The sequence below is a fragment of the Kitasatospora sp. NPDC006697 genome (assembly GCF_042869935.1).
Taxonomy (GTDB): Bacteria; Actinomycetota; Actinomycetes; order Streptomycetales; family Streptomycetaceae; genus Kitasatospora.
The window spans coordinates 170,017-224,400 of record NZ_JBIAGU010000002.1; the positions used below are offsets into that span (position 1 = coordinate 170,017).

The 54,384-nt window shown below is 70.4% G+C and carries 63 protein-coding genes (1 of these 63 only partly in view); 59 read left to right on the plus strand and 4 right to left on the minus strand.

The genetic code is table 11. The annotated features are described in order from the left end of the window. The first annotated feature begins 505 nt into the window (after nucleotides 1-505). From rpoB to ACFYNO_RS03890, 8 genes are all read left to right on the plus strand, one after another. On the plus strand, nucleotides 506-3,982 hold the full coding sequence (rpoB, locus tag ACFYNO_RS03855) for a DNA-directed RNA polymerase subunit beta (RefSeq protein ID WP_388004740.1): 3,477 nt from the start codon (nucleotides 506-508) through the stop codon (nucleotides 3,980-3,982). 104 nt (nucleotides 3,983-4,086) lie between these two features. Then, nucleotides 4,087-7,986: a DNA-directed RNA polymerase subunit beta' gene (locus ACFYNO_RS03860; RefSeq protein ID WP_388004743.1), complete on the plus strand. Its 3,900-nt coding sequence runs from the start codon at nucleotides 4,087-4,089 to the stop codon at nucleotides 7,984-7,986. Nucleotides 7,987-8,192: 206 nt separating this feature from the next. After that, on the plus strand, nucleotides 8,193-8,879 hold the full coding sequence (locus tag ACFYNO_RS03865; protein ID WP_388004746.1) for a DUF4097 family beta strand repeat-containing protein: 687 nt from the start codon (nucleotides 8,193-8,195) through the stop codon (nucleotides 8,877-8,879). Then, nucleotides 8,872-10,116, plus strand: a complete 1,245-nt coding sequence (locus tag ACFYNO_RS03870; RefSeq protein ID WP_388004749.1) for a sensor histidine kinase — start codon at nucleotides 8,872-8,874, stop codon at nucleotides 10,114-10,116. Before ACFYNO_RS03865 ends, ACFYNO_RS03870 begins: the two co-directional genes overlap by 8 nt. A gap of 11 nt (nucleotides 10,117-10,127) precedes the next feature. Next, on the plus strand, nucleotides 10,128-10,796 hold the full coding sequence (locus ACFYNO_RS03875; protein ID WP_388004752.1) for a response regulator: 669 nt from the start codon (nucleotides 10,128-10,130) through the stop codon (nucleotides 10,794-10,796). An 86-nt stretch (nucleotides 10,797-10,882) separates the two neighbouring features. Further along, nucleotides 10,883-11,608, plus strand: a complete 726-nt coding sequence (locus ACFYNO_RS03880) for an NAD-dependent deacetylase (protein ID WP_388004755.1) — start codon at nucleotides 10,883-10,885, stop codon at nucleotides 11,606-11,608. After that, nucleotides 11,605-12,813 (plus strand): cytochrome P450, encoded by a 1,209-nt coding sequence (locus tag ACFYNO_RS03885; RefSeq protein WP_388004758.1) that lies wholly within the window; start codon nucleotides 11,605-11,607, stop codon nucleotides 12,811-12,813. The genes ACFYNO_RS03880 and ACFYNO_RS03885 overlap by 4 nt, the downstream gene beginning before the upstream one ends. After that, nucleotides 12,813-13,811 (plus strand): ADP-ribosylglycohydrolase family protein, encoded by a 999-nt coding sequence (locus ACFYNO_RS03890; protein WP_388004761.1) that lies wholly within the window; start codon nucleotides 12,813-12,815, stop codon nucleotides 13,809-13,811. Before ACFYNO_RS03885 ends, ACFYNO_RS03890 begins: the two co-directional genes overlap by 1 nt. A 12-nt stretch (nucleotides 13,812-13,823) precedes the next feature. On the opposite strand, the gene ACFYNO_RS03895 is transcribed toward ACFYNO_RS03890, so the two are convergent. Next, nucleotides 13,824-15,056 (minus strand): DUF2786 domain-containing protein, encoded by a 1,233-nt coding sequence (locus ACFYNO_RS03895; RefSeq protein ID WP_388005482.1) that lies wholly within the window; start codon nucleotides 15,054-15,056, stop codon nucleotides 13,824-13,826. Between the two features lie 161 nt (nucleotides 15,057-15,217). Between ACFYNO_RS03895 and ACFYNO_RS03900 the strand changes: the two genes are divergently transcribed. From ACFYNO_RS03900 to glmM, 41 genes are all read left to right on the plus strand, one after another. Further along, nucleotides 15,218-15,838: a DUF1707 and DUF4190 domain-containing protein gene (locus tag ACFYNO_RS03900; protein ID WP_388004764.1), complete on the plus strand. Its 621-nt coding sequence runs from the start codon at nucleotides 15,218-15,220 to the stop codon at nucleotides 15,836-15,838. A gap of 362 nt (nucleotides 15,839-16,200) precedes the next feature. After that, entirely contained in the window at nucleotides 16,201-16,572 is a 372-nt protein-coding gene (gene rpsL, locus ACFYNO_RS03905; RefSeq protein ID WP_014144289.1) for a 30S ribosomal protein S12, read from the plus strand. Between the two features lie 2 nt (nucleotides 16,573-16,574). After that, nucleotides 16,575-17,045 (plus strand): 30S ribosomal protein S7, encoded by a 471-nt coding sequence (rpsG, locus tag ACFYNO_RS03910; RefSeq protein ID WP_141635540.1) that lies wholly within the window; start codon nucleotides 16,575-16,577, stop codon nucleotides 17,043-17,045. A 39-nt stretch (nucleotides 17,046-17,084) separates the two neighbouring features. Then, the gene (fusA, locus tag ACFYNO_RS03915) at nucleotides 17,085-19,190 is read left to right on the plus strand and encodes an elongation factor G (protein ID WP_388004767.1); all 2,106 of its coding nucleotides are present in this window, start codon (nucleotides 17,085-17,087) and stop codon (nucleotides 19,188-19,190) included. 219 nt (nucleotides 19,191-19,409) lie between these two features. Then, nucleotides 19,410-20,603, plus strand: coding sequence for an elongation factor Tu (gene tuf / locus ACFYNO_RS03920; RefSeq protein WP_388004770.1), 1,194 nt, complete (start codon nucleotides 19,410-19,412; stop codon nucleotides 20,601-20,603). A gap of 543 nt (nucleotides 20,604-21,146) precedes the next feature. Continuing rightward, nucleotides 21,147-21,455: a 30S ribosomal protein S10 gene (gene rpsJ / locus ACFYNO_RS03925; RefSeq protein WP_012785157.1), complete on the plus strand. Its 309-nt coding sequence runs from the start codon at nucleotides 21,147-21,149 to the stop codon at nucleotides 21,453-21,455. 14 nt (nucleotides 21,456-21,469) lie between these two features. Then, nucleotides 21,470-22,117: a 50S ribosomal protein L3 gene (rplC, locus tag ACFYNO_RS03930; RefSeq protein WP_388004773.1), complete on the plus strand. Its 648-nt coding sequence runs from the start codon at nucleotides 21,470-21,472 to the stop codon at nucleotides 22,115-22,117. Between the two features lie 5 nt (nucleotides 22,118-22,122). After that, a complete protein-coding gene (rplD, locus tag ACFYNO_RS03935; protein ID WP_388004776.1) occupies nucleotides 22,123-22,800 on the plus strand; it encodes a 50S ribosomal protein L4 in 678 nt (225 codons plus the stop codon). Beyond that, nucleotides 22,800-23,120 carry a 50S ribosomal protein L23 gene (gene rplW / locus ACFYNO_RS03940; RefSeq protein WP_035848160.1) on the plus strand — a complete coding sequence of 107 codons (321 nt, stop codon included), beginning with the start codon at nucleotides 22,800-22,802 and terminating at the stop codon, nucleotides 23,118-23,120. Before rplD ends, rplW begins: the two co-directional genes overlap by 1 nt. A 43-nt stretch (nucleotides 23,121-23,163) precedes the next feature. Continuing rightward, complete coding sequence (rplB, locus tag ACFYNO_RS03945; RefSeq protein WP_388004780.1) at nucleotides 23,164-24,000, plus strand: 50S ribosomal protein L2; 837 nt, start codon at nucleotides 23,164-23,166, stop codon at nucleotides 23,998-24,000. Between the two features lie 11 nt (nucleotides 24,001-24,011). Then, complete coding sequence (gene rpsS / locus ACFYNO_RS03950) at nucleotides 24,012-24,293, plus strand: 30S ribosomal protein S19 (RefSeq protein WP_035848164.1); 282 nt, start codon at nucleotides 24,012-24,014, stop codon at nucleotides 24,291-24,293. A gap of 49 nt (nucleotides 24,294-24,342) precedes the next feature. Continuing rightward, nucleotides 24,343-24,690, plus strand: coding sequence for a 50S ribosomal protein L22 (rplV, locus tag ACFYNO_RS03955; RefSeq protein WP_388004783.1), 348 nt, complete (start codon nucleotides 24,343-24,345; stop codon nucleotides 24,688-24,690). Then, on the plus strand, nucleotides 24,690-25,523 hold the full coding sequence (gene rpsC, locus ACFYNO_RS03960; protein WP_388004786.1) for a 30S ribosomal protein S3: 834 nt from the start codon (nucleotides 24,690-24,692) through the stop codon (nucleotides 25,521-25,523). Before rplV ends, rpsC begins: the two co-directional genes overlap by 1 nt. Nucleotides 25,524-25,528: 5 nt before the next feature. Then, complete coding sequence (gene rplP / locus ACFYNO_RS03965; protein WP_388004789.1) at nucleotides 25,529-25,948, plus strand: 50S ribosomal protein L16; 420 nt, start codon at nucleotides 25,529-25,531, stop codon at nucleotides 25,946-25,948. Further along, nucleotides 25,948-26,172, plus strand: a complete 225-nt coding sequence (gene rpmC, locus ACFYNO_RS03970; RefSeq protein ID WP_101381388.1) for a 50S ribosomal protein L29 — start codon at nucleotides 25,948-25,950, stop codon at nucleotides 26,170-26,172. The genes rplP and rpmC overlap by 1 nt, the downstream gene beginning before the upstream one ends. Continuing rightward, nucleotides 26,172-26,444, plus strand: coding sequence for a 30S ribosomal protein S17 (gene rpsQ / locus ACFYNO_RS03975; protein WP_388004792.1), 273 nt, complete (start codon nucleotides 26,172-26,174; stop codon nucleotides 26,442-26,444). Before rpmC ends, rpsQ begins: the two co-directional genes overlap by 1 nt. Nucleotides 26,445-26,547: 103 nt before the next feature. Further along, nucleotides 26,548-26,919, plus strand: coding sequence for a 50S ribosomal protein L14 (rplN, locus tag ACFYNO_RS03980; protein WP_030393301.1), 372 nt, complete (start codon nucleotides 26,548-26,550; stop codon nucleotides 26,917-26,919). A 15-nt stretch (nucleotides 26,920-26,934) separates the two neighbouring features. Continuing rightward, nucleotides 26,935-27,246 (plus strand): 50S ribosomal protein L24, encoded by a 312-nt coding sequence (rplX, locus tag ACFYNO_RS03985; RefSeq protein WP_388004795.1) that lies wholly within the window; start codon nucleotides 26,935-26,937, stop codon nucleotides 27,244-27,246. Continuing rightward, nucleotides 27,246-27,824, plus strand: coding sequence for a 50S ribosomal protein L5 (rplE, locus tag ACFYNO_RS03990; RefSeq protein WP_388004798.1), 579 nt, complete (start codon nucleotides 27,246-27,248; stop codon nucleotides 27,822-27,824). Before rplX ends, rplE begins: the two co-directional genes overlap by 1 nt. A 3-nt stretch (nucleotides 27,825-27,827) precedes the next feature. Next, nucleotides 27,828-28,013 (plus strand): type Z 30S ribosomal protein S14, encoded by a 186-nt coding sequence (locus tag ACFYNO_RS03995; protein ID WP_388004801.1) that lies wholly within the window; start codon nucleotides 27,828-27,830, stop codon nucleotides 28,011-28,013. 263 nt (nucleotides 28,014-28,276) lie between these two features. Then, on the plus strand, nucleotides 28,277-28,684 hold the full coding sequence (gene rpsH / locus ACFYNO_RS04000; protein ID WP_388004804.1) for a 30S ribosomal protein S8: 408 nt from the start codon (nucleotides 28,277-28,279) through the stop codon (nucleotides 28,682-28,684). A 22-nt stretch (nucleotides 28,685-28,706) separates the two neighbouring features. After that, the gene (gene rplF / locus ACFYNO_RS04005) at nucleotides 28,707-29,246 is read left to right on the plus strand and encodes a 50S ribosomal protein L6 (protein ID WP_388004807.1); all 540 of its coding nucleotides are present in this window, start codon (nucleotides 28,707-28,709) and stop codon (nucleotides 29,244-29,246) included. A 3-nt stretch (nucleotides 29,247-29,249) separates the two neighbouring features. After that, the gene (gene rplR / locus ACFYNO_RS04010; protein WP_388004810.1) at nucleotides 29,250-29,633 is read left to right on the plus strand and encodes a 50S ribosomal protein L18; all 384 of its coding nucleotides are present in this window, start codon (nucleotides 29,250-29,252) and stop codon (nucleotides 29,631-29,633) included. Between the two features lie 48 nt (nucleotides 29,634-29,681). Next, nucleotides 29,682-30,329 (plus strand): 30S ribosomal protein S5, encoded by a 648-nt coding sequence (rpsE, locus tag ACFYNO_RS04015; protein WP_388004813.1) that lies wholly within the window; start codon nucleotides 29,682-29,684, stop codon nucleotides 30,327-30,329. Then, on the plus strand, nucleotides 30,329-30,511 hold the full coding sequence (rpmD, locus tag ACFYNO_RS04020) for a 50S ribosomal protein L30 (protein WP_030300409.1): 183 nt from the start codon (nucleotides 30,329-30,331) through the stop codon (nucleotides 30,509-30,511). Before rpsE ends, rpmD begins: the two co-directional genes overlap by 1 nt. Before the next feature lie 2 nt (nucleotides 30,512-30,513). Then, entirely contained in the window at nucleotides 30,514-30,966 is a 453-nt protein-coding gene (gene rplO, locus ACFYNO_RS04025; protein ID WP_388004816.1) for a 50S ribosomal protein L15, read from the plus strand. A 333-nt stretch (nucleotides 30,967-31,299) separates the two neighbouring features. After that, nucleotides 31,300-32,607, plus strand: coding sequence for a preprotein translocase subunit SecY (secY, locus tag ACFYNO_RS04030; RefSeq protein WP_388004819.1), 1,308 nt, complete (start codon nucleotides 31,300-31,302; stop codon nucleotides 32,605-32,607). Beyond that, on the plus strand, nucleotides 32,607-33,266 hold the full coding sequence (locus ACFYNO_RS04035; RefSeq protein ID WP_388004822.1) for an adenylate kinase: 660 nt from the start codon (nucleotides 32,607-32,609) through the stop codon (nucleotides 33,264-33,266). The genes secY and ACFYNO_RS04035 overlap by 1 nt, the downstream gene beginning before the upstream one ends. 172 nt (nucleotides 33,267-33,438) lie before the next feature. Continuing rightward, entirely contained in the window at nucleotides 33,439-34,278 is an 840-nt protein-coding gene (map, locus tag ACFYNO_RS04040; protein WP_388005485.1) for a type I methionyl aminopeptidase, read from the plus strand. A gap of 72 nt (nucleotides 34,279-34,350) precedes the next feature. Next, a complete protein-coding gene (mscL, locus tag ACFYNO_RS04045) occupies nucleotides 34,351-34,776 on the plus strand; it encodes a large conductance mechanosensitive channel protein MscL (protein WP_388004825.1) in 426 nt (141 codons plus the stop codon). A gap of 157 nt (nucleotides 34,777-34,933) precedes the next feature. After that, a complete protein-coding gene (infA, locus tag ACFYNO_RS04050; RefSeq protein WP_003956442.1) occupies nucleotides 34,934-35,155 on the plus strand; it encodes a translation initiation factor IF-1 in 222 nt (73 codons plus the stop codon). Between the two features lie 60 nt (nucleotides 35,156-35,215). After that, on the plus strand, nucleotides 35,216-35,329 hold the full coding sequence (rpmJ, locus tag ACFYNO_RS04055) for a 50S ribosomal protein L36 (RefSeq protein WP_003956441.1): 114 nt from the start codon (nucleotides 35,216-35,218) through the stop codon (nucleotides 35,327-35,329). Between the two features lie 181 nt (nucleotides 35,330-35,510). Then, a complete protein-coding gene (gene rpsM / locus ACFYNO_RS04060; RefSeq protein WP_388004828.1) occupies nucleotides 35,511-35,891 on the plus strand; it encodes a 30S ribosomal protein S13 in 381 nt (126 codons plus the stop codon). A 72-nt stretch (nucleotides 35,892-35,963) separates the two neighbouring features. Then, nucleotides 35,964-36,371: a 30S ribosomal protein S11 gene (gene rpsK, locus ACFYNO_RS04065; RefSeq protein ID WP_030232513.1), complete on the plus strand. Its 408-nt coding sequence runs from the start codon at nucleotides 35,964-35,966 to the stop codon at nucleotides 36,369-36,371. 123 nt (nucleotides 36,372-36,494) lie between these two features. Next, nucleotides 36,495-37,517, plus strand: coding sequence for a DNA-directed RNA polymerase subunit alpha (locus ACFYNO_RS04070; RefSeq protein ID WP_035848201.1), 1,023 nt, complete (start codon nucleotides 36,495-36,497; stop codon nucleotides 37,515-37,517). A 133-nt stretch (nucleotides 37,518-37,650) separates the two neighbouring features. Further along, complete coding sequence (gene rplQ, locus ACFYNO_RS04075) at nucleotides 37,651-38,154, plus strand: 50S ribosomal protein L17 (RefSeq protein WP_388004831.1); 504 nt, start codon at nucleotides 37,651-37,653, stop codon at nucleotides 38,152-38,154. 87 nt (nucleotides 38,155-38,241) lie between these two features. Further along, nucleotides 38,242-39,144 carry a tRNA pseudouridine(38-40) synthase TruA gene (gene truA, locus ACFYNO_RS04080; protein ID WP_388004834.1) on the plus strand — a complete coding sequence of 301 codons (903 nt, stop codon included), beginning with the start codon at nucleotides 38,242-38,244 and terminating at the stop codon, nucleotides 39,142-39,144. 42 nt (nucleotides 39,145-39,186) lie between these two features. Continuing rightward, nucleotides 39,187-40,851 (plus strand): ABC-F family ATP-binding cassette domain-containing protein, encoded by a 1,665-nt coding sequence (locus ACFYNO_RS04085; protein ID WP_388004837.1) that lies wholly within the window; start codon nucleotides 39,187-39,189, stop codon nucleotides 40,849-40,851. Nucleotides 40,852-41,058: 207 nt separating this feature from the next. Continuing rightward, complete coding sequence (rplM, locus tag ACFYNO_RS04090; protein WP_388004840.1) at nucleotides 41,059-41,502, plus strand: 50S ribosomal protein L13; 444 nt, start codon at nucleotides 41,059-41,061, stop codon at nucleotides 41,500-41,502. Between the two features lie 42 nt (nucleotides 41,503-41,544). Beyond that, nucleotides 41,545-42,057 carry a 30S ribosomal protein S9 gene (gene rpsI, locus ACFYNO_RS04095; RefSeq protein WP_388004843.1) on the plus strand — a complete coding sequence of 171 codons (513 nt, stop codon included), beginning with the start codon at nucleotides 41,545-41,547 and terminating at the stop codon, nucleotides 42,055-42,057. A gap of 184 nt (nucleotides 42,058-42,241) precedes the next feature. Continuing rightward, nucleotides 42,242-43,609, plus strand: a complete 1,368-nt coding sequence (gene glmM / locus ACFYNO_RS04100) for a phosphoglucosamine mutase (protein WP_388004846.1) — start codon at nucleotides 42,242-42,244, stop codon at nucleotides 43,607-43,609. Between the two features lie 46 nt (nucleotides 43,610-43,655). On the opposite strand, the gene coaA is transcribed toward glmM, so the two are convergent. Further along, nucleotides 43,656-44,645 carry a type I pantothenate kinase gene (gene coaA / locus ACFYNO_RS04105; protein WP_388004849.1) on the minus strand — a complete coding sequence of 330 codons (990 nt, stop codon included), beginning with the start codon at nucleotides 44,643-44,645 and terminating at the stop codon, nucleotides 43,656-43,658. A 109-nt stretch (nucleotides 44,646-44,754) separates the two neighbouring features. On the opposite strand from coaA, the gene glmS reads away from it, so the two are divergent. The 5 genes from glmS to ACFYNO_RS04130 all read left to right on the plus strand — a co-directional run bounded on the left by glmS (nucleotide 44,755) and on the right by ACFYNO_RS04130 (nucleotide 51,114). Next, nucleotides 44,755-46,611: a glutamine--fructose-6-phosphate transaminase (isomerizing) gene (gene glmS, locus ACFYNO_RS04110; protein ID WP_388004852.1), complete on the plus strand. Its 1,857-nt coding sequence runs from the start codon at nucleotides 44,755-44,757 to the stop codon at nucleotides 46,609-46,611. A gap of 237 nt (nucleotides 46,612-46,848) precedes the next feature. Then, nucleotides 46,849-47,217, plus strand: coding sequence for a holo-ACP synthase (locus ACFYNO_RS04115; protein ID WP_388004855.1), 369 nt, complete (start codon nucleotides 46,849-46,851; stop codon nucleotides 47,215-47,217). 9 nt (nucleotides 47,218-47,226) lie between these two features. Beyond that, the gene (locus ACFYNO_RS04120; RefSeq protein ID WP_388004858.1) at nucleotides 47,227-48,744 is read left to right on the plus strand and encodes an NAD(P)H-hydrate dehydratase; all 1,518 of its coding nucleotides are present in this window, start codon (nucleotides 47,227-47,229) and stop codon (nucleotides 48,742-48,744) included. Between the two features lie 5 nt (nucleotides 48,745-48,749). Further along, the gene (alr, locus tag ACFYNO_RS04125; RefSeq protein WP_388004861.1) at nucleotides 48,750-49,934 is read left to right on the plus strand and encodes an alanine racemase; all 1,185 of its coding nucleotides are present in this window, start codon (nucleotides 48,750-48,752) and stop codon (nucleotides 49,932-49,934) included. A 7-nt stretch (nucleotides 49,935-49,941) separates the two neighbouring features. Further along, a complete protein-coding gene (locus ACFYNO_RS04130; RefSeq protein WP_388004864.1) occupies nucleotides 49,942-51,114 on the plus strand; it encodes an alpha/beta fold hydrolase in 1,173 nt (390 codons plus the stop codon). A gap of 15 nt (nucleotides 51,115-51,129) precedes the next feature. Here the strand turns inward: ACFYNO_RS04130 and ACFYNO_RS04135 are convergent, their stop codons facing one another. Continuing rightward, the gene (locus tag ACFYNO_RS04135) at nucleotides 51,130-51,918 is read right to left on the minus strand and encodes an LPXTG cell wall anchor domain-containing protein (RefSeq protein WP_388004867.1); all 789 of its coding nucleotides are present in this window, start codon (nucleotides 51,916-51,918) and stop codon (nucleotides 51,130-51,132) included. Between the two features lie 13 nt (nucleotides 51,919-51,931). Here ACFYNO_RS04135 and ACFYNO_RS04140 point away from each other — a divergent pair, with 13 nt between their 5' ends. The 4 genes from ACFYNO_RS04140 (at nucleotide 51,932) to ACFYNO_RS04155 (ending at nucleotide 53,307) form a co-directional block, all read left to right on the plus strand. Beyond that, nucleotides 51,932-52,078 (plus strand): hypothetical protein, encoded by a 147-nt coding sequence (locus tag ACFYNO_RS04140; RefSeq protein WP_388004870.1) that lies wholly within the window; start codon nucleotides 51,932-51,934, stop codon nucleotides 52,076-52,078. A gap of 6 nt (nucleotides 52,079-52,084) precedes the next feature. Next, complete coding sequence (locus ACFYNO_RS04145) at nucleotides 52,085-52,360, plus strand: hypothetical protein (protein ID WP_388004873.1); 276 nt, start codon at nucleotides 52,085-52,087, stop codon at nucleotides 52,358-52,360. A gap of 146 nt (nucleotides 52,361-52,506) precedes the next feature. Continuing rightward, nucleotides 52,507-53,007 carry a tRNA (adenosine(37)-N6)-threonylcarbamoyltransferase complex ATPase subunit type 1 TsaE gene (gene tsaE / locus ACFYNO_RS04150; RefSeq protein WP_388004876.1) on the plus strand — a complete coding sequence of 167 codons (501 nt, stop codon included), beginning with the start codon at nucleotides 52,507-52,509 and terminating at the stop codon, nucleotides 53,005-53,007. A 99-nt stretch (nucleotides 53,008-53,106) separates the two neighbouring features. Then, nucleotides 53,107-53,307, plus strand: coding sequence for a hypothetical protein (locus tag ACFYNO_RS04155; RefSeq protein ID WP_388004879.1), 201 nt, complete (start codon nucleotides 53,107-53,109; stop codon nucleotides 53,305-53,307). Here ACFYNO_RS04155 and ACFYNO_RS04160 read toward each other — a convergent pair. After that, nucleotides 53,253-53,831 (minus strand): hypothetical protein, encoded by a 579-nt coding sequence (locus tag ACFYNO_RS04160; RefSeq protein WP_388004882.1) that lies wholly within the window; start codon nucleotides 53,829-53,831, stop codon nucleotides 53,253-53,255. The genes ACFYNO_RS04155 and ACFYNO_RS04160 overlap by 55 nt on opposite strands. A 158-nt stretch (nucleotides 53,832-53,989) precedes the next feature. Between ACFYNO_RS04160 and tsaB the strand changes: the two genes are divergently transcribed. Beyond that, nucleotides 53,990-54,384, plus strand: the 5' portion of a protein-coding gene (tsaB, locus tag ACFYNO_RS04165; protein WP_388004885.1) for a tRNA (adenosine(37)-N6)-threonylcarbamoyltransferase complex dimerization subunit type 1 TsaB. Its footprint extends 277 nt past the window's final position; only the first 395 of its 672 coding nucleotides appear in the window; it begins with the start codon at nucleotides 53,990-53,992; its stop codon lies beyond the right edge, outside the window.

The window sequence follows — 54,384 nt, forward strand, 5'->3', positions numbered from 1 at the left end:
GACTGTCGGCGGGGGAGGATAGGGTGATCACCGCTGTAACGCCGAAGGGCCGTTCGGCGATGAACAACCCGAGGTCCACGGTTCGGCCGGGCCTTGACGAACGGCGACCGGCGCGCGATTCTCGAGGCGCGCGCCGACACCCCGAGGGCGGTCGGCCGTTAGTTTGGGTGGTCCCCGGATGCATAACCGGGGCCCGCAGCGGGAACTCACCTAACAGTGAGTCGCGGTGCCTGCCTCCCCGAGAGGTTGGGCACCGCTGCAGTGCGCGGTGCAGCAGGTGCGGTATGTGACGGAGGGAGTGTCCGATTCGGTCTCCGAATCAGGACTGGACAGCAGTGCAGCCATTGGCTACACTGTCCCTTTGCGCTGCCTGTTAGCTGCTCCGTGACTCGTCGCCCGGAGTCTGCGCTGCCCTGACCTGGGATTTCTCCTCCGGATGAGTCCCTGGGCAAGGCCCGGCCGGTACGCGCGTAGTGAGCTCCGAGCCCTCGGAAGGACCCCCCTCTTGGCCGCGCCGCGCAACGCCTCGAACAATTCCGCCGCATCCACCGCCCCGCTCCGCGTCTCGTTCGCGAAGATCAAGGAGCCCCTCGAGGTACCTAACCTCCTGGCCCTGCAGACCGAGAGCTTTGACTGGCTGCTCGGCAACGCGGCCTGGAAGTCCCGGGTCGAGGAGGCGCTGGAGTCTGGTCTGGACGTCCCCACCAAGTCCGGTCTGGAGGAGATCTTCGAGGAGATCTCCCCGATCGAGGACTTCAGCGGGTCGATGTCCCTGACCTTCCGCGACCACCGTTTCGAGCCGCCGAAGAACTCCATTGACGAGTGCAAGGACCGCGACTTCACCTTCGCGGCGCCGCTCTTCGTCACGGCCGAGTTCACCAACAACGAGACCGGTGAGATCAAGTCTCAGACGGTCTTCATGGGCGACTTCCCGCTCATGACCCACAAGGGCACGTTCGTGATCAACGGCACCGAGCGTGTCGTCGTCTCGCAGCTGGTCCGCTCCCCGGGCGTCTACTTCGACTCCACCCTGGACAAGGTGTCGGACAAGGACATCTTCTCCGCCAAGATCATCCCCTCCCGCGGTGCCTGGCTGGAGATGGAGATCGACAAGCGCGACATGGTCGGTGTCCGCATCGACCGCAAGCGCAAGCAGTCGGTCACCGTGCTGCTGAAGGCCCTCGGCTGGACCAACGAGATGATCCTCGAGGAGTTCGGCGAGTACGAGTCGATGCGGGCCACCCTGGAGAAGGACCACACCCAGGGCCAGGACGACGCGCTGCTCGACATCTACCGCAAGCTGCGTCCGGGCGAGCCGCCGACGCGCGAGGCCGCGCAGACGCTGCTGGAGAACCTGTACTTCAACCCGAAGCGCTACGACCTGGCGAAGGTCGGCCGCTACAAGGTGAACCGCAAGCTCGGCAACGCCGAGTCGCTGGACTCCGGTGTGCTCACCGAGCCCGACATCATCGGCACCATCAAGTACCTGGTGAAGCTGCACGCCGGCGAGACCGAGTGGCGCGACGACGAGGGCCGCGACATCGTGGTCGAGGTCGACGACATCGACCACTTCGGCAACCGCCGCCTGCGCAACGTCGGCGAGCTGATCCAGAACCAGGTGCGCACCGGTCTGGCCCGCATGGAGCGCGTCGTCCGCGAGCGGATGACCACCCAGGACGTCGAGGCGATCACGCCGCAGACCCTGATCAACATCCGGCCGGTCGTCGCCTCCATCAAGGAGTTCTTCGGCACCAGCCAGCTGTCCCAGTTCATGGACCAGACGAACCCGCTGTCGGGCCTGACCCACAAGCGCCGTCTGTCCGCGCTGGGCCCCGGTGGTCTCTCCCGTGAGCGGGCCGGCTTCGAGGTCCGTGACGTGCACCCCTCGCACTACGGGCGCATGTGTCCGATCGAGACCCCGGAAGGCCCGAACATCGGTCTGATCGGGTCGCTCGCCTCCTACGGCCGGGTGAACGCCTTCGGCTTCATCGAGACCCCGTACCGCAAGGTGGTCGACGGTGTGGTCACCGAGCAGGTGGACTACCTCACCGCCGACGAGGAGGACCGCTACGTCATCGCGCAGGCCAACGCGCCGCTGACCGATGACCTGCACTTCGCCGAGCCGCGTGTCCTGGTCCGCCGCCGTGGCGGCGAGATCGACTACATCCCGGGCTCCGAGATCGACTACATGGACGTCTCGCCGCGCCAGATGGTGTCGGTCGCGACCGCCATGATCCCGTTCCTCGAGCACGACGACGCCAACCGCGCGCTCATGGGCTCCAACATGATGCGCCAGGCCGTCCCGCTGCTGCGCAGCGAGGCGCCGCTGGTCGGCACCGGCATGGAGTACCGCTGCGCGGTCGACGCCGCCGACGTGATCACCGCCGAGAAGGCCGGTGTGGTGCAGGAGGTCTCGGCCGACTACGTCACCGTGGCCAACGACGACGGCACCTACAACACGTACCGCGCCGCCAAGTTCACCCGCTCCAACCAGGGCACCGCCTTCAACCAGAAGGTGCTCGTGGACGAGGGCATCCGGGTCGAGGCCGGCCAGGTGCTGGCCGACGGCCCGTGCACCGACGAGGGCGAGATGGCGCTGGGCAAGAACCTGCTCGTCGCCTTCATGTCCTGGGAGGGCCACAACTACGAGGACGCGATCATCCTGTCGCAGCGCCTCGTGCAGGACGACGTCCTCTCCTCGATCCACATCGAGGAGCACGAGGTCGACGCCCGTGACACCAAGCTGGGCCCGGAGGAGATCACCCGGGACATCCCGAACGTCTCCGAGGAGGTCCTCGCCGACCTCGACGAGCGCGGCATCATCCGGATCGGTGCGGACGTCGTCACCGGCGACATCCTGGTCGGCAAGGTCACCCCGAAGGGCGAGACCGAGCTGACCCCGGAGGAGCGCCTGCTCCGCGCGATCTTCGGTGAGAAGGCGCGCGAGGTCCGCGACACCTCGCTGAAGGTGCCGCACGGCGAGTCCGGCAAGGTCATCGGCGTGCGCGTGTTCGACCGCGAGGAGGGCGACGAGCTCCCGCCGGGCGTCAACCAGCTGGTCCGGGTCTACGTGGCCCAGAAGCGCAAGATCACCAACGGTGACAAGCTGGCCGGCCGCCACGGCAACAAGGGTGTCATCTCCAAGATCCTCCCGGTCGAGGACATGCCGTTCCTCGAGGACGGCACCCCGGTCGACATCATCCTCAACCCGCTGGGTGTCCCGTCCCGAATGAACCCGGGACAGGTCCTGGAGATCCACCTCGGCTGGCTCGCCAAGCAGGGCTGGGACGTCTCCGGCCTGGCCGACGAGTGGGCCCGCCGCCTGCAGGCGATCGGCGCCGACACGGTCGAGGGCGGCACCAACCTCGCCACCCCGGTCTTCGACGGCGCCCGCGAGGACGAGATCACCGGTCTGCTGGACAACACCACGCTCACCCGTGACGGCGAGCGCCTGGTGAACTCCACCGGCAAGGCCCGGCTGTACGACGGCCGCTCCGGCGAGCCGTTCCCGATGCCGATCTCGGTCGGCTACATGTACATCCTCAAGCTGCACCACCTGGTCGACGACAAGCTGCACGCCCGCTCGACCGGCCCGTACTCGATGATCACCCAGCAGCCGCTGGGTGGTAAGGCGCAGTTCGGTGGTCAGCGCTTCGGTGAGATGGAGGTGTGGGCCCTTGAGGCGTACGGCGCGGCCTACGCGCTGCAGGAGCTGCTCACCATCAAGTCCGACGACGTCCTGGGCCGCGTGAAGGTCTACGAGGCGATCGTCAAGGGCGAGAACATCCCCGAGCCCGGCATTCCCGAGTCCTTCAAGGTCCTCATCAAGGAAATGCAGTCGCTCTGCCTCAATGTGGAGGTGCTGTCCTCGGACGGCTCCAACATCGAGCTGCGGGACTCCGACGAGGACGTGTTCCGCGCCGCCGAGGAGCTCGGCATCGACCTGTCCCGGCGCGAGCCGAGCAGCGTCGAAGAGGTCTGACGGAGGCCGGGCCGGCTCCCCTCCCCGGGGAGCCGGCCCAGCCCCCAGGCCCCCCTCAGACCAACAGACAGACTCTCGATTCACGAAAGAGGGCTTGACGACCAGTGCTTGACGTCAACTTCTTCGACGAGCTCCGCATCGGCCTGGCCACCGCCGACGACATCCGCCAGTGGTCGCACGGCGAGGTCAAGAAGCCGGAGACCATCAACTACCGCACCCTGAAGCCGGAAAAGGACGGGCTCTTCTGCGAGAAGATCTTCGGCCCCACCCGGGACTGGGAGTGCTACTGCGGCAAGTACAAGCGCGTCCGCTTCAAGGGCATCATCTGTGAGCGCTGCGGCGTCGAGGTGACCCGCGCCAAGGTGCGCCGCGAGCGGATGGGCCACATCGAGCTGGCCGCCCCGGTGACCCACATCTGGTACTTCAAGGGCGTGCCGTCCCGGCTGGGCTACCTGCTGGACCTGGCGCCGAAGGACCTCGAGAAGGTCATCTACTTCGCCGCCTACATGATCACCTGGGTGGACGACGAGCGCCGTCAGCGCGACCTGCCCTCGCTGGAGGCGCACGTCTCCGTCGAGCGCCAGCAGATCGAGAACCGCCGCGACGCCGACCTCGAGGCCCGTGCCAAGAAGGCCGAGACCGACCTGGCCGAGCTGGAGGCCGAGGGCGCCAAGGCCGACGTGCGCCGCAAGGTGCGCGAGGGTGCCGAGCGCGAGATGAAGCAGCTGCGCGACCGCGCGCAGCGCGAGATCGACCGCCTGGACGAGGTCTGGGCCCGGTTCAAGAACCTCAAGGTCCAGGACCTCGAGGGCGACGAGCTGCTCTACCGCGAGCTGCGCGACCGCTTCGGCACCTACTTCTCCGGCTCGATGGGCGCGGCGGCCCTCAAGGACCGCCTCGAGTCCTTCGACCTGGCGGAGGAGGCCGAGCGCCTGCGCGAGATCATCCGCACCGGCAAGGGCCAGAAGAAGACCCGGGCGCTCAAGCGCCTCAAGGTCGTCTCCGCCTTCCTGCAGACCAGCAACAAGCCCAACGGCATGGTGCTGGACTGCGTCCCGGTGATCCCGCCGGACCTGCGTCCGATGGTGCAGCTGGACGGTGGCCGCTTCGCGACCTCCGACCTGAACGACCTGTACCGCCGCGTGATCAACCGCAACAACCGCCTGAAGCGGCTTCTCGACCTCGGCGCGCCCGAGATCATCGTGAACAACGAGAAGCGCATGCTCCAGGAGGCCGTCGACGCGCTCTTCGACAACGGCCGCCGCGGCCGCCCGGTGACGGGCCCCGGCAACCGTCCGCTGAAGTCGCTGTCCGACATGCTCAAGGGCAAGCAGGGTCGTTTCCGTCAGAACCTGCTCGGCAAGCGCGTCGACTACTCGGCCCGCTCCGTCATCGTCGTCGGCCCGCAGCTCAAGCTGCACCAGTGCGGCCTGCCCAAGGCCATGGCGCTGGAGCTCTTCAAGCCGTTCGTGATGAAGCGCCTGGTGGACCTGAACCACGCGCAGAACATCAAGTCGGCCAAGCGCATGGTCGAGCGCGCCCGCCCGGTGGTGTGGGACGTCCTCGAAGAGGTCATCGCCGAGCACCCGGTGCTGCTGAACCGTGCGCCCACCCTGCACCGTCTGGGCATCCAGGCCTTCGAGCCGCAGCTGGTCGAGGGCAAGGCGATCCAGATCCACCCGCTGGTCTGCACCGCCTTCAACGCGGACTTCGACGGCGACCAGATGGCCGTGCACCTGCCGCTCTCCGCGGAGGCGCAGGCCGAGGCCCGCATCCTGATGCTGTCCTCGAACAACATCCTGAAGCCGGCCGACGGCCGCCCGGTCACCATGCCGACCCAGGACATGGTGCTCGGCCTGTTCTTCCTGACCTCGGACCGGGAGAACGTCAAGGGCGAGGGCCGCTCCTTCTCGTCCACCGCCGAGGCGATCATGGCCTTCGACGCCCGCGAGCTGGACGTCCAGGCCCCGATCCACCTGCGGCTGCCGATCGGTACCGTGCCGCCCCGCGGCTGGACCCCCGAGGTCGACCCGGAGTGGGCCGACAGCGAGCAGCCGTGGACCGAGGGCGAGTCCTTCCGGCTCACCACCACCCTCGGCCGGGCGCTCTTCAACGAGCTGCTGCCGGACGACTACCCGTTCGTCGACTACGAGGTGGGCAAGAAGCAGCTCTCCGCGATCGTCAACGACCTGGCGGAGCGCTACCCCAAGGTCGTCGTCGCGGCGACCCTGGACAACCTGAAGTCGGCCGGCTTCCACTGGTCGACCCGGTCCGGCGTCACCGTCTCGATCTCGGACGTCGTGGTCCCGCCGAGCAAGCCCCAGATCCTCGAGGGCTACGAGGCGCAGGCCGAGAAGGTCCAGAAGAACTACGAGCGCGGTCTGATGACCAACGACGAGCGCAAGCAGGAGCTCGTCAGCATCTGGACCAAGGCGACCAACGAGGTCGCCGAGGCGATGAACGCGAACTTCCCGAAGACCAACCCCATCTTCATGATGGTGGACTCGGGCGCCCGCGGAAACATGATGCAGATGCGCCAGATCGCCGGTATGCGTGGTCTGGTGTCGAACGCGAAGAACGAGACCATCGCGCGTCCGATCAAGGCCTCGTTCCGTGAGGGCCTGTCCGTGCTGGAGTACTTCATCTCCACCCACGGTGCCCGTAAGGGTCTGGCCGACACCGCGCTGCGCACCGCCGACTCGGGTTACCTGACCCGTCGTCTGGTGGACGTCTCGCAGGACGTGATCATCCGCGAGGAGGACTGCGGCACCGAGCGCGGCCTCAAGCTGGCGATCGGCAACTTCGAGGACGGCGTGCTGCGCAAGGCGGAGGACGTCGAGACCAGCGTCTACGCCCGCATGCTGGCCGAGGACATCACCATCGACGGCAAGCTGGTCGCCACGGCCAACACCGACCTCGGTGACGTGCTGATCGACGAGCTGCTGAAGCACAACATCGCCGAGGTGAAGGTCCGCTCGATCCTGACCTGCGAGTCGGCGGTCGGCACCTGTGCCATGTGCTACGGCCGTTCGCTGGCCACCGGCAAGCTGGTCGACATCGGTGAGGCGGTCGGCATCATCGCCGCCCAGTCCATCGGTGAGCCCGGCACCCAGCTGACCATGCGTACCTTCCACACCGGCGGTGTGGCCGGTGACGACATCACCCAGGGTCTGCCGCGTGTCGTCGAGCTCTTCGAGGCCCGTACCCCCAAGGGTGTGGCCCCGATCTCGGAGGCCCAGGGCCGGGTCCGGATCGAGGACACCGAGAAGACCCGCAAGGTCGTCGTCACCCCCGACGACGGCACGGACGAGATCGCCTACCCGGTCTCCAAGCGCGTCAAGCTGCTGGTCAGCGAGGGCGAGGCGGTGGAGGTCGGCCAGAAGCTGACCATGGGTGCCACCAACCCGCACGACGTGCTGCGGATCATGGGCCAGCGCGCGGTCCAGATCCACCTGGTCGCCGAGGTCCAGAAGGTCTACAACTCGCAGGGCGTGTCGATCCACGACAAGCACATCGAGATCATCATCCGGCAGATGCTGCGCCGCGTGACGATCATCGAGTCGGGCGACGCCGAGCTGCTGCCGGGCGAGCTGGTCGAGCGCGGCCGGTTCGAGACCGAGAACCGCCGGGTGGTCTCCGAGGGCGGTCACCCCGCCTCCGGCCGCCCGCAGCTCATGGGCATCACCAAGGCCTCGCTGGCCACCGAGTCCTGGCTGTCGGCCGCCTCCTTCCAGGAGACGACCCGGGTGCTCACCGACGCGGCGATCCACGCCAAGTCGGACCCGCTGCTGGGCCTCAAGGAGAACGTCATCCTCGGCAAGCTCATCCCGGCCGGTACGGGTCTGCCCCGCTACCGCAACATCCGGGTCGAGCCGACCGAGGAGGCCAAGGCCGCGATGTACTCGGCCGTCGGCTACGACGACTACGACCTGTCGCCGTTCGGCGCCGGCTCCGGCCAGGCGGTTCCGCTGGACGACTACGACTACGGTCCGTACACCGGCTGAGCCCGCTGCTCCCGTCCGCAGGGCGGCCTCCCCTTCCGGGGCGGCCGCCCTGCGGCGTTTCCCCGCTCTCGACGGGAGAGGACTCGCTCCTGAGGGGGAGGCCGGGAACCCGTCGCAGGAGCGATCCGCGACCGGGCCCCGGAGCGGCAGTCTTGGACCCGTCGGCCGGAGGGACCGGTCCCGACAGTTCCGAGGGGGAACCCGCCGTGCACCGCCGCCTGAACCGCGTCCTGCTCTACGCTGCCATCACCGGCCTGGTGATCCTGGGCATGACCTCCTGCTCCGCCACCGGCCAGGACCGGACCACCGACGTCAGCTACGGGGTCGGCGAGCCGGTGAAGACCCTGGTGGTGCAGGGCCGGACGGGCACCATCAGGGTGGTCGGCGGCGGCGAGGCGGTGACCGTGACCGAGCACCAGCGCTACCAGGACGAGCACCCGGTCACCAGCCACCAGGTCGGCGCCGACGGCACCCTGACCCTGGGCTACCGGTGCGACCACTGCGGGGTCGGCTACGAGGTGCACGTGCCGGCCGGCACCGTGGTGAAGCTCACCGACGAGACCGGCGACGTGCTGCTCAGCGGGCTCACCGGCGAGGTCCGGGTCCGCACCGGGACCGGGCGGATCCAGGCCACCGGGCTGGCCGGCAGCACCGCCGAGCTCACCGCCGGGACCGGCAGCGTCTCGGCCGAGTTCACCGCCAGCCCGACCAGCGTGAACGCCGCCACCGAGACCGGCTCGATCCGGATCGCGGTGCCCGGCTCCACCGGCTACGCCGTCTCGGCCGGCGCCCGGACCGGCTCGGTGAAGGTGTCGGTGCCGCGCAGCGACACCACGGGCCGGACCATCGAGGCGCACGCCGGGACCGGCAGCGTCGCCGTCACCGGTGCCTGACCCCTGGGCGGTGCTCCCCGGGGCGGCCGCTAGGCTGCCGCTCACCGGCGGGCACGAGGGGGAGCGGGTGGCGTACGGGGGCTGGCGGAGCAGGCTGGTCCGGGCGGTCGGGGCCCGGCCGTTCCTGGTGGACTCGCTGCTGGCCGTGCTGGCCGGGGCGATCTCGGTCTGGGCGGTCTTCTTCGACTCCCGCACCTGGCCGGTCTGGACCTTCGTGCTGGCCGCGGCCACCGCGGCCCCGCTGCCCTGGCGGCGGCGGGCACCGTTCACCGTCTTCGTGCTCTCCAGCCTCTTCTCGCTGGCCATGAGCCTGTTCGCGCACTCCGCCCAGCCGCAGATCATGCTGCACGCGATCCTGGCCGGCTACACCCTGGCCGAGCGGGGCAGGGAGTGGCAGCGCTGGCTGAGCCTGGCGGTGCTGGTGCCGTACAACGTCTTCGGCACCCACTCGCCGAACGGGCTGATCTTCAGCGAGCTGACCGCCGTCGGCTCCTTCATCCTCGGTTCGGTCTCCCGGGAGCTGCGCCGGCAGGCGGACACCGAGAAGCAGCGGGCGCACGAGGCCGGTGCCAGGGCGGCCAGCGAGGCGGCCCGGGCGGTGGCCGAGGAGCGGTCCCGGATCGCCCGGGAGATGCACGACATCCTGGCGCACGCCGTCTCGCTGATGGTGATCCAGGCGGAGGCCGGCCCGCTGGTGGTGCACCGGGATCCGGAGCGGGCGGTGCGCGCCTTCGACACCATCGCGGACTCCGGGCGGGACGCCATGGTGCAGCTGCGGCGCGTTCTCGGGGTCCTCAAGGAGGCCGGCGAGGCACCGCAACTGGCGCCGCAGCCACGGCTGTTGGAGCTGCCCGCGGTGGCCGAGCGGGTGCGCGCGGCGGGCGTGCGGGTGGCCCTGGAACTGCCCGAGCCGCTGCCCGCGCTGCCGGCCGACGTCGAGGCGGCCGCCTACCGGATCGTCCAGGAGGCGCTGACCAACGTGCTCAAGCACTCCGGCGCGGACCGGGCCGAGGTGGCGCTGGTCGAGCGCGCCGGGCGGCTGGAGCTGACGGTCCGTGACAACGGGCGCGGCCCGGTCCCGGCCACGGCCGCCGAGGGCTGGAGCGGCGGGCGCGGCCTGCTCGGCATCCGGGAGCGCGCCGCGGCCTGCGGCGGCCGGGCCGAGGCGGGGCCCGGCCCGGACGGCCTGGGGTTCCAGATCCGGGCCGAACTGCCATTGGGAGTCGAGGCGTTGTGAGGGGGAACGGCGTGATACGGGTCGTGGTCGCGGACGACCAGGAGCTGGTCCGGGCCGGGTTCGGGATGATCCTGGACGCCCAGCCGGACATCGAGGTGGTCGCCGAGGCGGCCGACGGCGAGCAGGCCGTGGCGGCGGTGGCCGAGCACCGGCCCGACGTGCTGCTGCTGGACGTCCGGATGCCGGTGCTGGACGGGCTGGGCGCGGCCCGCCGGGTCTGTGCCGAGCACCCGGAGACCAAGGTGCTGATGCTCACCACCTTCGACATCGACGACTACGTCTACGACGCGCTGCGCGCCGGGGCCAGCGGCTTCCTGCTCAAGGACGTCCGGCGGGACGACCTGGCGCACGGGGTGCGGCTGGTGGCCCGCGGCGAGGCGCTGCTGGCGCCCTCGGTGACCAAGCGGCTGATCAGCGAGTTCGCCGCCCGCCGCCCGGCCGGCCCGGGCCGGCCGCAGCAGCACCGGCTGCTGGAGCAGTTGACGGCCCGTGAGCGGGAGACCCTGCGGCTGGTCGCCCGCGGCCTGTCGAACGCCGAGATCGCCGCCGAACTGGTGGTCAGCGAGCACACCGTGAAGACCCATGTCTCGAACGTGCTGGCCAAGCTGGGGCTGCGCGACCGGGTGCACGCGGTGGTCTTCGCCTACGAGGCCGGCGCCGTGGTGGCGGGGGAGGGCTAGGGTCTGTCTCATACCCTAGGGCTCGCCTTCCCGAGGGGGCGGAAAAGCCGGGTGCACCCGCCGCACGACGCGCCTACTGTCGGGGCATGACCAGTCGCACCCTCGTCGCCGTGCTCACCGGGGCCGGGATCTCCACCGACTCCGGCATCCCCGACTACCGCGGGCCGAACGGCCTCTGGCAGCGCGACCCGAGTGCCCAGGACCTGGTGACCATCGGCCCCTACCTGGCCGACCCCGAGGTCCGCCGGCGGGCCTGGCTGCTGCGCCGGGACGGCGGGGCGCTGCGCGCCGAGCCCAACGCCGGCCACCGGGCGCTGGTCGGGCTGGCCGCCGCGCTGCCGGTGCGGGTGCTCACCCAGAACGTGGACGGCCTGCACCAGAAGGCCGGCCTGCCCGACGGCAAGGTGCTCGAACTGCACGGCACCGCCCGCCGGGTGCGCTGCATGGACTGCGCGTACACCTGCCCGACCGAGGCGGCGCTGGAGCGGGTGGCGGCCGGCGAGGCCGATCCGCCCTGCCCGGACTGCGGCGGCATCCTGCGCCCGGCCACCGTGATGTTCGGCGAGGCGCTGGATCCGGCGGTACTGGAGAAGGCGGCGATGATCGCCCAGGCCTGCGACCTCTTCGTGGCCGTCGGCAGCAGCCTCCAGGTGCACCCGGCGGCCGGCCTGGTCGGCGTGGCGGTGGAGGCCGGCGCCCGGCTGATCGTGGTCAACGCCGAGCCGACGCCCTACGACCACCTGGCCGAGCAGGTGGTCCGGGAGCCCATCTCCACGGCGCTGCCCGCCCTGGTGGCTACCCTGACCGGATGACGACCCGCTTCGATCCCTGGTCCGCCGAGTTCGTCGCGCACCCGTACGAGGTGTACGCCGAACTGCGGGCCGGCGCCCCGGCGGCCTACCACGAGGCCACCGGCAGCTGGCTGGTCCCGCGGCACGCCGAGGTCGGCGCGCTGCTGCGGGACCGTCGGCTGGGCCGTGCCTACACCCACCGGTTCAGCCACCAGGAGTTCGGCCGCACCCCGCCGGACCCGGCGCACGAGCCCTTCCACACCCTCAACGACCACGGGCTGCTCGACCTGGAGGCGCCCGACCACACCCGGATCCGCCGGCTGGTCGCCAAGGCCTTCACCCCGCGGATGGTCGAGGGGCTGCGCCCGACCGTGGCCCGACTGGCGGACGAGCTGGTGGACGGGCTGCTGGCCGAGGGCGGCGGCGACCTGATCTCGGCCGTCGCCGAGCCGCTGCCGGTCGCCGTGATCGCCGAGCTGCTCGGCGTGCCGGCCGCCGACCGGACGCTGCTGCGGCCCTGGTCGGCCGCGATCACCGGGATGTTCGAACCCAGCCCGACACCGGAGGCGGCCCGGCAGGCGGTGGCGGCCAGCACCGAGTTCTCCGACTACCTGCGCGGTCTGATCCGGGCGCGCCGGGCGGCCCCCGGCCCCGACCTGGTCTCCGCGCTGATCGCGGCTCAGGAGGACGGGGGCCGGCTCTCCGAGCAGGAGATGGTCTCCACCTGCGCGCTGCTGCTGAACGCCGGCCACGAGGCGACCGTCAACACCACCGGCAACGGCTGGTGGGCGCTCTTCCGCAACCCCGGCCAACTGGCCCTGCTCCGCGGCGACGTGGACGGCCTGCTGCCCGGCGCGATCGAGGAACTGCTGCGCTACGACACCCCGCTGCAGATGTTCACCCGCTGGGTGCTGGAGGACATCGAGCTGGGCGGCGCCACGGTGCCCCGGGGCAGCCGGCTGGCGCTGCTCTTCGGCTCCGCCAACCGCGACCCGGCCCGGTTCGCGGAGCCGGACCGGCTGGACCTGACCCGGACCGACAACCCGCACATCAGCTTCGGCGCGGGCATCCACTTCTGCCTCGGCGCCCCGCTGGCCCGGCTCGAACTGACCGAATCCTATGGCGCGTTGCTCCGCCGGGTGCCTAACCTGACGCTGCTGCGCGAGCCGGCGTGGCAGCCCGGATACGTGATCCGCGGCCTGACCGAACTCCTGGTGACCCCTTGATGCTCCGTGCCACCGGTGCCCTGCTCGGCCTCGCGCTGGGCGACGCGCTCGGCTTCCCGACCGAGTTCCAGTCCGTCGAGCACATCGCCCGCAGCCACCCCGACTGGCGGCAGCTGCCGCTGCGCCGGCAGGCGATCGTCACCGACGACACCCAGATGACCCTGGCGGTCGGCCGGGCGCTGCGCGACGCGCTGGCCGGCGGGCCGCTGGAGGCCGAGCGGTTCGCCGCGCCGCTGCGCGCCGAGTACGTGGCCTGGTGGCGCTCGCCGGAGAACAACCGGGCGCCCGGCTTCACCTGCATGAGCGCCTGCGCCGAGCTCAGCCACCGCGGGGTCCGCTGGCAGGAGGCCAGCCGGATCGGCTCCAAGGGCTGCGGCGCCAACATGCGGGTGGCCCCGCTCGGCCTGGTCCGCGAGCTGACGGACGACCAGCTGGCCGGCGGCGCCCAGCTGCAGTCCGCCCTGACGCACGGTCACCCGACGGCGCTGGCGGCCAGCGAGCTGACCGCGCTGACGGTCCGGCTGCTGATCGAGGGCACCGCCCCGGCCGAGCTGCCGCGGCGGCTGCGCGAGCACGCGCTGGCCAACCGCACCCGCTACCACGCGCAGTGGCTGGGCGACCTGTGGACGCTCTCCCGGCAGCACAGCCCCGAGGAGTTCATCGCCACCGGCTGGGACGAGTGCCTGGCCGTGCTGGACCGGCTGGACCTGGCGCTGGCCGCGGCCGACCGGGAGGCCGACCCCTGCCTGGTCACCGGCGAGGGCTGGATCGCCGAGGAGGCCTTCGCCACCGCGCTGCTCTGCTTCCTGCTGCTACCCGAGGACCCGGTGGCGGCGATCCGCCGGGCCGCCTACTCCTCGGGCGACTCCGACTCGCTGGCCTGCATCGCCGGCGCCTTCGCCGGGGCCTACCTGGGCGCCGCCGCCTGGCCGGCAGACTGGGCCGACCGGATCGAGTACCGCCCCGAGCTGCTGGCGCTCGGCGCGCTCTGGGACTGAGCGGACGGGCCGTCAGCGCAGCCGCTTGCGCGGGTGCAGGGCGGCCCGGTCGGCGGCGGCCCGGCCGGCCGCCCAGCCCTCGCCGTCGCTCACCCGCACCCGCTGCGAGGTGAGCTTGGGGAACATCTGCTCGGTCGCCGTGTCCACCTGCTGCTCCCGGGCGGCCAGCGCGGGCAGCAGCCGGCTGTCCGGCAGCAGCTGCTCGGCGGTGCCGTCCTCCCGCAGGTGCCGCCCGGCCGCCGCCTCCCGGGTGGTGTGCTCGGTCGCCTCGGCCAGCCGCTCCCGGATCCGGGAGGCGTAGGCGACCAGGAAGGCCTGCCGGAACGCCCGGGTGCGCGAGGCGCCGTCCAGGTGCTGCCGGCTGCCGGCCTGCTGCATCGCCGCCGTGGCCTGCACCAGCAGCGAGGTGTAGAGCAGCTCCACCGCGTCCAGGTCCGGGTCGAAGCCGATCACGGTGCAGAAGGAGAACTCCTTCGCCCAGACCACCCGGCAGCGGTTGGCCGCCGCCACCGCGTCGAGCAGCATCGCCTTGGGCCCCTCGTACGGGTTCTCCACCCCGATCCGCACCGCCCCGGGCGCCGCGCCCTCCGGCCGTCCGGCGGCCAGCAGCGCCTCGTCGATGCTGTGCTGGGCCATCAGCTGCTGGGCCTTGGCGGTCAGCGCCTCGGCCTCCTGCGGGTACTCGGTGGACTCCGCCTTGGCCAGCAGCGCCCGGATCCGCCCGAGCATCCGCGGCTCGCCGGGCAGCGGTCCCGCCGAGCGGTGCTCGGCCCGCTGGGCGCCGCCGGGGCCGGGCCCGACCGGGGTCAGCACCGGCAGCCGGGCCAGCAGCGCCAGCAGCTCCAGCGCCGCGGTGGCCAGCGCGAACCGGTCCAGCCGGTGCCGCTCGGCGAACTCCGGCAGGAACCGCCGGTCGTCCTGCCACCAGGGCTGCTCGGCGCCCAGCTCGCGCAGCTGCTCGCGCCAGCGCCGGTCCAGCGCCGCCGGGGCGTGCCGGCGGGCCTCGCCGGCCAGCAGGCCGGTGAGCAGCGCCAGGTGGTCGGCGGCCAGGTCCCGCCGGACCAGCCGGGCCAGGTCGGCCGGCCGCCAGCCGCGGGCCCAGAGCGAGCCCAGCGACCGGTCGCCGGCCACCAGCAGCGCCCGGCCCACCTCTGGCCACCGTTCGGCGGAGGCGGCCAGCAGCGAGGCGCCGTCGTCCAGCGCCCGGTCGGCCCGGCGCGGCGGCGCGCCCAGAACTCCGTCCAGCGCCCGTTCCCACTGCGCAACCGTCGCCTCGCCCGTCTCATCGCTCACCCGGCCATGATGCCGGAGCGGGGGATGCGGGCATGATGGTGCCGGGGGAGCGGAACCCGATCGCGGGACTGTTCGTCCTCATGCTGGGGAGAGCAACAACGGGAGGAGTCCGGATGGGTGACGTGCAGTCGTGGTCCGGCGGCTGGCCGCCCAACGGCCGGCCCGGTCACGGCCCCGCCCCGGCTCCGGCGCCGGCGCCCTACGGCGCACCGCCCGCCTTCGGCGCACCCCAGCCCTACGGCGCGCCGCACGCCGCGATGCGCGCCGCCCACACCGACCGCGAACGCACGGTGGACGTGCTGAAGGCCGCCTACGCGGAGGGCCGGCTCTCCGCGGGGGAGTACGGCGAGCGGTTCGACGCGGCGCAGGCCGCACAGACCTACGGCCAGCTGGCCCAGCTGGTCGGCGACCTGCCGGCCGGCCCGGGCCTGGCCCCGGTCGGGGTGCCGGCGGCCCCGGTGCCGCCCACCTTCCTGCCGCCGCCGGTGAAGCAGTCCCCGAACAACGGCATGGCGATCGCCTCCCTGGTGCTGGGCCTGCTCTGCCTGCCGAGCATGGGCCTGACCGGCCTGCCGGCCGTGGTCACCGGCCACGTGGCCCGCGGCCAGATCCGCCGCAGCCGGGAGAGCGGCGACGGGATGGCGACCTTCGGTCTGGTCGTGGGCTACCTTTCGCTGGCCGGTTGGGCGATGTTCATCTTGTTCGGCATGATGATCGCCCTGCACGGCGGCTGACCGCCCCGCCGGGCCGGGGCCCCGGCGGCCTCCCGGAGCGGGGCCGCGGCCGGCGGCCGGTTCCGCCACGACCTGCGGCGCTCCATTTGTTTTGACCGCGCCCGATGCGCTAGGTACGCTCTGACCTTGTGCCTGGGGTGTCCCCGGGTCCTTTGCGTGCCAGCACACCGGCGCCACCGCAGCGGTGCGGTTCACCCGCCCTGCCCGCGCCGTCGTTGTGCGTCAGCCCATCGGACACCGCGACATTCCTCCCCTGAGGAAGCCCAACACACCCGACCTCGTGGATCGGCGTGAGCTGGGAAGCACCGGGAACGCCGCAGGTTAGATTCACCAAGCCTTGGCACACAGAAAACGGAGAAACGGTGCCTACGATCCAGCAGCTGGTCCGAAAGGGCCGGCAGGACAAGGTCGAGAAGAACAAGACGCCCGCCCTGAAGGGTTCGCCCCAGCGTCGCGGCGTCTGCACGCGTGTGTACACGACCACCCCGAAGAAGCCGAACTCGGCGCTTCGCAAGGTCGCCCGTGTGCGCCTCACCAGCGGGATCGAGGTCACCGCTTACATCCCGGGCGAGGGCCACAACCTGCAGGAGCACTCCATCGTGCTGGTCCGCGGTGGTCGTGTGAAGGACCTTCCTGGTGTCCGCTACAAGATCATCCGCGGCTCGCTTGACACCCAGGGTGTCAAGAACCGCAAGCAGGCCCGCAGCCGCTACGGCGCCAAGAAGGAGAAGTAAGAATGCCTCGTAAGGGCCCCGCCCCGAAGCGCCCGGTCATCGTCGACCCGGTTTACGGCTCCCCGCTGGTGACCTCGCTGGTCAACAAGATCCTGCTGCACGGCAAGCGCTCCACCGCCGAGCGGATCGTCTACGGCGCCCTCGAGGGCGTCCGCGAGAAGACCGGTTCGGACCCCGTCGTGACGCTGAAGCGTGCGCTGGAGAACGTCAAGCCGGCCCTCGAGGTCAAGTCCCGCCGCGTTGGTGGCGCCACCTACCAGGTGCCGGTCGAGGTCCGCCCGGGCCGCGCCAGCACCCTGGCGCTGCGCTGGATGGTCGGCTACTCCCGCGCCCGTCGCGAGAAGACCATGACCGAGCGTCTGATGAACGAGATCCTCGACGCCTCCAACGGTCTGGGTGCTTCCGTGAAGCGCCGCGAGGACACCCACAAGATGGCCGAGTCCAACAAGGCCTTCGCGCACTACCGCTGGTAGTCCGTACCCCGTCACTAGACAGAGAGAGAACGAGCCACCATGGCTGCAACCTCCCTTGACCTCGCCAAGGTCCGCAATATCGGGATCATGGCGCACATCGACGCGGGCAAGACCACCACCACCGAGCGGATCCTGTTCTACACCGGTGTCTCGTACAAGATCGGTGAGGTCCACGATGGCGCTGCCACCATGGACTGGATGGAGCAGGAGCAGGAGCGCGGCATCACGATCACGTCGGCCGCGACGACCTGTCACTGGACGCTCGACGGCGTCGACAACACCATCAACATCATCGACACCCCGGGCCACGTCGACTTCACCGTCGAGGTGGAGCGTTCGCTGCGTGTCCTCGACGGTGGCGTGACGGTGTTCGACGGCGTCGCCGGTGTCGAGCCCCAGTCCGAGACCGTGTGGCGGCAGGCTGACCGCTACGGCGTTCCGCGCATCTGCTTCGTCAACAAGCTGGACCGCACGGGCGCCAACTTCTTCTTCTGCGTGCAGACCATCGAGGACCGCCTCGGCGCGACCCCGCTGGTCATGCAGCTGCCGATCGGCGCCGAGGGCGACTTCACCGGTCTCGTCGACCTGGTGAAGATGAAGGCCCTGCTGTGGTCGGCCGACGCGCCCAAGGGCGAGATGTACGACACCGTCGACATCCCGGCCGAGCTGCAGGAGCAGGCCGACGAGTACCGCACCAAGCTGATCGACATCGTGTCGACGGTCAGCGACGAGGTGATGGAGCTCGCCCTGATGGAGGAGGAGATCCCGGAGGAGCTGCTCAACGCGGCGATCCGCAAGGGCACCCTCAACTCCGACTTCACCCCGATCTTCTGCGGCTCCGCGTTCAAGAACAAGGGCGTCCAGCCCCTGCTCGACGCGGTGGTGAAGTACCTGCCGTCGCCGCTCGACATCGAGGGCATCGAGGGCACCAAGCCCAACAACCCCGACGAGAAGATCGTCCGCCAGGCCTCGGACGACGAGCCGCTCGCCGCGCTCGCGTTCAAGATCATGTCGGACCCGCACCTCGGCAAGCTCACCTTCGTCCGGGTCTACTCGGGCCGCCTGGAGTCCGGCACCTCGGTGCTGAACTCGGTCAAGGGCAAGAAGGAGCGCATCGGCAAGATCTACCGCATGCACGCGAACAAGCGTGAGGAGATCGAGTCGGTGGGCGCCGGCGACATCATCGCCGTGATGGGCCTCAAGCAGACCACCACCGGTGAGACGCTGAGCGACGAGAAGAACCCGGTCATCCTGGAGTCCATGGACTTCCCGGCCCCGGTCATCCGCGTCGCCATCGAGCCCAAGTCCAAGGGTGACCAGGAGAAGCTGGGTGTCGCCATCCAGCGTCTGGCCGAGGAGGACCCGTCCTTCCAGGTCAACACGGACGAGGAGACCGGCCAGACCATCATCGCGGGCATGGGCGAGCTGCACCTCGAGGTGCTGGTCGACCGCATGCGCCGTGAGTTCAAGGTCGAGGCCAACGTCGGCAAGCCGCAGGTCGCCTACCGCGAGACCATCCGCAAGGCGGTCGAGCGGATCGACTACACGCACAAGAAGCAGACCGGTGGCTCCGGCCAGTTCGCCAAGGTCCAGATCGCGATCGAGCCTCTGGAGTCCGGCGACGGCTACGAGTTCGTCAACAAGGTCACCGGTGGCCGCGTCCCCCGGGAGTACATCCCGTCGGTCGACGCCGGTGCGCAGGAGGCCATGGAGTTCGGCGTGCTCGCCGGCTACCCGCTGCAGGGCGTCCGCGTGACGCTCCTCGACGGTGCCGCGCACGACGTCGACTCCTCCGAGCTCGCGTTCAAGATCGCCGGCTCGATGGCGTTCAAGGAAGGCGCCCGCAAGGCCTCCCCGGCCCTGCTCGAGCCGATGATGGCCGTCGAGGTCACCACGCCCGAGGACTACATGGGCGAGGTCATCGGCGACATCAACTCTCGTCGTGGCCAGATCCGGTCCATGGACGAGCGTCACGGCGCCCGCGTGGTCAACGCGCTGGTGCCGCTCTCCGAGATGTTCGGCTACGTCGGTGACCTGCGCAGCAAGACCTCCGGTCGCGCGAGCTACTCGATGCAGTTCGACTCGTACGCCGAGGTTCCGCGGAACGTGGCGGACGAAATCATCGCCAAGTCCAAGGGTGAGTAAGACCGGCTCGTCCGGTCCCCGGTCGGCCCCGGAAATCGGGACGAACCGGAACCCTTAGGCTGATAGGAGGCGAACCGGCGGGATCCACCGGATCCCGCCGGCGCCTCCGGCCCCCATCCGCGGGACGGCATGGGGTGGGTCGAACCACCCCGTACCACAACCCGATCAAAGACCAACTGACGTCGTACGGCGTACAGAACTGTCCTCAGGAGGACTGAAGTGGCGAAGGCGAAGTTCGAGCGGACGAAGCCGCACGTCAACATCGGCACCATCGGTCACATCGACCACGGCAAGACCACGCTGACTGCCGCCATCACCAAGGTGCTGCACGACGCGTACCCGGAGATCAACCCCTTCACGCCGTTCGACCAGATCGACAAGGCGCCGGAGGAGCGGCAGCGCGGTATCACCATCTCCATCGCGCACGTCGAGTACCAGACCGAGGCGCGTCACTACGCCCACGTCGACTGCCCGGGTCACGCGGACTACATCAAGAACATGATCACCGGTGCGGCCCAGATGGACGGTGCGATCCTCGTCGTCGCCGCCACCGACGGCCCGATGCCGCAGACCAAGGAGCACGTGCTCCTGGCCCGCCAGGTCGGCGTCCCCTACATCGTCGTCGCCCTGAACAAGGCCGACATGGTGGACGACGAGGAGATCCTGGAGCTCGTCGAGCTCGAGGTCCGCGAGCTGCTCTCCGAGTACGAGTTCCCGGGCGACGACCTGCCGGTCGTCCGCGTCTCCGCGCTGAAGGCCCTCGAGGGCGACGCGGAGTGGGGCCAGAAGCTCCTCGGCCTGATGGAGGCCGTGGACGAGAACATCCCCACCCCGGAGCGTCTGACCGACCAGCCGTTCCTGATGCCGATCGAGGACGTCTTCACGATCACCGGTCGTGGCACCGTCGTCACCGGTCGCATCGAGCGCGGTGTCCTCAAGGTCAACGAGACCGTCGACATCATCGGCATCAAGACCACCAAGACCACCACCACGGTCACCGGTATCGAGATGTTCCGCAAGCTGCTCGACGAGGGCCAGGCCGGTGAGAACGTCGGTCTGCTGCTCCGCGGCATCAAGCGCGAGGACGTCGAGCGCGGCCAGGTCATCATCAAGCCGGGTTCGGTCACGCCGCACACCGACTTCGAGGCCCAGGCCTACATCCTGTCGAAGGACGAGGGTGGCCGTCACACCCCGTTCTTCAACAACTACCGCCCGCAGTTCTACTTCCGTACCACGGACGTGACCGGCGTCGTGACCCTCCCCGAGGGCACCGAGATGGTCATGCCGGGCGACAACACCGCCATGACCGTCGCGCTGATCCAGCCCGTCGCCATGGAGGAGGGCCTGAAGTTCGCCATCCGTGAGGGTGGCCGCACCGTCGGCGCCGGCCAGGTCACCAAGATCGTCAAGTAATCACTTGAGGGCTTGACCTAGCTCGGAAAGGGCCCCGGGAGCCGTTCGCAAGAACGGATTCCGGGGCCCTTTCGCATGTCCGACCGAGGAATTGACGGGTGGTCACCCGGGCTACCCCGGCACGATTGGCGTCAAACGCCGCTGATATGGCAAGATAGCCAAGTTGCTCGGTTGAGTGCCGATGCTGCGCGCCTCCCGCCGGGAGGACTGGAAGCGAGTCCCAGGTACTCGTCGTTCCCGTGATGGCCGTTCATATCCCCACGGACTGTATGTGGGGGTAGTGGTGTGTAAGCGACACCGCGGCAGCTGCGGGGCGGACGTACGGGAATCTTCCGGGAAGCGTGGGCGGGGCCTCGATCCGGCGTCCACGGGTGCAAGCCCCACCAGGTTCCACGGAGAGGGTCTTTCCTTCTTCTTGAGCGCAGGCGCGACACGCCCGAGCGCGTGGACCGGAGGGAATCATCCGGGCCGCCACTGGAGCGGGTCATCCGGCCCGATCCGGCTGTAGAAGCAGCAGACGACACAAAGGACTACTGAGTAGCCATGGCGGGACAGAAGATCCGCATCCGGCTCAAGGCCTACGACCACGAGGTGATTGACTCCTCGGCGAAGAAGATCGTCGAGACCGTCATTCGCACTGGTGCGCAGGTCGCGGGCCCGGTGCCGCTGCCCACTGAGAAGAACGTGTACTGCGTCATCCGCTCGCCGCACAAGTACAAGGACTCGCGCGAGCACTTCGAGATGCGTACTCACAAGCGTCTGATCGACATCCTCGACCCCACCCCGAAGACGGTTGACTCGCTGATGCGCCTCGACCTGCCGGCCGGTGTCGACATCGAGATCAAGCTCTGAGAGGCGCACCGAAGATGGCTAAGCAGATTAAGGGCATCCTGGGCGAGAAGCTCGGCATGACCCAGGTCTGGGACGAGAACAACCGGATCGTTCCGGTGACCGTCGTCAAGGCTGGGCCCAATGTCGTGACCCAGGTCCACACCGCTGACAGCGCTGCCGGCTACGACGCCGTGCAGATCGGCTTCGGCGACATCGACCCCCGCAAGGTGACCAAGCCCCTCGCGGGCCACTTCGCCAAGGCCGGTGTCACCCCCCGCCGCCACCTGGTCGAGCTGCGTACCTCGGACGCCTCCGAGTACACGCTGGGCCAGGAGATCACCGCCGAGCTGTTCGAGGCGGGTGTCAAGGTCGACGTGACCGGCACCTCCAAGGGCAAGGGCTTCGCCGGTGTCATGAAGCGGCACAACTTCCGGGGCCTCGGCGCCGGTCACGGTGTGCAGCGCAAGCACCGCTCGCCCGGCTCGATCGGTGGCTGCGCCACCCCGGGTCGCGTGTTCAAGGGCCTGAAGATGGCCGGCCGGATGGGTCACGAGCGCGTGACCACCCAGAACCTGACCGTGCACGCGGTTGACGCGGAGAAGGGTCTGCTCCTGATCAAGGGCGCGATCCCGGGCCCGAACGGCGGCCTCGTCCTCGTCCGCACCGCGGCGAAGGGGCTGTGAAGGATATGAGCACCATTGACATCCTGTCGCCCTCGGGTGACAAGGCCGGCAGCCTCGAGCTGCCCGCTGAGATCTTCGACGCCAAGGTCAGCGTTCCGCTGATGCACCAGGTCGTCGTGGCGCAGCTCGCTGCGGCCCGCCAGGGCACCCACAAGGTCAAGACGCGTGGCGAGGTCCGGGGCGGCGGCCGCAAGCCGTACCGCCAGAAGGGCACCGGCCGGGCCCGTCAGGGCTCGACCCGCGCGCCGCAGTTCGCCGGCGGTGGCGTCGTGCACGGTCCCGTGCCGCGCGACTACTCGCAGCGGACCCCGAAGAAGATGATCGCCGCCGCCCTGCGCGGTGCGCTCACCGACCGGGCCCGCCACGAGCGCATTCACGTCATCACCGGCGTGACCGCGACCGAGGCGCCGTCGACCAAGGCCGCCCGCGGTCTGTTCGGCAAGATCACCGAGCGCAAGAACATCCTCCTCGTCGTCGAGCGTGCCGACGAGCTGGGTCTGAAGAGCGCCCGCAACCTGCCGAACGTCCACATCCTGGACGCCGGTCAGCTGAACACCTACGACGTGCTCGTCTCCGACGATGTGGTCTTCACCCAGGCTGCTTTCGAGCGTTTCGTGGCGGGTCCCGCCGCGTCCGCCAAGGCTGTGGCTGCTGAGGGCGAGCTCGAAGGGAGCGCCGCCTGATGGCTGCGGACATCACGAGCAAGACCTTCACGGACCCCCGTGACGTTCTGGTGAAGCCGGTCATCTCCGAGAAGAGCTACGCGCTCCTCGACGAGAACAAGTACACGTTCGTCGTGTCGCCCGGTGCCAACAAGACCCAGATCAAGCAGGCTGTCGAGGCGGTCTTCTCGGTCAAGGTCGAGTCCGTCAACACGCTCAACCGTCAGGGCAAGCGCAAGCGCTCCAAGACGGGCTTTGGCAAGCGCAAGGACACCAAGCGCGCCATCGTGACGCTGGCTGAGGGCAACCGCATCGACATCTTCGGCGGTCCGGTCTCCTAACGGAGATCGTGATCGTCGATAAGGACGAGGACGAGAGAGCCAAATGGGCATCCGCAAGTACAAGCCGACTACGCCGGGCCGTCGTGGCTCCAGCGTGGCCGACTTCGTAGAGATCACGCGGTCCACGCCGGAGAAGTCGCTGGTTCGCCCCCTGCACAGCAAGGGCGGCCGTAACAACGCCGGTCGTATCACCGCTCGCCACCAGGGTGGCGGACACAAGCGCGCCTACCGCGTGATCGACTTCCGTCGTCACGACAAGGACGGCGTGCCGGCCAAGGTCGCTCACATCGAGTACGACCCGAACCGCACCGCGCGCATCGCGCTCCTGCACTACGCGGACGGCGAGAAGCGCTACATCATCGCCCCGCGCGGCATCGGCCAGGGCGACCGGATCGAGAACGGCCCCGCGGCCGACATCAAGCCGGGCAACAACCTGCCGCTGCGCAACATCCCGGTCGGTACCACCATCCACGCGGTCGAGCTGCGTCCGGGTGGCGGCGCCAAGATGGCCCGCTCCGCCGGTTCCGGCATCCAGCTGCTCGCCCGTGAGGGCCGCATGGCGCACCTGCGCATGCCCTCCGGTGAGATCCGCCTGGTCGACGTGCGCTGCCGCGCCACCATCGGCGAGGTCGGCAACGCCGAGCAGTCGAACATCAACTGGGGCAAGGCCGGCCGCATGCGCTGGAAGGGCGTCCGCCCGACCGTGCGTGGTGTCGCCATGAACCCGATCGACCACCCGCACGGTGGTGGTGAGGGTAAGACCTCTGGTGGTCGCCACCCGGTCTCGCCGTGGGGTCAGAAGGAGGGTCGCACCCGCAAGCCGAACAAGGCTTCGGATGCCCTCATCGTGCGCCGCCGCAAGACCAACAAGAAGCGCTAGGAGCAGGTCAGATGCCGCGCAGTCTCAAGAAGGGCCCCTTCATCGACGGCCACCTCATCAAGAAGGTGGACGCACAGAACGAGGCGGGTACCCAGAACGTCATCAAGACCTGGTCCCGTCGCTCCGTGATCAGCCCGAGCATGCTCGGTCACACGATCGCGGTGCACGATGGCCGCAAGCACGTCCCGGTGTTCGTCACCGAGTCGATGGTCGGCCACAAGCTCGGCGAGTTCGCGCCGACGCGTACCTTCCGCGGTCACGTCAAGGACGACCGCAAGTCGAAGCGTCGCTAGTCGCCGGCTGAAAGCAACGACTATGACTGACACCAGCAAGGGGACAACCATGGAAGCCAGGGCCCAGGCGCGGTACATCCGCGTCACGCCCATGAAGGCCCGCCGCGTGGTGGACCTCATCCGTGGCATGAGCGCCACGGAGGCCCAGGCGGTCCTGCGTTTCGCTCCGCAGGCCGCGACCGTGCCGGTCGGCAAGGTGCTGAACAGCGCCATCGCCAACGCCGCGCACAACTACAACCACTCCAACGTGGACGACCTCTTCATCTCCGAGGCGTACGTTGACGAGGGCCCGACCCTGAAGCGGTTCCGTCCGCGCGCCCAGGGCCGTGCCTACCGGATCCGCAAGCGGACCAGCCACATCACCGTGGTCGTCAGCAGCAAGGAAGGGACCCGGTAATGGGCCAGAAGGTTAACCCGCACGGGTTCCGCCTCGGCATCAGCACGGACTTCAAGTCCCGCTGGTACGCCGACAAGCTGTACAAGGACTACGTCAAGGAAGACGTTGCCATTCGTCGCATGATGACGAAGGGCATGGAGCGCGCCGGCATCTCCAAGGTCGAGATCGAGCGCACCCGCGACCGCGTCCGCGTCGACATCCACACCGCCCGTCCGGGCATCGTGATCGGTCGCCGCGGCACCGAGGCCGACCGCATCCGCGGCGACCTCGAGAAGCTGACCGGCAAGCAGGTCCAGCTGAACATCCTCGAGGTCAAGAACCCCGAGCTGGACGCCCAGCTCGTGGCTCAGGGCGTCGCGGAGCAGCTGTCCTCCCGCGTCTCCTTCCGCCGTGCGATGCGCAAGAGCATGCAGGGCACCATGAAGTCCGGCGCCAAGGGCATCAAGGTCCAGTGCTCCGGTCGTCTCGGCGGCGCCGAGATGAGCCGTTCGGAGTTCTACCGCGAGGGCCGTGTGCCGCTGCACACCCTGCGCGCGAACGTCGACTACGGCTTCTTCGAGGCCAAGACGACCTTCGGCCGGATCGGCGTGAAGGTCTGGATCTACAAGGGCGACGTCAAGAACATCGCCGAGGTCCGCGCTGAGAACGCCGCTGCCCGCTCGGGCAACCGTCCGGCCCGCAACGACGCCCGCCCCGCGCGTGGCGGCGAGCGCGGTGGCCGTGGCGGCGAGCGCGGTGGCGCCCGTGGCGGTCGTCGTCCCGCGAACACCGAGGCCCCCGCGGCCGCGGTGAGCGAGGCGCCGGCTGCCGAGAGCACCGGAACGGAGGCCTGACCGTCATGCTGATCCCCCGTCGGGTCAAGCACCGCAAGCAGCACCACCCGAAGCGCCGCGGCGCTTCGAAGGGTGGCACCGAGCTGGCGTTCGGCCAGTTCGGTATCCAGGCCGTCACCCCGGCCTACGTGACGAACCGCCAGATCGAGTCCGCTCGTATCGCGATCAACCGTCACATCCGCCGTGGCGGCAAGGTCTGGATCAACATCTACCCGGACCGCCCGCTCACCAAGAAGCCGGCCGAGACCCGTATGGGTTCCGGTAAGGGTTCGCCGGAGTGGTGGATCGCGAACGTGCACCCGGGTCGGGTCATGTTCGAGCTGTCGTACCCGAACGAGAAGGTGGCTCGCGAGGCGCTCACCCGCGCCGCGCACAAGCTGCCGATGAAGTGCCGGATCGTCCGGCGCGAGGACGGTGAGAGCTGATGTCGGCCGGCACCAAGGCTGCTGAGCTGCGCGAGCTGGACAACGAGGCCCTCGTTGCCAAGCTCCGCGAGGCCAAGGAGGAGCTGTTCAACCTCCGCTTCCAGGCGGCGACCGGACAGCTCGACAACCACGGACGGCTCCGGCTGGTCCGTAAGGACATCGCGCGGATCTACACCCTGATGCGCGAGCGCGAGCTGGGCATCGAGACGGTGGAGAACGCCTGATGACTGAGAACACCAACGAGACGCGCGGTTTCCGCAAGACCCGTGAGGGTCTCGTCGTCAGCGACAAGATGGACAAGACCGTCGTCGTCGCCGTCGAGGACCGCGTCAAGCACGCTCTGTACGGCAAGGTCATCCGCCGTACGAACAAGCTGAAGGCGCACGACGAGGCCAACGCCTGCGGCGTGGGCGACCGGGTCCTCCTCGCGGAGACCCGCCCGCTGTCCGCGACGAAGCGCTGGCGCGTCGTCGAGATCCTCGAGAAGGCCAAGTAACGAAGCCGATGAGGTACGGCCGTATGTGCACCAGGTCCCGCGAGGGCCGCTGGTGTGAGCAGCGGCCGGCCCGTCGACTCTCGTTGACGATCAGGAGAAAGCTGTGATCCAGCAGGAGTCGCGACTGCGCGTCGCCGACAACACGGGCGCGAAGGAAATCCTTTGCATCCGCGTTCTCGGTGGCTCCGGTCGCCGCTACGCCGGTATCGGGGACGTCATCGTCGCCACCGTCAAGGACGCGATCCCCGGCGGCAGCGTCAAGAAGGGTGACGTCGTCAAGTGCGTCGTCGTCCGCACCGTGAAGTCGCGCCGTCGTCCCGACGGTTCGTACATCCGGTTCGACGAGAACGCCGCCGTGGTGCTCAAGAACACCGACGGTGACCCCCGTGGTACCCGCATCTTCGGCCCGGTGGGCCGCGAGCTGCGTGACAAGAAGTTCATGAAGATCATCTCGCTTGCGCCGGAGGTGCTCTAACCCATGGCGAACAGCATGAAGATCAAGAAGGGTGACCTGGTTCAGGTCATCACCGGCAAGGACCGCGGCAAGCAGGGCAAGGTCATCCAGGCCCTGCCCGCCGAGAACAAGGTCCTCGTCGAGGGTGTGAACCGGGTCAAGAAGCACACCAAGCCCGGCCAGGGCACCGCCGGTGGCATCATCACCGTCGAGGCCCCGGTGCACGTTTCCAACGTGCAGCTGGTCGTGGAGAAGGACGGCAAGAAGGTCGTCACCCGCGTTGGTTACCGCTTCGATGACGAGGGCAACAAGATCCGCGTTGCCAAGCGGACCGGTGAGGACATCTGATGTCTGAGACGACCATCGAGAATGTCGAGAAGGTGGCCCCCCGCCTCAAGGCGCGTTACAACGCCGAGATCAAGGGCCAGCTGCAGGAGGAGTTCTCGTACGAGAACGTCATGCTGATCCCCGGCCTGGTCAAGGTCGTGGTCAACATGGGTGTCGGCGAGGCCGCCCGCGACAGCAAGCTGATCGAGGGCGCGATCAAGGACCTGACCGCGATCACCGGTCAGAAGCCGGCCGTGACCAAGGCCCGCAAGTCGATCGCGCAGTTCAAGCTGCGCGAGGGCCAGCCGATCGGCACCCACGTCACCCTCCGCGGTGACCGCATGTGGGAGTTCCTGGACCGTCTGGTGTCGCTGGCCCTGCCGCGTATCCGTGACTTCCGCGGCCTCTCCCCGAAGCAGTTCGACGGCCGTGGCAACTACACCTTCGGTCTGACCGAGCAGGTCATGTTCCACGAGATCGACCAGGACAAGGTCGACCGTCAGCGCGGTATGGACATCACCGTCGTGACCACCGCCAAGACCGACGACGAGGGCCGGGCGCTGCTGCGCGCTCTGGGCTTCCCGTTCAAGGAGGCGTAAGGCATGGCGAAGAAGTCCCTCATCGCGAAGGCGGACCGCAAGCCGAAGTTCGGCGTGCGCGCCTACACCCGGTGCCAGCGGTGCGGTCGTCCGCACTCGGTGTACCGCAAGTTCGGCCTCTGCCGTGTCTGCCTCCGTGAGATGGCGCACCGCGGCGAGCTGCCGGGCGTGACCAAGAGCTCCTGGTAAGCCAGTAGCCCTCGGCGCACAACTGCGAGGCAGTGGTGCCCGGCCCCGCACTTTTGGGTCTCCGTACGGATTCCCGTAAGGTAGTGGGGTCGGGCCCCCGCCGCGGCAGCTCCATAGCTGCGCGCGGCCCTTCTCTGAAGGGGCTCGCACCCAGTCTTACTAACGCCGCAGGTCCCCTGCGTCTGTGCCCCTGCCGCACTCTCCGGAGTGCGGCGGGGGGACCTGGCGCGGAGAAACCACGGCGAGAGAGGCCTGAGGCCATCATGACCATGACCGACCCCATCGCAGACATGCTCACGCGTCTGCGTAACGCGAACTCGGCGTACCACGACACCGTGGCGATGCCGGCTAGCAAGATCAAGTCGCACGTCGCGCAGATCCTGCAGCAGGAGGGTTACATCTCCGGCTGGAAGGTCGAGGAGCCGACCGAGGGCGAGGTCGGCAAGAAGCTGACCATCGAGCTCAAGTTCGGTCCGAACCGCGAGCGCTCGATCGCTGGTATCAAGCGCATCAGCAAGCCGGGCCTGCGGGTCTACGCAAAGTCCACCAACCTGCCGAAGGTCCTCGGCGGCCTGGGCGTGGCGATCATCTCCACGTCCTCGGGTCTCCTCACGGACAAGCAGGCCGCCAAGAAGGGCGTAGGCGGAGAAGTTCTCGCCTACGTCTGGTAATTCGGGAAACGGAGGTACAGCAATGTCGCGCATTGGACGGCTGCCCATCCCGGTTCCCGCCGGCGTGGACGTCACCATCGATGGCCAGGCGGTCTCGGTGAAGGGCCCCAAGGGCTCCCTCACCCACATCGTCGCCGCGCCGATCGAGATCGGCAAGGACGAGAACGGCACCCTGGTCGTCACTCGCCCCAACGACGAGCGTCAGTCGAAGGCCCTCCACGGCCTTTCCCGCACGCTGGTGGCGAACATGATCACCGGCGTGACCGCGGGCTACCGCAAGTCGCTGGAGATCAGCGGTGTTGGTTACCGAGTCGCAGCGAAGGGCTCCTCGATGGAGTTCCAGCTCGGCTACAGCCACCCGATCCTGATCGAGGCCCCGGAGGGCATCTCCTTCGTGGTCGAGTCGCCCACCAAGTTCCACGTGGACGGGATCGACAAGCAGCTGGTCGGCGAGGTTTCCGCCAAGATCCGCAAGCTGCGCAAGCCCGACCCGTACAAGGCCAAGGGCGTCAAGTACGCGGGCGAGGTCATCCGCCGCAAGGTCGGAAAGAGTGGTAAGTAAGCCATGAGCGTCTCTGTCAAGATCGGCAAGGGCAACGGCTACAAGAACGCCGCCCGCAAGCGCCGCGCGATCCGTGTTCGCAAGCGCGTCGTCGGCAGCGAGGTGCGTCCGCGCCTCGTCGTGACGCGGTCGAACCGGCACATGGTCGCCCAGGTCATCGACGACGCCAAGGGTCACACCCTGGCGTCGGCGTCCACCCTCGACGTGTCCATCAAGGGCGCCGAGGGCGACAAGACCGAGCTGGCCAAGAAGGTCGGGAGCCTGGTCGCCGAGCGTGCCAAGGCCGCCGGCATCGAGTCGGTCGTCTTCGACCGCGCGGGCAACCGGTACGCCGGCCGCATCGCCGCCCTGGCGGACGCGGCCCGCGAGGCCGGGCTCGACTTCTAAGCCGCTCGTCGACTCTGTCGGCGGACGTAATCGAGAGAGGTAATTCCAATGGCTGGACCCCAGCGCCGCGGTAGCGGCGCCGGCGGCGGCACCGGCGGTGGCGAGCGGCGCGACCGTAAGCGGGACGACCGGGGCAACGCCCCCGCCGTCGAGAAGACCGCTTACGTCGAGCGCGTCGTCGCGATCAACCGTGTCGCCAAGGTTGTCAAGGGTGGTCGTCGTTTCAGCTTCACCGCGCTGGTCGTGGTGGGCGACGGTGACGGCACCGTGGGTGTCGGTTACGGGAAGGCGAAGGAGGTTCCGGCCGCCATCGCCAAGGGTGTTGAGGAGGCCAAGAAGAACTTCTTCAAGGTCCCCCGTATCCAGGGCACCATCCCGCACCCGATCCAGGGCGAGAAGGCCGCCGGCGTCGTGCTGCTCAAGCCGGCGTCCCCCGGTACCGGCGTTATCGCCGGTGGCCCGGTGCGTGCCGTCCTGGAGTGCGCCGGCGTTCACGACATCCTGTCGAAGTCGCTCGGCTCGGACAACGCGATCAACATCGTGCACGCCACCGTGGCCGCTCTGAAGGGCCTCGTGCGCCCCGAGGAGATCGCCGCCCGTCGTGGCCTTCCGCTGGAGGACGTGGCTCCGGCCGCCCTGCTGCGCGCCCGCGCCGCGGGCACCGCCGCCGCCGCTCCGGTTGGGGCGGGTGTCTGATGGCTCGCCTGAAGATCACGCAGACCAAGAGCTACATCGGCAGCAAGCAGAACCACCGCGAGACGCTGCGCTCGCTGGGTCTGAAGCGCATGCACGATGTGGTCGTCAAGGAGGACCGTCCCGAGATCCGCGGGATGGCCCAGACCGTGCGGCACCTCGTCACGGTCGAGGAGGTGGACTGATCATGTCTGACTCGCCGATCAAGATCCACAACCTGAAGCCCGCCCCGGGCGCCAAGAAGGACAAGATCCGCGTTGGTCGCGGTGAGGGCTCCAAGGGCAAGACTGCAGGTCGTGGCACGAAGGGCACCAAGGCCCGCTACCAGGTTCCGCAGCGCTTCGAGGGTGGCCAGATGCCCCTCCACATGCGCCTGCCGAAGCTCAAGGGCTTCAAGAACCCGTTCAAGATCACCTTCCAGGTGGTCAACCTCGACAAGCTGGCCGAGCTCTACCCGCAGGGTGGAGAGGTCACCGTCGAGGGCCTCGTCGAGAAGGGCGCGGTTCGCAAGAACTCGCTCGTCAAGGTGCTCGGCACCGGCGAGGTCTCGGTTGCGCTGCAGGTGACGGTCGACGCCGTCTCCGGCTCCGCCGCCGAGAAGATCAAGGCCGCCGGCGGCACCGTCACCGAGCTGGTCTGAGACTTCTCCCCTTCGGGGGAAGCAGTCTGACGGCGCCTCAGCGCCGGGAGCCCCGTCCCTCGTTCGAGGGACGGGGCTCCTCTCATTCGTGTGCTGATCAGCGCGGGTTTTCCGCGCATCCCCGGGCAAAAACGGGCATCTGGGCGTGGTGTGGGCAACCCCCGGCCCTGGGCGCTTCTGCCGAGTGGCCACCCGCTGTTAGAGTCCCTGGAGTTCCCTTGTAGCTTGGCCCGCAGAGACGGCGCTGAGACGGTGGGGGAGCGACCGAGACAACATCCCGTCCATCTGGACCGACCCTTCCGCCGACGACGCGCGGGAGGCGCAGGAGGCACCGTGCTCAGTGCGTTCGCGCGGGCGTTCAAGACGCCCGACCTGCGCAAGAAGCTGCTGTTCACGCTGGGCATCATGGTGATCTTCCGGGTGGGCGCGCACATCCCCGTCCCGGGCGTGAACTTCAAGGCCGTCAACACGTGCGTCAAGCAGAGCGGGAGCGGGCTCTTCGGCCTGGTCAACCTGTTCAGCGGCGGTGCGCTGCTCCAGCTGACGATCTTCGCGCTCGGCATCATGCCGTACATCACCGCCAGCATCATCCTCCAGCTGCTCACCGTCGTGATCCCGCGACTCGAGGCGCTGAAGAAGGAGGGCCAGGCCGGGCAGACCAAGATCACCCAGTACACCCGGTACCTGACCATCGCGCTGGCCGTCCTCCAGGGCACCGGCATCGTGGCCACCGCGTCCAACGGCGCGCTCTTCTCGTCCTGCCCGGTGGGCAACCAGGTGGTGCCGGACACCAGCGTCTTCCGGATCGCCGTGATGGTGATCACGATGACCGCCGGCACCACGGTGATCATGTGGCTCGGTGAGCTGATCACCGACCGCGGCATCGGCAACGGCATGTCGATCCTGATGTTCACCTCGATCGCCTCCGGCTTCCCCGGCAACGTCTGGACCATCAAGAAGCTCGGCAAGATCGCCGGCGGCTGGTTCGAGTTCTTCTCGGTGATCGCCGTGGGCCTCGTCGTGATCGTCCTGGTGATCTTCGTGGAGCAGGCCCAGCGCCGGATCCCGGTGCAGTACGCCAAGCGCATGATCGGCCGCCGGGCGTTCGGCGGCACCTCGACCTACATCCCGCTGAAGGTGAACCAGGCCGGTGTCATCCCGGTCATCTTCGCCTCCTCGCTGCTGTACATCCCCGCCCTGGTCGCACAGCTGACCAACAGCAAGTCGAGCTGGGCGGTGTGGATCAACAACAACTTCACCAAGGGCGACCACCCGGTCTACATGATCGCGTACTTCGTACTGATCGTGTTCTTCGCCTTCTTCTACGTCGCGATCTCCTTCAACCCCGAAGAAGTTGCCGACAATATGAAGAAGTATGGTGGGTTCATCCCGGGCATCCGGGCCGGCCGACCGACGGCCGAGTACCTGAACTACGTGCTCACCCGCATCACGTGGCCGGGTTCGCTCTACCTAGGCCTGATCGCGTTGATCCCGATGATCGGCCTGGTCGCCCTGAACGCGAGCACCACCATCCCGTTCGGCGGCACCAGCATCCTCATCATCGTCGGCGTCGGACTCGAAACTGTGAAGCAGATCGAGAGCCAGCTCCAGCAGCGTAATTACGAAGGGTTCCTCCGCTGATGCGTATCGTCCTCGTCGGACCTCCCGGGGCCGGGAAGGGTACTCAGGCGCACGTGCTCGCCAAGACCCTGTCCATTCCCCACATCTCGACCGGTGACCTCTTCCGGGCCAACATCAGCCAGAACACCCCGCTCGGGGTGGAGGCCAAGGGCTACATGGACCAGGGACTCCTGGTGCCGGACTCGGTCACCATCGGGATGGCGAAGGACCGGCTGCTCCAGTCGGACACCGCCCCGGGCTTCCTGCTCGACGGTTTCCCGCGGAACCTGGAGCAGGCCGAGGCCCTGGACGAGTTCCTCGCCGAGCAGGGCATCGCCCTGGACGGGGTGCTCGACCTGGAGGTCCCCGAGGACGAGGTGGTCAAGCGGATCGCCGGCCGGCGGCTCTGCCGCAACGACGGGGCGCACGTCTACCACGTGGCGTACAACCCGCCCGCGGTCGAGGGCGTCTGCGACGAGTGCGGCGGCGAGCTGTACCAGCGCTCCGACGACACCGAGGAGTCGGTCCGGGTCCGGCTGGAGGAGTACCACTCCAAGACGGAGCCGATCATCGGCTACTACAGCGAGCAGAAGCTGGTGACCACCATCCCGGCGCTGGGCAAGGTCGAAGAGGTCACCCAGCGGGCCGTGGACGCGCTGAAGGCCGGCAAGCAGAGCTGAGCCCGGCGCGGCACAACCGAACAGCAGGACCTCCGCGTGCCGCACGGCCGCGGCGCCCCCCGATCCGCGTGGTCCGGGTGGGTGCCGCGGCCGTGCGGCGTCGTACCGTGGGGGAGTGGAACGTGCGCCCGGCAAGGACCGGGCGCGACTCTCGGAGAAAGGCACTGTCCAGATGGTGGAGATCAAGACCCCCGAGCAGATCGCGAAGATGCGGACTGCCGGGCTGGTCGTCGCCGAGGCGCTCAAGGCCTGCCGCGAGGCGGTCGCCCCCGGGGTGAGCACCCAGGACCTCAACGACATCGCGGACAAGGTGATCGCCTCGCACGGCGCCACCTCCAACTTCCGCGCCCACCACGGCGGGCTCTGGTTCCCCGGGGTGATCTGCGCCTCGGTCAACAACGAGGTGGTGCACGGCATCCCCGGTGGCCGGGTGCTGCAGGAGGGCGACGTCATCTCGATCGACTGCGGCGCGATCGTGGACGGCTGGCACGGCGACGCGGCGATCACCGTCGGCGTCGGCCAGGTGGCGCCCGAGGTGGAGATGCTGAGCGCGGTGACCGAGGGCTCGATGTGGGCCGGCATCGCCCAGATGAAGAAGTCCAACCGGCTGGTGGACGTCTCCAAGGCGATCGAGGGCTTCATCCGCCGCTACCCGCTGCCGCCCAAGGGCAAGTGGGGCATCACCGAGGGCTACGGCGGCCACGGCATCGGCACCGCCATGCACATGGAGCCGCACGTGCTGAACTACGTGGAGCGCGGCCGCGGGAAGGGCCCCAAGCTGGTGCCCGGCACGGTACTGGCGATCGAGCCGATGGTCTCGCTGGGCACCCCGCACACCGAGGTGCTGGAGGACGACTGGACGGTGGTCACCACCGACGGCAGCTGGGCCGCGCACTGGGAGCACTCGGTGGCCGTCACCGAGCAGGGCCCGCTGGTCCTCACCGCCTTCGACGGCGGCAAGGCGCAGCTGGCGGCGCTGGGCGTGACCGCTGCCCCGGATCCCCTGGGCTGACACAGCCGTTGGGCTGACCCGGTATTGTCTGGGGCTCGGACCGCCAGGCGAAATCGGACAATAGGGGTAACAGTGCTGAAGGGCTTCCGCGACTTCATGATGCGCGGCAACGTCGTCGACATGGGCGTCGGCATCGTGATCGGTGCCGCGTTCACCGGGGTGGTGAACGGGTTCGTCAAGGCCTTCCTGACGCCGCTGGTCGGCCTGGTCACCGGCGCCACCGGCGACTACAGCAACAACACCTTCAGCGCGGCCGGCGTGGTCTTCCCGTACGGCGGGTTCGTCAACACCCTGATCTCGTTCCTGCTGACCGCCGCGGTGCTGTACTTCTGTGTGGTGCTGCCGGTCACCAAGGCGACCGCGCGCTACCTGCCGAAGAAGCCCAAGCCCGCCAAGCGCCCGTGCCCCGAGTGCCTGACCGAGATCCCCGAGGCCGCCACCCGCTGCTCCGCCTGCACCGCGGTGGTGCAGCCGGTGGTGGTTCCCGCCGCCCGGTGAGTTTTTGCGAAGCCTGACCGGTAACGTACGATGGACCGTCGGCTCTCTCGTAGCGTGCTTAGGCACGCCCTCAACCCTGCGGGGTGTGAGGTGAAGCCTGGTTCGCACGAGCGTTCCGCATACGGTAGCCGGACCCGAAGGGTGGTTCTCGCAGTTCATGGCTAAGAAGCAAGGCGCCATTGAGATCGAGGGCACCGTGATCGAGTCTCTTCCGAACGCGATGTTCAAGGTCGAGCTGCAGAACGGTCACAAGGTCCTCGCCCACATCAGCGGCAAGATGCGGATGCACTACATCCGCATCCTCCCGGATGACCGGGTCGTGGTGGAGCTGAGCCCCTACGACCTGACCCGCGGCCGGATCGTCTACCGGTACAAGTAGCAGAACCCCTCGCCCCACGGGCGGGGACCCCCGTCAGATCTAGACCCGGAGAACCTGAACATGAAGGTCAAGCCGAGCGTCAAGAAGATCTGCGACAAGTGCAAGGTGATCCGCCGTCACGGCCGGGTCATGGTGATCTGCGACAACCTGCGCCACAAGCAGCGCCAGGGCTGATCCTCCCGCATTTCTCGTAGTACCTTCGCGCGACGCGCACCAACGTCATAAGCGGGCTGCCCGATCCGTCCCCCCGCGGGGCCGGACTGCCACCCCCGGTTCAGAGGCCGGGGCTCGCACACCGAGAGGTGTCCGGGTAGGCAGCACGTAAGACCTCTGAGGAACATCACAGGAGCCTTGAATGGCACGCCTTTCCGGCGTTGATCTCCCCCGCGAGAAGCGGATCGAGATCGCCCTCACGTACGTGTACGGCATCGGCCGCACCCGCGCCCAGCAGACCCTGGCCGAGACCGGTGTGGACCCGTCCATCCGCGTCCGTGACATCTCCGAGGACGACCTCGTCTCGCTGCAGCGCTTCATCGACGCGAACTTCCGCGTCGAGGGCGACCTGCGCCGCGAGGTGGCCGCCGACATCCGCCGCAAGGTCGAGATCGGCTGCTACGAGGGTCTGCGCCACCGCCGCGGCCTGCCGGTTCGCGGCCAGCGCACCCACACCAACGCGCGTACCCGCAAGGGCCCGCGTCGCGCGATCGCCGGCAAGAAGAAGCCGGGCAAGAAGTAGTCCGTCCCGTAACCGGACATCCCTCCGGCCCGCGGGTCAGCGGACCGACCACCTCAGTAGGAGAACAGACTTATGCCCCCCAAGGGTCGTCAGGCTGCCGGCGCGAAGAAGATCCGCCGCAAGGAAAAGAAGAACGTCGCTCACGGTCACGCGCACATCAAGAGCACGTTCAACAACACCATCGTTTCGATCACCGACCCCGCGGGCAACGTGATCTCCTGGGCCTCCGCCGGTCACGTCGGCTTCAAGGGCTCGCGCAAGTCCACCCCGTTCGCCGCGCAGATGGCCGCCGAGGCCGCCGCGCGTCGTGCGCAGGAGCACGGCATGCGCAAGGTCGACGTCTTCGTCAAGGGTCCGGGCTCCGGCCGTGAGACCGCGATCCGCTCGCTCCAGGCCACCGGCCTGGAGGTGGGCTCGATCCAGGACGTCACCCCCACCCCGCACAACGGCTGCCGTCCGCCGAAGCGCCGCCGCGTCTGACGCAGCGCACCGCTTCCACGGTGTCTTAAACCTGGTACGGGCTCCCTTTTCATCGGGGAGCCCGTACTCTTGGTGTCGTACGACGTCAAATAGTGGGCGTCGACACAACTGGAGGATCTGAACATGCTTATCGCTCAGCGTCCGTCGCTGACCGAAGAGGTTGTCGACGAGTACCGCTCGCGGTTCGTCATCGAGCCGCTGGAGCCGGGCTTCGGCTACACCCTCGGCAACTCGCTCCGCCGCACGCTCCTCTCCTCGATCCCGGGCGCCGCTGTCACCAGCATCCGGATCGACGGTGTCCTGCACGAGTTCACCACCGTGCCGGGCGTCAAGGAGGACGTCACCGACCTCATCCTCAACATCAAGCAGCTGGTCGTCTCCTCGGAGCACGACGAGCCGGTCGTGATGTACCTGCGCAAGCAGGGCCCGGGTGTGGTCACCGCCGCCGACATCGCGCCGCCGGCCGGTGTCGAGGTGCACAACCCCGAGCTGGTCCTCGCCACGCTGAACGGCAAGGGCAAGCTGGAGATGGAGCTGACCGTCGAGCGCGGTCGCGGCTACGTCTCCGCCGTGCAGAACAAGGCCTCCGGCCAGGAGATCGGCCGGATCCCGGTCGACTCGATCTACAGCCCGGTGCTGAAGGTCACCTACAAGGTCGAGGCCACCCGTGTCGAGCAGCGGACCGACTTCGACAAGCTGATCGTCGACGTCGAGACCAAGCCCGCCATGCGTCCGCGCGACGCCATGGCCTCGGCCGGCAAGACCCTGGTGGAGCTGTTCGGCCTCGCCCGCGAGCTGAACATCGACGCCGAGGGCATCGACATGGGCCCGTCCCCGACGGACGCCGCCCTGGCCGCCGACCTGGCGCTGCCGATCGAGGAGCTGGAGCTCACCGTCCGCTCCTACAACTGCCTCAAGCGCGAGGGCATCCACACCGTGGGTGAGCTCGTCGCCCGCTCCGAGGCCGACCTGCTCGACATCCGCAACTTCGGTGCGAAGTCGATCGACGAGGTCAAGGCGAAGCTGGCCGGCATGGGCCTGGCGCTCAAGGACAGCCCGCCCGGGTTCGACCCGACCGCCGCCGCCGACGCCTTCGGCGCCGACGACCTGGACGACGCGGGTTACGCGGAGACCGAGCAGTACTAAGAGTTTGTGGTGGGGGCGGCCCCCAGCGGGCCGCCCCCACCGCGATGCAGTGCACTAAGCCGTCCGGGCAACTGTGCCCGGCCGCCCGTTCCGGTACCTGATACGGCCGGATTCGGAGATACAAGGAGCTACCATGCCCCGTCCCGCGAAGGGCGCCCGCCTCGGCGGCGGCCCCCACCACGAGCCGCTGCTGCTCGCCGGCCTGTGCCGCGAGCTGTTCCAGTACGGCCGCATCACCACGACCGAGGCCAAGGCCCGTCGGATGCGCCCGCTGGCGGAGAAGCTGATCACCAAGGCGAAGGCCGGTGACATCCACAACCGCCGCATCGTCCGCAAGACGATCACCGACGTCTCCGTGCTGCACACCCTCTTCACCGAGATCGCGCCGCGCTACGAGAACCGTCCCGGTGGCTACACCCGCATCACCAAGATCGGTCCCCGTCGTGGCGACAACGCCCCGATGGCCGTGATCGAGCTGGTCGAGGCCCTCACCGTCGCGCAGACCGCGGTCGGCGAGGCCGAGGCCGCCACCAAGCGCTCCGCCAAGGACGCCGAGGCCGCCGCTCCGGCCGCCGAGGTCACCGAGGCTCCGGCCGACGCCGTTCCGGCCGACGCCACCCCGGCCGACGAGGCCTGATCACCGGCAGGTGATCCGACGGGCCCGCCCCTCCGCTCCGGCGGGGGAGCGGGCCCGTTCCCGTTCCGCTCCGCACAGAGGACGACAGTGGCTGAGGACTGCGCCGAGACGGCGCCCGTGAAGGACGGCCCGGCCGAGGGCCGCACCAGGATCCGGCTGGACCTGGCGTACCACGGCGCCGAGTTCTCCGGCTGGGCCCGGCAGCGCGGCCGGCGCACCGTGCAGGAGGAGATCGAGTCGGCGCTGCAGGTGGTCACCCGCAGCCAGGAGCTCTTCCCGCTCACCGTGGCCGGCCGCACCGACGCCGGGGTGCACGCGCGCGGCCAGGTGGCCCACGTGGACCTGCCGGAGGAGCTGTGGGCCGCGCACGGCGCCAAGCTGCTGCGCCGCCTCGCCGGGCGGCTGCCGGCCGATGTGCGGGTCTTCCGGGTCTCCGAGGCCCCGGCGGGCTTCGACGCGCGGTTCGCGGCGATCTGGCGGCGGTACGCCTACCGGGTCGCCGACCACCAGGGCGGGGTGGACCCGCTGCTGCGCGGCCACGTGCTCTGGCACGACCGGCCGCTGGACCTGGAGAAGATGAACCGGGCCGCCGAACTGCTGCTGGGCGAGCACGACTTCGCCGCCTACTGCAAGAAGCGCGAGGGCGCGACCACCATCCGCACCCTGCTGGAGCTGCGCTGGGACCGGGTGCCGATGGACCCGTACGCGGCCCAGGAGGGCTCGCTGGCGGTGGCCACGGTGCGGGCCGACGCCTTCTGCCACAACATGGTGCGGGCGCTGGTCGGCGCGATGCTGCTGGTGGGCGACGGGCACCGGCCGGTGGAGTTCCCCGGCGAGGTGCTGGCCGGCGGGGTGCGCAACAGCGCGGTCAACGTGATCCGGCCGTACGGGCTGACCCTGGAGGAGGTCGGCTACCCGGCCGACGACCAGCTGGCGGAGCGCAACCGGCAGGCCCGCCGGCTGCGCACCCTGCCCGGAGCCGCCGCCTAATCCGTTTGGGCCGGACCAGCGGGGCACAGCACAATACGGACCATGGGACACGTCGAGATTTCACACCTTGAGTACTACCTGCCGGATGGGCGGGTGCTGTTCGACGACGCGTCCTTCCGGGTCGGCGAGGGCTCCGCGGTGGCGCTGGTGGGCGCCAACGGGGCCGGCAAGACCACGCTGCTGCGGATGATCGCCGGCGACACCCAGCCGCACGGCGGGACGGTGACGGTCAGCGGCGGCCTGGGCGTGATGCGGCAGTTCGTCGGCACCACCGGCCGCGAGGACCAGCGCGAGACGCCGGGCGCGCTGCCGGCCGACGCCTCGGTGCGGGACCTGCTGGTCTCGGTCGCGCCGCCGCGGATCGCGGTGGCCGCCAAGGCGGTGGACGCCGCCGAGCTGGCGATGATGGCCCAGGACGACGAGAAGTCGCAGATGGCCTACGCCCAGGCGCTCTCCGACTGGGCCGACGCCGGCGGTTACGACTACGAGACCGACTGGGACGTCTGCACCACGGCGGCCCTCGGCATGCCCTTCGACCGGGCCCAGTTCCGGGGCCTCAACACCCTCTCCGGCGGCGAGCAGAAGCGGCTGGTGCTGGAGTGCCTGCTCCGCGGCCCGGACGAGGTGCTGCTGCTGGACGAGCCGGACAACTACCTGGACGTGCCCGGCAAGCGCTGGCTGGAGGAGGCGATCAAGGCTTCCCCGAAGACCGTGCTCTTCATCTCGCACGACCGCGAGCTGCTCTCCAGCTGCGCCGACAAGATCATCAGCATCGAGTCCGGCTTCGGTGGCGGCGGCAGCTCGGTCTGGGTGCACGGCGGCGGCTTCGACTCCTTCCACGAGGCCCGCAAGGAGCGCTTCGCCCGGTTCGAGGAGCTCGGCCGGCGCTGGGACGAGGAGCACGCCAAGCTGAAGAAGCTGGTGGTGTCGCTCCGCCAGGCCGCCTCGGTCAGCCACGCGCTCGCCACCCGCTACGCCGCCGCGCAGACCCGGCTGAAGAAGTTCGAGGAGGCCGGCCGGCCGGAGGAGCCGCCGCGCGAGCAGAACATCACCATGCGGCTCAAGGGCGGGCGCACCGGGGTCCGAGCGCTGACCATCGAGCAGCTGGGACTGACCGGTCTGATGCAGCCCTTCGACCTGGAGGTCTTCTACGGCCAGCGGGTCGCCGTGCTGGGCTCCAACGGCTCCGGCAAGTCGCACTTCCTGCGGCTGCTGGCCGGCGACGAGTCGGTGGCGCACACCGGCGGCTTCAGGCTCGGCGCCCGGGTGGTGCCCGGCCACTTCCGGCAGACCCACGCCCACCCGGAGCTGTTCGGCCGCACCGTGCGCTCGATCATCGAGGAGGAGCACGCGCTCAGCCGCGGCGCCGCGATGGGCGCGCTGCGCCGGTACGAGCTGGACAAGCAGGAGGAGCAGAAGTTCGAGTCGCTCTCCGGCGGCCAGCAGGCCCGGCTGATGATCCTCAAGCTGGAGCTGGACGGGGTGACGGCGCTGCTGCTGGACGAGCCGACCGACAACCTCGACCTGGAGAGCGCCGAGGCGCTGCAGGAGGGGCTGGAGGCCTTCGAGGGCACGGTGCTCTGCGTCACCCACGACCGCTGGTTCGCCAAGACCTTCGACCGCTTCCTGGTCTTCGGCAGCGACGGCCGGGTCTACGAGTCCCCGGAGCCGGTCTGGGACGAGCGCCGGGTGGAGCGCGAGCGCTGAGTTTTGGAGTTGGCCCGCCCGCCGGGTATCGTTGGCCCTTGTTGTGCGTATTGGCTCGCTCCATCTCACGTGAGAGGTCGGTACGCCGGAGTTACCCGGTCGATGACCAGCGGCATCCCCTTGATTGCGTCCAAGCGGAGCCAGGCTGATCCCTCGTTCAGGTGCTCCCGTCAGGACTCATCTCACTGAAAAGCGAAGGCTACGACCGTGCGTACGTACAGCCCCAAGCCCGGCGACGTCCAGCGTCAGTGGCACGTCATCGACGCGACCGACGTCGTGCTCGGCCGCCTGGCCTCCCAGGCCGCCAACCTCCTGCGGGGCAAGCACAAGCCCACCTACGCGCCGCACATGGACATGGGTGACTTCGTCATCATCATCAACGCGGACAAGGTGCACCTGTCGGGTAACAAGAAGACCCAGAAGCTGGCGTACCGCCACTCCGGCTTCCCGGGCGGTCTCCGCTCGGTGCGCTACGACGACCTGCTGGCGAACAACCCGGAGAAGGCCGTCGAGAAGGCCATCAAGGGCATGGTTCCGAAGAACACCCTGGGCCGTCAGATGCTCTCGAAGCTGAAGGTCTACTCGGGCGACCAGCACCCGCACGCTGCCCAGCAGCCGGTGCCGTTCGAGATCACCCAGGTCGCGCAGTAATCCCGGCCACAAGCCCTTAACTAAGAAAAGCTGAGGAACATCGTGGCCGAGAACGCTGCCATCGAGACCACCCTGGACGTCGACTTCGACGAGGAGCTCACCGAGTACACCTCCGAGGAGGAGACCTCGTACTCGTCCGAGTCGGCTGCCGGCCGCTTCGCCGAGGCCATCCCCGGCGCCGGCCTGGGCCGCCGCAAGGAGGCGATCGCCCGCGTGCGCATCGTCCCCGGCACCGGCAAGTGGAAGATCAACGGTCGCACCCTGGAGAACTACTTCCCCAACAAGGTGCACCAGCAGACCGTCAACGAGCCCTTCAAGCTCCTCGAGCTGGACGGCCGTTACGACGTCGTCGCCCGCATCGCGGGTGGCGGTGTCTCCGGTCAGGCCTACGCGCTGCGCCTCGGCGTGGCCCGTGCGCTGAACGAGGCGGACGTGGACAACAACCGCGGCGCCCTCAAGAAGGCCGGCTTCCTGACCCGTGACGCTCGCGCCGTCGAGCGCAAGAAGGCCGGTCTCAAGAAGGCCCGCAAGGCCCCGCAGTACAGCAAGCGCTAATTCCACCCCCCGGGGTGCGTGCCGCCCTTGGTGCGCACCCCGCAGGTGGGACCCACGCCCCGGAGCACTCTCGTGCTTCGGGGCGTTGTGCTCCCTGGACCGGTCAGGCGGCCAGGGACGACTCCTCCGTCGGTTCGGCCTTCCCCCTCGTACCGGCCGACGGCCTCCAGCGAAGGACGGGACTGTGGCACGACTCTTCGGTACCGACGGCGTACGCGGTGTGGCCAATGAGGGCCTCACCGCCGAACTGGCGCTCGGCCTCTCGATGGCCGCCGCACATGTGCTGGGCGACGCGGACGGCCTCGGCGGCCGGCGGCCGGTCGCGGTGGTGGGCCGCGACCCGCGGGCCAGTGGCGAGTTCCTGGAGGCGGCGGTGATCGCGGGGCTGGCCGGCTCCGGCGTCGACGTGCTGCGGGTCGGGGTACTGCCGACCCCGGCCGTGGCGTACCTCACCGGCGCCCTCGGGGCGGACTTCGGCGTGATGCTCTCGGCCAGCCACAACGCGATGCCGGACAACGGCATCAAGTTCCTGGCCCGTGGCGGGCACAAGCTGGACGACGCGGTCGAGGACGCGATCGAGGCCGACTACCGCGGCCACGCCGACGGCACCCTGGACCGGGCCCGCCCGACCGGCGCCGGCGTCGGCCGGGTGCACGAGTACACCGAGGGCTTCGACAAGTACGTCGCCCACCTGGTCGCGGTGCTGCCGAACCGGCTGGACGGCGTCCGGGTGGTGATCGACGGCGCGCACGGCGCCGCCGCCCGGGTCGCCCCGGAGGCCTTCGCCCGGGCCGGTGCCGAGGTGGTCTACACGCTGGGCGCCGAGCCGACCGGCCTGAACATCAACGACGGGGTCGGCTCCACCCACCTGGACGGGCTGCGCAAGGCGATGGCCGAGCACCGGGCCGACCTGGGCGTCGCGCTGGACGGCGACGCGGACCGCTGCCTGGCCGCCGACGCCGAGGGCAACGAGGTGGACGGCGACCAGATCATCGCGATCCTGGCGGTGGCCATGCGCGAGGCCGGCACGCTGCGCCGCAACACCGCGGTCGGCACCGTGATGGCCAACCTCGGCTTCAAGCTGGCGATGGAGCGCGAGGGCATCGGCCTGGTCGAGACGGCGGTGGGGGACCGCTACGTGCTGGAGGCGATGAAGGAGCACGGCTACGCGCTGGGCGGCGAGCAGTCCGGGCACGTGATCCTGCTGGACCACGCGACCACCGGCGACGGCACCCTGACCGGCCTGATGCTGGGCGCCCGGCTGGCCGCCACCAAGCGGCCGCTGGCCGAGCTGGCCGGCGTGATGACCCGGCTGCCGCAGGTGCTGATCAACGTCAAGGGCGTGGACAAGAGCCGGGTCGGCGAGTGCGACGAGCTGACCCTGGCGGTCAAGGCCGCCAGCGAGGAGCTGGGCGGCACCGGCCGGGTGCTGCTGCGGCCCTCCGGCACCGAGCCGCTGGTGCGGGTGATGGTGGAGGCCGCCGACCACCACCAGGCCGAGACGGTGGCCGAGCGGCTGGCCGGCGTGGTCCGGGCGCAGCTGGCGGTCTGACGCCGTTTCGGACGTCGGCCTGAACGGTGTTCAGGCCGACGCCCCGTCAGAGCTTGCGGAGCAGGGCGCGGCGGACCTTGTGGTCGGCGCCCTTCTGCAGGATCAGGGTGGCCCGGCCGCGGGTGGGCAGCACGTTCTCCAGCAGGTTGGGCTTGTTGATGGTGCGCCAGACCTGGCGGCCGTACTCCATCGCCTCCTCCTCCGGCACCTCGGTGAACCGGCGGAAGTAGGAGTTGGGGTCCTGGAAGGCGGTGTCCCGGAGCTTCTTGAACCGGGACAGGTACCAGTTCTCGATGTCGTCGGTGCGTGCGTCGACGTAGATCGAGAAGTCGAAGTAGTCGGCCACCGCCAGCCGGGTCCGGCCGTCGGTGCCGGGCAGCGCGGGCTGCAGCACGTTCAGGCCCTCGACGATCAGGATGTCCGGGCGCTGCACGGTGAGCCGCTGGTCCGGCACGATGTCGTAGACCAGGTGGGAGTAGACCGGGGCGCTGACCTCCTGCTTGCCGGCCTTCACGTCCGCCACGAAGCGCATCAGCGCCCGGCGGTCGTAGGACTCCGGGAAGCCCTTGCGGGCCATCAGGCCGCGCCGGCGCAGCTCGGCGTTGGGCAGCAGGAAGCCGTCGGTGGTGACCAGCTCGACCCGGGGGTGCTCGGGCCAGCGGGCCAGCAGCGCCTGCAGCAGGCGGGCGGTGGTGGACTTGCCGACGGCCACCGAGCCGGCCACCCCGATGATGAACGGGGTGCGGGTGCGCTCGGTGTCCTTGGTGTCCAGGAAGGTGCCCAGGGCGCCGCGCAGGTCGTGGGTGGCGTGGATGTAGAGGTTCAGCAGCCGGGAGAGCGGCAGGTAGACGTCCCGCACTTCGTCCAGGTCCAGGGCTGTACCGAGACCCCGCAGGCGCTCCACCTCCTGCGCGGTGAGCGGCAGCGGGGTGCGTTCGCGCAGGGCGCTCCACTCGGCCCGGGAGAGGTCGACGTACGGGGACGGCGACGGGCTGGGCGCTGAGGGAGCGCCCCGGGTACAGAGTTCGGTCAGCACGTGGTCAATTGTGACCCGTCCGGCGGGGCGCCCGCCCTGTGGTGTCGGTCACGAGCTGTGGCCCACCGGGCGGGCTGCGTGAATCGGTGCGACGCATATGCTGTCGCATATGTGCGGAATTGTTGGATATGTGGGCTCACAGAGCGCCCTCGACGTCGTCATCGCCGGCCTGCAGAGACTCGAGTACCGAGGGTACGACTCGGCAGGCGTGGCCATTCAGTCGGCCGACTCCACGGGGCAGTGGAGCCTGGCCACCGACAAGCGGGCCGGAAAGCTCGTCAATCTGGAGAAGTCGCTCGCCGAGACCCCTCTTCCCGGCGGCACCACCGGCATCGGGCACACCCGCTGGGCCACCCACGGCGGCCCCACCGACGCCAATGCCCACCCCCACCTCGACGACCACCGCAAGGTGGCCGTGGTGCACAACGGGATCATCGAGAACTTCGCCCGGCTCCGCGCCGAGCTGGCCGACCGCGGCCACTCGCTGCGCTCGGAGACCGACACCGAGGTGGTCGCCCACCTGCTGGCGGAGGCGTTCCAGGGCGACCTGGCGGAGGCCATGCGGGCCGTCTGCCGGCAGCTGGACGGCGCCTTCACGCTGGTCGCGGTGCACGCGGACGCGCCCGGCGTGGTGGTCGGCGCCCGGCGGAACTCGCCGCTGGTGGTCGGCGTCGGCGAGGGCGAGAACTTCCTGGCCTCGGACGTGGCCGCGTTCATCGCGCACACCCGGGAGGCCATCGAGCTGGGCCAGGACCAGGTGGTGGAGCTGCGGGCCGGTGCGGTCACCGTCACCGACTTCTCCGGGGCGCCGGCCGAGGTCCGGGCCTACCACGTGGACTGGGACGCCTCGGCGGCCGAGAAGGCCGGCTACGACTACTTCATGCTCAAGGAGATCGCCGAGCAGCCCAAGGCGGTGGCCGACACCCTGCTGGGCCGGATCGGCACCGACGGCCGGCTGACCCTGGACGAGCTGCGGATCCCGGACGCGGTGCTGCGCGAGGTGGACAAGGTCGTCATCGTCGCCTGCGGCACGGCCTTCCACGCCGGGATGATCGCCAAGTACGCGATCGAGCACTGGACCAGGATCCCGTGCGAGGTCGAGGTGGCCTCGGAGTTCCGCTACCGGGACCCGATCCTGGACGCCCGGACCCTGGTGATCGCGATCTCGCAGTCCGGCGAGACCATGGACACCCTGATGGCGCTGCGGCACGCCCGGGAGCAGGGGGCCAGGGTGCTGGCGATCTGCAACACCAACGGCTCCACCATCCCGCGCGAGTCCGACGCGGTCCTCTACACCCACGCCGGGCCGGAGGTGGCGGTGGCCTCCACCAAGGCCTTCCTCACCCAGCTGGTGGCCTGCTACCTGGTGGCGCTCTACCTGGGCCAGGTGCGCGGCACCAAGTGGGGCGACGAGATCTGGGCCGTCATCAAGGAGCTGTCCAACGCGCCCAAGCAGGTCGAGCAGGTGCTGCGGACCATGGAGCCGGTGCGCGAGCTGGCCCGCTCGCTGGCGGACGCCCGCTCGGTGCTCTTCCTGGGCCGGCACGTCGGCTTCCCGGTGGCGCTGGAGGGCGCGCTCAAGCTGAAGGAGCTGGCGTACATGCACGCCGAGGGCTTCGCGGCGGGCGAGCTGAAGCACGGTCCGATCGCGCTGATCGAGGAGGGGCTGCCGGTGGTGGTGGTCGTGCCCTCGCCGCGCGGGCGGTCGATCCTGCACGACAAGATCGTCTCCAACATCCAGGAGATCCGGGCCCGGGGCGCGCGGACCATCGTGATCGCGGAGGAGGGTGACGAGGCGGTGGTGCCGTACGCCGACCACCTGATCCGGATCCCGGTCACCCCGACGCTGCTGCAGCCGCTGGTGGCCGCCGTGCCGCTGCAGGTGTTCGCCTGCGAACTGGCCACCGCCAAGGGGCACGAGGTGGACCAGCCGCGCAACCTGGCGAAGTCGGTGACGGTGGAGTGAGCGCCAGCGAGCGGAGCCGGAGCCGACCATAAGGCGCTGTGGTGACGGTGGAGTGAGCGCCGGCGAGCGGAGCCGGAGCCGGCCATAAGGCGCTGTGGTGACGGTGGAGTGAGCGCCGGCGAGCGGAGCCGGAGCCGGCCATAAGGCGCTGTGGTGACGGTGGAGTGAGCGCCGGCGGGCGGAGCCGTCGCCGACCGACGGGCGCTGTGGGCACCGTCGAGTAGGTACCGTGGCGGGGTGATCATCGCCGTGGGCATCGACGTCGCCGGGATCGAACGGTTCGCCGCCGCCCTGGCGCGGACCCCGGCCATGCGGGAGAAGCTCTTCACCCCCGCCGAGCGGGTGCTGCCCTCGGGCGAGCCCCGCTCGGCGGCCTCGCTGGCCGCCCGGTTCGCCGCCAAGGAGGCCGCCGCCAAGGCGCTGGGCGCCCCGCCGGGCCTCTCCTGGCAGGACTGCGAGGTCCGTACCGAGCCGTCCGGGCGCCCGACGCTGCACGTCAGCGGCACGGTGGCGGCCCGGGCGGCGGAACTCGGGGTGCGCGGCTGGCACCTGTCGCTCAGCCATGATGCGGGTGTGGCCACTGCGGTGGTGATCGCGGAGGGGTAGCGTCGGGCCATGCGCCACGCTCACACCGTCGAACAGGTCCGGGCCGCCGAGGCCGAACTGGCCGGCCAGCCGCTGATGGACCGCGCGGTGGCCGGCCTCGCCGCCACCTGCTCCCGGCTGCTGCGCGAGCGGCGCGGCCGGGTCTACGGCAGCCGGGTGCTGGTGCTGGCCGGCAGCGGTGACAACGGCGGTGACGCCCTGTTCGCGGGCGCCGCGCTGGCCCGCCGGGGGGCGGCGGTCTCCGCGGTGCTGCTCTCACCCGATCGGGCGCACCCGGCGGCGCTGGCCGCGCTGCGGGCGACGGGGGGTCAGGTGACCACGGATCAGGAGGTCGGCCTGGCCGACTTCGCGCGCGCCGACCTGATCCTGGACGGCATCGTCGGGATCGGCGGCCGCGGCGGGCTCCGCCCGGAGGCCGTGCCGTACGCCACCGCCGGGCGGACCGGGGTGCTGGTCGCCGTCGACCTGCCCAGCGGGGTGGACGCCGACACCGGCGAGCTGGCCGGCGCCGCCATCCGGGCCGACCTCACCGTCACCTTCGGCACCCACAAGCCCGGCCTGCTGATCGACCCGGGGGCCGGGCACGCCGGGCCGGTGCAGCTGGTGCCGATCGGGCTGCGGCCGCCGGAGGCCGCCGTACAGGCGCTGCAGCACGCCGACCTGGGCGCGCTGCTGCCCCGGCCCGGCACCGAGAGCGACAAGTACCGGCGCGGGGTGCTGGGCGTCCGGGCCGGCTCCGAGCGCTACCCCGGCGCCGCCCTGCTGGTGGTGGCCGGCGCGCTGCACGGCGGCGCGGGCGCGGTGCGCTACCTGGGCCGGCCGGCCGCCGAGGTGGTCCGCCGCCACCCCGAGGTACTGCTCGGCGACGGCCGGGTGCAGGCCTGGGTGGCCGGCCCCGGCTCCGGCGAGGCCACCGCCGAGGCGCTGGACGCGGCGCTGGCCGCCGAGGTGCCGGTGCTGGTGGACGCCGACGGGCTGACCGAGCTGGCCCGCCGCGGCCCCGCCGCGCTGGCCGGCCGCGCCGCCCCCACCCTGCTCACCCCGCACGCCGGCGAGGCCGCCCGGCTGCTCGGCGGCGGGGCCACCGCCGAGCGGGCCGCCGCCGCCCGGCTGCGCACCGCCCGGGAGCTGGCCGACCGGTACGGCGCCACGGTGCTGCTCAAGGGCTCCACCACGGTGGTCGCCCGGCCGGACGGCGCCGCCCGGGTGAACCCGACCGGCACCTCCTGGCTGGCCACCGCGGGCAGCGGCGACGTGCTGGCGGGCCTGGCCGGGGCGCTGCTGGCGGCCGGGCTGACCCCGTTCGACGCCGCGCCGGCCGCCGCCTACCTGCACGGCCTGGCGGGCCGGCTGGCCGCCGCGGGCGGGAACCGGCACTGCTCCGCGGGCGTCCCCAGCACCGTGGGTGACCGGGGTGGAGCACCCGTCACGGCCCAGCAGGTCGCCGCGGCACTCCCCGCTGCCTGGCGGAACGTGACCGCACCGCAGGGGGGCAGCCAGCAGAACGCCGCAGGTCTGGGAGACTGACAGTGATGACAACCGCGAACACGACCGGGACCACCATGCTCGCCGACGGAGTGCGCGCCGAAGCGGCGATCGACCTGGCGGCACTGCACGGCAACCTCAGCGCGCTGCGCGAGCGGGCGCCGCACTCCGACCTGATGGCCGTGGTGAAGGCCGACGGCTACGGCCACGGCGCGCTGCCCTGTGCCCTGGAGGCGCTGGCGGCGGGCGTCCGCTGGCTCGGCACCGCCACCCCCGAGGAGGCGCTGGCGCTGCGGGCGGCCGGGATCGGCCCCGACCGGGCCCGGATCCTGTGCTGGCTGTGGACCCCGGGCGGGCCCTGGGCGCAGGCGCTCCGGGCCCAGCTGGACATCTCGATCAGCGGCCAGTGGGCGCTGGACGAGCTGCTGGCCGCCGTCCGGGCCACCGGCATACCCGCCAGGGTCCACCTCAAGGCCGACACCGGGCTGGGCCGCAACGGCGCCCAGCCGCACGACTGGCCCGACCTGGTGGACGCCGCGCTGCGGGCCCGGGCCGCCGGCCTGCTCGACGTGGTCGGCATCTGGTCGCACTTCGCCGCCGCCGACGAGCCCGGCCACCCCTCGATCCAGGCCCAGCTGGACGCCTTCGCCACCGCGCTGGCCTACGCCGAGCGGGCCGGGGTGCGCCCCGAGGTCCGGCACATCGCCAACTCCCCGGCCACCCTGACCCTGCCCGGCTCGCACTACGACCTGGTCCGCACCGGACTGGCGATGTACGGCGTCTCGCCGATCCCGGAGCTGGGCGCCCCGGCCGACTTCGGGCTGCGCCCGGTGATGTCGCTCTCCGCCCGGCTGGCGCTGGTCAAGCGGGTCCCGGGCGGACACGGCGTCAGCTACGGCCACCGCTACCACACGCCGGGCGAGACCACGCTGGGCCTGGTGCCGCTCGGCTACGCGGACGGCGTGCCGCGGCACGCCAGCAGCGCCGGGCCGGTGCAGATCGCCGGCAAGTGGTACACCGCCGCCGGGCGGATCGCGATGGACCAGTTCGTGGTGGACCTGGGCGGCGACACCCCGGAGCCCGGCGAGGAGGTGCTGCTCTTCGGCAGCGGCGAGCGCGGCGAGCCGACCGCCGAGGACTGGGCCCGGGCCAGCGGGACGATCGCCTACGAGGTGGTCACCCGGATCGGCGCCCGGGTGCCGCGCCGCTACCTCGGCGCCGGCCGCGGGTGAGCCGGCGATGACCGAGGGCGGCGGCACCTCCCCGGCCGGCAGCACCCCGGCGATCGGCCGGGCCGGGTTGATCGGTCTGGGGGTGCTGGCCGCGGGCGCCGTCGCCGGCGTCACCATCGAACGGCTCACCCTGGGCCGGGCCCGCCGCCGGGCCCGCGAGGAGCTGGATGCCGTGGCGCCGTTCGGCTCGCTGCGCGGCCGGCCGCTGCGGGTGGCCGGCGAGGACGGCACCGAACTGCAGGTCGAGGTGGACGAGCCCGCCGAGCCGGTGCCGGGCGCGCCGACCGTGGTCTTCTGCCACGGCTACTGCCTCAACCAGGACAGCTTCCACTTCCAGCGGGCGGCGCTGCGCGGCGGGCTGCGGCTGGTCTTCTGGGACCAGCGCAGCCACGGGCGCTCCGAGCGCTCCCGCTCCTACCTGGCGGGCCGGCCGGCCGGCATCGACCAGCTCGGCGGCGACCTGGCGGCGGTGCTCGACGCGGTGGTGCCGGAGGGCCCGGTGGTGCTCGTCGGCCACTCGATGGGCGGCATGACCGTGATGGCGCTGGCCGACCAGCACCCGGAGCTGTTCGGGCCCGCGGAGGCGGGCGGCCGGGTGGCCGGGGTGGCGCTGATCGGCACCTCGGCGGGCGACTGGGACACCGTGGACCTGGGCCTCAGCTCCACCGGCACCAAGGTCTGGCGCCGGGTCGGCCCGGGGGTGGTGAAGCTGCTGGGCAGTCAGGTCGGCCTGGTGGAGGCCACCCGTCGGGCCGGCGCCGACGTCACCGCGGTCTTCTACCGGCGGTTCTCCTTCGGCAACGGCGGCCGCGACGTGGACCCCGGCGTCGCGCGGTTCGCCGAGCAGTTGCTGAACAGCACGCCGATCGACGTGGTCGCCGAGTTCTACCCGGTCTTCGCCGCGCACGAGAAGGCCGGCGCGCTGGCCGCCCTGCGCGACCTGCCGGTCCTGGTGCTGGCCGGCACCGAGGACCTGCTCACCCCCGCCTCGCACAGCGAGGCGATCGCCCGGGCCCTGCCCGGCGCCGAGCTGGAACTGCTGCCGGCCACCGGCCACCTGGTGCTGCTGGAGCGGCCCGAGGAGGTGGACCGGGCGCTGGCCCGGCTGCTGGTCCGCACCGGGCTGCCGCTGCCGGAGGCGGTGCGGGAGCTGGGCGCGGACCAGAGCCGAGCCGACTGACGGGTTGACCCGCCGTCAGGCGTGGCTGCCCTTGCGGCGGCGGCGCAGGACGACCAGGGTGCCGGCGCCGAGCGCGATGGCGGCCGCACCGGCGAGGGCGATGGGGGTGCTGTCGCTGCCGCCGCCGGTGTAGGCGAGGCCGGCGCCGGCGGTGTGCGAGGCGGTGGCGCCGGTCCCGGGCACCGACTTGTCGGCGGCCTTGGCGGCGGCCACGGCGGCGGGGGCCGGGGTCGGCACGGCGGCCTGCGCGGCGGCCGCGGCGCTCGCCACGGAGCTGGGCAGCGAGAAGGTGGGCGGCGGGCTGCTCACGGTGGCCGCGGGGCTGCTCGGGGCGGACGAGCGGATGTCCAGGAAGCCGAAGTTGCTGGAGCTGACCCTGGCGGTCGGGTTGTACTGGTCGTTCAGGGTCCAACCCGGGGCCAGCACGCCCGCGAACGCCACGCCCGGAACCTTGACGTCGGCGGTCACGGAGATCCGTACCTTGACCTCGTCGTAGCCCCCGGGCATCGCGATCAGCCAGTTGTCCTTGAAGGACTGGGCCGGGGTGAGCAGGTAGGTCGCGTCGCTGTCGCCGGATCCCGGCTGCGCGGCGGCGCTGAACCAGGGCTGGCCCGGGTACTGGATCTCGACCTTCTGCTGGGCGAGGTCCAGGGTGCTACCCCCGATCGGGCCGAGTACCAGGGTCGGGAACAGGACCACGGCGTGCGGGCCCGGGTTGGCGATACGCACGGTGAACTCGACCGGCTGGCCGCCGGGCACCAGCGGGCCGCCGGTGATGCCGCGCGAGTTGGTCGCGTCGTCCACGCCGGGCAGGGTGATGACCGGCCACTCGGAGGTCGGGGCGGTCGGGAGCACGCTCGGCTCGGACGCGGTCGCGGTCGGCGCCGCGGTGGTCGGGCTCGGGCTCGAGGTCGGCAGGTTGAAGGTCGGGCTCGGCGAGGCGCTGCTCGACGTGGTCGGGTGAGCGCTGGTGCTCGTCGAGGCGGAGGCCGACGCCGACGGTGCGGAGCTGGTGGTCGCCGAGGCCGACGCCGAGGGCGAGGAGGATGCACTGGCGGTGGGGCTGGCGGTGGCACTGGGCGATGCGCTCGGCGAGGCCGTCTGGGCCAGGGCGGCCGGGGCGGTCAGGGCCGCCAGCGCGACGGAACCGCTGAGGACGGTGGCCGCCGCAAGACGAATGTTCATCAAATCCTCTGATGTGAGTGATAGTTCGATGAGAAGTTCACATGTGCTGTGGGGACCCTAGCGCCTCGGGGTAATCATCGGATAACCAGGTTCACTCCTGTCCCATTGGGCACCCTTCGCACGCGCAGTGCACCGCCCGCCCCCGATGTGGCACGGTTGGCGGGCAGGCCGCGGACCCCGCACGGACACGAGCAGACAAGAGGAACCATGGGCGCGCACGCCACCATCACCGTCCCCTCGCCGGAGCTGATGACCGATCTCGGGCGGCGGTTGGCCGCGCTGCTGCGGCCCGGGGACCTGGTGCTGCTCTCCGGGGAGCTGGGGGCAGGGAAGACCACGCTGACCCGGGGGCTCGGGGAGGGGCTGGGGGTGCGGGGGGCCGTCACCTCGCCGACGTTCGTGATCGCGCGGGTGCACCCCTCGCTGGTCGGCGGGCCCGCGCTGGTGCACGTGGACGCGTACCGGCTGGGCGGGGGGCTGGACGAGATGGAGGACCTGGACCTGGACGTCTCGCTGCCCGAGTCGGTCGTGGTGGTCGAGTGGGGCGAGGGCAAGGTCGAGGGGCTGTCGGAGAGCCGGCTCGAGGTGCGGATCGAGCGCACGCTCGGGGGCGAGAGCGAGGACGACGGGGATCCGCGCCGGGTGCGGGTCAGCGGGCTGGGGGAGCGCTGGACCGGCGGCGGGGGGCTGGCGGAGCTCGGCGGCTGAGGGTTTTTCCCGACACCGTGTCGGGAACGTGTTGCGGCACGGGGCACGGGCGTGGTGGGATGGGCTTTGCAGTTAGGTGACCCTAACTAGGGAGTCGCGATGACCGTCAGCACCCCCGTCACCCCGCCGACCGGGCCCGCCGCGCCGAAGGGCGATCCGGCGATGCGCCGGCTGCTCGCCTCCTGCGCCGCGGCCGCCACCGTCTGCACGCCACCGGCGCCCGCCGCGCCGCCGAGCGAGGCGGATCAGGAGACCACCAGCACCCGGGTGCCGGTGGTGGCGAAGTCCCAGAGCGTCTGACCGTCCTGCCGTCCGGCGCGGATGCCGCCGGTCTTGGTGTGCGGGTCGGCGCTCGGCGTGCTGCCGTCCACCGCCGCGCTGAAGCCGAAGACCGTGCCGCTCTGCTGGGCGAAGCGCACCACGTGCTCCACCGGGCGGCCGTCGGTGCCGGTGGTGGCGGCCGAGCGGGAGTAGACCGTGTAGCTGCCCACGGCCGGGCTCACCGAGCCCGGCTCCACCGGGAAGGCGGCCAGGACCTGCGGGTCCTTCTTCGGGTCGACCAGCCAGACCTGCTTGGCGGAGAGCGAGTAGACCACCCGCCGGGTGGCGCCGATCGCGGCCGCCGAGGGCAGCGGCAGCGCGCTCGGACTCGGCTCGGCCGTGGCGGAGGCGGAGGGTGCGGCGGAGGTCGGCCCCGGGCTCGGCCGGGTGGCCGCCGCGGCCGGGGCCGCGGTGCCCTCCGCCTGCACGGCCAGCAGTGCCACCACCGCGAGCGCGGCCAGGGTCAGACCGGCGACCACCACTCCAGGACCCGTCTTCGCCACCGTGCGCTCCCGTCCGCCCGAAGGGCCGTGCTGCTGGAAGGACGGTGACCATCCTGCCAGGTCCGGGCGGCTGCTCCCGGCTGCCGCGAACGTGTGTTCCGTACCGGCACGAATGACCGGTTCCGGGGAGTCGCGGCGGACCCTCTAACCTTGGAGCCGTGCTGCTGCTCGCCTTCGACACCGCGACCCCCGCCGTCACCGCCGCCGTCCACGACGGCACGGCCGTGCTCGCCGAGACCTACCAGGTCGACGCGCGCCGGCACGGCGAACTGCTGCTGCCCTCGATCGGCCGGGTGCTGGCCGAGGCGGGGGTGGACAAGCGCGAGCTGACCGCCCTGGCGGTCGGTGTCGGCCCCGGCCCGTACACCGGGCTGCGGGTCGGCCTGGTCACCGCCGCCGCGCTCGGCCACGCGCTCGGGCTGCCGGTGCACGGGGTCTGCAGCCTGGACGCGATCGCCCACCAGGCCCGGCGGTCCGGGCTGACCGGCCCGTTCACCGCCGCCACCGACGCGCGCCGCAAGGAGGTCTACTGGGCCGACTACGACGCCGAGGG

What these genes read in the sequence shown, in the direction of transcription:
- rpsK (WP_030232513.1), top strand. Translation starts at nt 35,964, where the DNA reads ATGCCCCCCAAGGGTCGTCAGGCTGCCGGCGCGAAGAAGATCCGCCGC.
- rpmC (WP_101381388.1), top strand. Translation starts at nt 25,948, where the DNA reads ATGTCGGCCGGCACCAAGGCTGCTGAGCTGCGCGAGCTGGACAACGAG.
- ACFYNO_RS03880 (WP_388004755.1), top strand. Translation starts at nt 10,883, where the DNA reads ATGACCAGTCGCACCCTCGTCGCCGTGCTCACCGGGGCCGGGATCTCC.
- rpsH (WP_388004804.1), top strand. Translation starts at nt 28,277, where the DNA reads ATGACCATGACCGACCCCATCGCAGACATGCTCACGCGTCTGCGTAAC.
- rpsQ (WP_388004792.1), top strand. Translation starts at nt 26,172, where the DNA reads ATGACTGAGAACACCAACGAGACGCGCGGTTTCCGCAAGACCCGTGAG.
- rpsM (WP_388004828.1), top strand. Translation starts at nt 35,511, where the DNA reads ATGGCACGCCTTTCCGGCGTTGATCTCCCCCGCGAGAAGCGGATCGAG.
- rpsC (WP_388004786.1), top strand. Translation starts at nt 24,690, where the DNA reads ATGGGCCAGAAGGTTAACCCGCACGGGTTCCGCCTCGGCATCAGCACG.
- ACFYNO_RS04130 (WP_388004864.1), top strand. Translation starts at nt 49,942, where the DNA reads ATGACCGAGGGCGGCGGCACCTCCCCGGCCGGCAGCACCCCGGCGATC.
- rplO (WP_388004816.1), top strand. Translation starts at nt 30,514, where the DNA reads ATGTCTGACTCGCCGATCAAGATCCACAACCTGAAGCCCGCCCCGGGC.
- ACFYNO_RS04120 (WP_388004858.1), top strand. Translation starts at nt 47,227, where the DNA reads ATGCGCCACGCTCACACCGTCGAACAGGTCCGGGCCGCCGAGGCCGAA.
- fusA (WP_388004767.1), top strand. Translation starts at nt 17,085, where the DNA reads ATGGCTGCAACCTCCCTTGACCTCGCCAAGGTCCGCAATATCGGGATC.
- infA (WP_003956442.1), top strand. Translation starts at nt 34,934, where the DNA reads ATGGCTAAGAAGCAAGGCGCCATTGAGATCGAGGGCACCGTGATCGAG.
- rplB (WP_388004780.1), top strand. Translation starts at nt 23,164, where the DNA reads ATGGGCATCCGCAAGTACAAGCCGACTACGCCGGGCCGTCGTGGCTCC.
- tsaE (WP_388004876.1), top strand. Translation starts at nt 52,507, where the DNA reads ATGGGCGCGCACGCCACCATCACCGTCCCCTCGCCGGAGCTGATGACC.
- glmS (WP_388004852.1), top strand. Translation starts at nt 44,755, where the DNA reads ATGTGCGGAATTGTTGGATATGTGGGCTCACAGAGCGCCCTCGACGTC.
- rplD (WP_388004776.1), top strand. Translation starts at nt 22,123, where the DNA reads ATGAGCACCATTGACATCCTGTCGCCCTCGGGTGACAAGGCCGGCAGC.
- rplX (WP_388004795.1), top strand. Translation starts at nt 26,935, where the DNA reads ATGAAGATCAAGAAGGGTGACCTGGTTCAGGTCATCACCGGCAAGGAC.
- ACFYNO_RS04155 (WP_388004879.1), top strand. Translation starts at nt 53,107, where the DNA reads ATGACCGTCAGCACCCCCGTCACCCCGCCGACCGGGCCCGCCGCGCCG.
- rpsG (WP_141635540.1), top strand. Translation starts at nt 16,575, where the DNA reads ATGCCTCGTAAGGGCCCCGCCCCGAAGCGCCCGGTCATCGTCGACCCG.
- rplC (WP_388004773.1), top strand. Translation starts at nt 21,470, where the DNA reads ATGGCTAAGCAGATTAAGGGCATCCTGGGCGAGAAGCTCGGCATGACC.
- alr (WP_388004861.1), top strand. Translation starts at nt 48,750, where the DNA reads ATGACAACCGCGAACACGACCGGGACCACCATGCTCGCCGACGGAGTG.
- rpmJ (WP_003956441.1), top strand. Translation starts at nt 35,216, where the DNA reads ATGAAGGTCAAGCCGAGCGTCAAGAAGATCTGCGACAAGTGCAAGGTG.
- rplW (WP_035848160.1), top strand. Translation starts at nt 22,800, where the DNA reads ATGGCTGCGGACATCACGAGCAAGACCTTCACGGACCCCCGTGACGTT.
- ACFYNO_RS04070 (WP_035848201.1), top strand. Translation starts at nt 36,495, where the DNA reads ATGCTTATCGCTCAGCGTCCGTCGCTGACCGAAGAGGTTGTCGACGAG.
- rplF (WP_388004807.1), top strand. Translation starts at nt 28,707, where the DNA reads ATGTCGCGCATTGGACGGCTGCCCATCCCGGTTCCCGCCGGCGTGGAC.
- rpmD (WP_030300409.1), top strand. Translation starts at nt 30,329, where the DNA reads ATGGCTCGCCTGAAGATCACGCAGACCAAGAGCTACATCGGCAGCAAG.
- rpsE (WP_388004813.1), top strand. Translation starts at nt 29,682, where the DNA reads ATGGCTGGACCCCAGCGCCGCGGTAGCGGCGCCGGCGGCGGCACCGGC.
- ACFYNO_RS04085 (WP_388004837.1), top strand. Translation starts at nt 39,187, where the DNA reads ATGGGACACGTCGAGATTTCACACCTTGAGTACTACCTGCCGGATGGG.
- rplE (WP_388004798.1), top strand. Translation starts at nt 27,246, where the DNA reads ATGTCTGAGACGACCATCGAGAATGTCGAGAAGGTGGCCCCCCGCCTC.
- map (WP_388005485.1), top strand. Translation starts at nt 33,439, where the DNA reads ATGGTGGAGATCAAGACCCCCGAGCAGATCGCGAAGATGCGGACTGCC.
- rpsJ (WP_012785157.1), top strand. Translation starts at nt 21,147, where the DNA reads ATGGCGGGACAGAAGATCCGCATCCGGCTCAAGGCCTACGACCACGAG.
- ACFYNO_RS04035 (WP_388004822.1), top strand. Translation starts at nt 32,607, where the DNA reads ATGCGTATCGTCCTCGTCGGACCTCCCGGGGCCGGGAAGGGTACTCAG.
- rplP (WP_388004789.1), top strand. Translation starts at nt 25,529, where the DNA reads ATGCTGATCCCCCGTCGGGTCAAGCACCGCAAGCAGCACCACCCGAAG.
- ACFYNO_RS04140 (WP_388004870.1), top strand. Translation starts at nt 51,932, where the DNA reads ATGACCGGCCACTCGGAGGTCGGGGCGGTCGGGAGCACGCTCGGCTCG.
- ACFYNO_RS03995 (WP_388004801.1), top strand. Translation starts at nt 27,828, where the DNA reads ATGGCGAAGAAGTCCCTCATCGCGAAGGCGGACCGCAAGCCGAAGTTC.
- ACFYNO_RS03885 (WP_388004758.1), top strand. Translation starts at nt 11,605, where the DNA reads ATGACGACCCGCTTCGATCCCTGGTCCGCCGAGTTCGTCGCGCACCCG.
- rpsS (WP_035848164.1), top strand. Translation starts at nt 24,012, where the DNA reads ATGCCGCGCAGTCTCAAGAAGGGCCCCTTCATCGACGGCCACCTCATC.
- rplQ (WP_388004831.1), top strand. Translation starts at nt 37,651, where the DNA reads ATGCCCCGTCCCGCGAAGGGCGCCCGCCTCGGCGGCGGCCCCCACCAC.
- ACFYNO_RS03900 (WP_388004764.1), top strand. Translation starts at nt 15,218, where the DNA reads ATGGGTGACGTGCAGTCGTGGTCCGGCGGCTGGCCGCCCAACGGCCGG.
- ACFYNO_RS03890 (WP_388004761.1), top strand. Translation starts at nt 12,813, where the DNA reads ATGCTCCGTGCCACCGGTGCCCTGCTCGGCCTCGCGCTGGGCGACGCG.
- rplV (WP_388004783.1), top strand. Translation starts at nt 24,343, where the DNA reads ATGGAAGCCAGGGCCCAGGCGCGGTACATCCGCGTCACGCCCATGAAG.
- rplR (WP_388004810.1), top strand. Translation starts at nt 29,250, where the DNA reads ATGAGCGTCTCTGTCAAGATCGGCAAGGGCAACGGCTACAAGAACGCC.